The sequence below is a fragment of the Phenylobacterium sp. genome (genome assembly GCF_030645195.1).
Taxonomy (GTDB): Bacteria; Pseudomonadota; Alphaproteobacteria; order Caulobacterales; family Caulobacteraceae; genus Phenylobacterium.
This window is the reverse complement of sequence record NZ_JAUSLW010000070.1, coordinates 1-55,196: the sequence shown is the minus strand read 5'-3', so window position 1 is coordinate 55,196 and position 55,196 is coordinate 1. Positions and strand designations below refer to the sequence as shown.

The 55,196-nt window shown below is 68.8% G+C and carries 52 protein-coding genes, 1 tRNA gene and 1 pseudogene (1 of these 54 running past the window's edge); 30 read left to right on the top strand and 24 right to left on the bottom strand.

All coding sequences use genetic code 11. The annotated features are described in order from the left end of the window. On the bottom strand, window positions 1–1,391 hold the 5' portion of the coding sequence (locus tag Q7T09_RS06495; protein ID WP_304698612.1) for a bifunctional aminoglycoside phosphotransferase/ATP-binding protein. It extends 103 nt beyond the left edge of the window; only the first 1,391 of its 1,494 coding nucleotides appear in the window; its start codon is at window positions 1,389–1,391; its stop codon lies off the left edge, out of view. After that, a complete protein-coding gene (pdxH, locus tag Q7T09_RS06490; RefSeq protein WP_304698610.1) occupies window positions 1,388–2,053 on the bottom strand; it encodes a pyridoxamine 5'-phosphate oxidase in 666 nt (221 codons plus the stop codon). The genes Q7T09_RS06495 and pdxH overlap by 4 nt, the downstream gene beginning before the upstream one ends. A 104-nt stretch (window positions 2,054–2,157) precedes the next feature. Here pdxH and Q7T09_RS06485 point away from each other — a divergent pair, with 104 nt between their 5' ends. The 4 genes from Q7T09_RS06485 (at window position 2,158) to Q7T09_RS06470 (ending at window position 4,996) form a co-directional block, all read left to right on the top strand. Further along, entirely contained in the window at window positions 2,158–2,844 is a 687-nt protein-coding gene (locus Q7T09_RS06485) for a J domain-containing protein (RefSeq protein ID WP_304698608.1), read from the top strand. A gap of 33 nt (window positions 2,845–2,877) precedes the next feature. Then, window positions 2,878–3,999, top strand: coding sequence for a chorismate synthase (gene aroC / locus Q7T09_RS06480; RefSeq protein WP_304698606.1), 1,122 nt, complete (start codon window positions 2,878–2,880; stop codon window positions 3,997–3,999). A 185-nt stretch (window positions 4,000–4,184) separates the two neighbouring features. Then, entirely contained in the window at window positions 4,185–4,706 is a 522-nt protein-coding gene (locus Q7T09_RS06475; protein ID WP_304698604.1) for a response regulator, read from the top strand. 71 nt (window positions 4,707–4,777) lie between these two features. Next, window positions 4,778–4,996 carry a hypothetical protein gene (locus tag Q7T09_RS06470; RefSeq protein WP_304698603.1) on the top strand — a complete coding sequence of 73 codons (219 nt, stop codon included), beginning with the start codon at window positions 4,778–4,780 and terminating at the stop codon, window positions 4,994–4,996. Here the strand turns inward: Q7T09_RS06470 and Q7T09_RS06465 are convergent. Genes Q7T09_RS06465 through queC form a run of 3 tightly spaced genes read right to left on the bottom strand, consistent with a single transcriptional unit; the run spans window position 4,993 to window position 6,751 of the window. Continuing rightward, window positions 4,993–5,364, bottom strand: coding sequence for a 6-carboxytetrahydropterin synthase (locus Q7T09_RS06465; protein ID WP_304698601.1), 372 nt, complete (start codon window positions 5,362–5,364; stop codon window positions 4,993–4,995). The two genes, Q7T09_RS06470 and Q7T09_RS06465, sit on opposite strands and share 4 nt — an antisense overlap. A gap of 35 nt (window positions 5,365–5,399) precedes the next feature. Further along, a complete protein-coding gene (gene queE, locus Q7T09_RS06460) occupies window positions 5,400–6,032 on the bottom strand; it encodes a 7-carboxy-7-deazaguanine synthase (protein WP_304698598.1) in 633 nt (210 codons plus the stop codon). Then, window positions 6,029–6,751: a 7-cyano-7-deazaguanine synthase QueC gene (gene queC / locus Q7T09_RS06455; RefSeq protein WP_304698595.1), complete on the bottom strand. Its 723-nt coding sequence runs from the start codon at window positions 6,749–6,751 to the stop codon at window positions 6,029–6,031. Before queC ends, queE begins: the two co-directional genes overlap by 4 nt. Window positions 6,752–7,131: 380 nt before the next feature. On the opposite strand from queC, the gene Q7T09_RS06450 reads away from it, so the two are divergent. From Q7T09_RS06450 to Q7T09_RS06440, 3 genes are all read left to right on the top strand, one after another. Then, on the top strand, window positions 7,132–9,957 hold the full coding sequence (locus Q7T09_RS06450; protein ID WP_304698593.1) for a TonB-dependent receptor: 2,826 nt from the start codon (window positions 7,132–7,134) through the stop codon (window positions 9,955–9,957). Between the two features lie 402 nt (window positions 9,958–10,359). Then, the gene (locus Q7T09_RS06445) at window positions 10,360–12,855 is read left to right on the top strand and encodes a TonB-dependent receptor (protein ID WP_304698591.1); all 2,496 of its coding nucleotides are present in this window, start codon (window positions 10,360–10,362) and stop codon (window positions 12,853–12,855) included. 312 nt (window positions 12,856–13,167) lie between these two features. Beyond that, window positions 13,168–14,283 carry a response regulator gene (locus Q7T09_RS06440; RefSeq protein WP_304698589.1) on the top strand — a complete coding sequence of 372 codons (1,116 nt, stop codon included), beginning with the start codon at window positions 13,168–13,170 and terminating at the stop codon, window positions 14,281–14,283. A 180-nt stretch (window positions 14,284–14,463) separates the two neighbouring features. On the opposite strand, the gene Q7T09_RS06435 is transcribed toward Q7T09_RS06440, so the two are convergent. Genes Q7T09_RS06435 through Q7T09_RS06425 form a run of 3 tightly spaced genes read right to left on the bottom strand, consistent with a single transcriptional unit; the run spans window position 14,464 to window position 16,636 of the window. After that, window positions 14,464–15,582, bottom strand: a complete 1,119-nt coding sequence (locus Q7T09_RS06435; protein ID WP_304698587.1) for an HlyD family secretion protein — start codon at window positions 15,580–15,582, stop codon at window positions 14,464–14,466. Beyond that, the gene (locus tag Q7T09_RS06430; RefSeq protein ID WP_304698585.1) at window positions 15,579–16,031 is read right to left on the bottom strand and encodes a PaaI family thioesterase; all 453 of its coding nucleotides are present in this window, start codon (window positions 16,029–16,031) and stop codon (window positions 15,579–15,581) included. Before Q7T09_RS06430 ends, Q7T09_RS06435 begins: the two co-directional genes overlap by 4 nt. Next, complete coding sequence (locus tag Q7T09_RS06425) at window positions 16,028–16,636, bottom strand: TetR/AcrR family transcriptional regulator (protein ID WP_304698582.1); 609 nt, start codon at window positions 16,634–16,636, stop codon at window positions 16,028–16,030. The genes Q7T09_RS06430 and Q7T09_RS06425 overlap by 4 nt, the downstream gene beginning before the upstream one ends. Before the next feature lie 64 nt (window positions 16,637–16,700). Between Q7T09_RS06425 and Q7T09_RS06420 the strand changes: the two genes are divergently transcribed. From Q7T09_RS06420 to Q7T09_RS06405, 4 genes are all read left to right on the top strand, one after another. Next, complete coding sequence (locus Q7T09_RS06420) at window positions 16,701–18,269, top strand: DHA2 family efflux MFS transporter permease subunit (protein ID WP_304698580.1); 1,569 nt, start codon at window positions 16,701–16,703, stop codon at window positions 18,267–18,269. A gap of 51 nt (window positions 18,270–18,320) precedes the next feature. Then, window positions 18,321–18,944 (top strand): class I SAM-dependent methyltransferase, encoded by a 624-nt coding sequence (locus tag Q7T09_RS06415; protein ID WP_304698578.1) that lies wholly within the window; start codon window positions 18,321–18,323, stop codon window positions 18,942–18,944. 155 nt (window positions 18,945–19,099) lie between these two features. Further along, the gene (locus Q7T09_RS06410; RefSeq protein WP_304698576.1) at window positions 19,100–20,692 is read left to right on the top strand and encodes a matrixin family metalloprotease; all 1,593 of its coding nucleotides are present in this window, start codon (window positions 19,100–19,102) and stop codon (window positions 20,690–20,692) included. Then, the gene (locus Q7T09_RS06405; protein ID WP_304698575.1) at window positions 20,692–21,204 is read left to right on the top strand and encodes a GNAT family N-acetyltransferase; all 513 of its coding nucleotides are present in this window, start codon (window positions 20,692–20,694) and stop codon (window positions 21,202–21,204) included. Before Q7T09_RS06410 ends, Q7T09_RS06405 begins: the two co-directional genes overlap by 1 nt. Here Q7T09_RS06405 and Q7T09_RS06400 read toward each other — a convergent pair. The 3 genes from Q7T09_RS06400 to Q7T09_RS06390 all read right to left on the bottom strand — a co-directional run bounded on the left by Q7T09_RS06400 (window position 21,171) and on the right by Q7T09_RS06390 (window position 22,404). Next, window positions 21,171–21,671: a hypothetical protein gene (locus Q7T09_RS06400; RefSeq protein ID WP_304698572.1), complete on the bottom strand. Its 501-nt coding sequence runs from the start codon at window positions 21,669–21,671 to the stop codon at window positions 21,171–21,173. The genes Q7T09_RS06405 and Q7T09_RS06400 overlap by 34 nt on opposite strands. 82 nt (window positions 21,672–21,753) lie before the next feature. Next, window positions 21,754–22,197: a hypothetical protein gene (locus Q7T09_RS06395; RefSeq protein ID WP_304698570.1), complete on the bottom strand. Its 444-nt coding sequence runs from the start codon at window positions 22,195–22,197 to the stop codon at window positions 21,754–21,756. Between the two features lie 130 nt (window positions 22,198–22,327). After that, window positions 22,328–22,404: transfer RNA gene (locus tag Q7T09_RS06390), tRNA-Met, on the bottom strand. A gap of 96 nt (window positions 22,405–22,500) precedes the next feature. On the opposite strand from Q7T09_RS06390, the gene Q7T09_RS06385 reads away from it, so the two are divergent. From Q7T09_RS06385 to Q7T09_RS06375, 3 genes are read left to right on the top strand one after another with little or no spacing between them, the layout of a single operon-like run. Continuing rightward, window positions 22,501–23,529 (top strand): glycosyltransferase, encoded by a 1,029-nt coding sequence (locus tag Q7T09_RS06385; RefSeq protein WP_304698568.1) that lies wholly within the window; start codon window positions 22,501–22,503, stop codon window positions 23,527–23,529. Beyond that, window positions 23,529–25,217: an asparagine synthase (glutamine-hydrolyzing) gene (asnB, locus tag Q7T09_RS06380; protein ID WP_304698566.1), complete on the top strand. Its 1,689-nt coding sequence runs from the start codon at window positions 23,529–23,531 to the stop codon at window positions 25,215–25,217. Before Q7T09_RS06385 ends, asnB begins: the two co-directional genes overlap by 1 nt. 23 nt (window positions 25,218–25,240) lie before the next feature. Continuing rightward, on the top strand, window positions 25,241–26,464 hold the full coding sequence (locus Q7T09_RS06375) for a PQQ-dependent sugar dehydrogenase (protein ID WP_304698564.1): 1,224 nt from the start codon (window positions 25,241–25,243) through the stop codon (window positions 26,462–26,464). Window positions 26,465–26,577: 113 nt separating this feature from the next. Here Q7T09_RS06375 and Q7T09_RS06370 read toward each other — a convergent pair whose 3' ends face one another. Both Q7T09_RS06370 and Q7T09_RS06365 read right to left on the bottom strand, forming a co-directional pair. Further along, window positions 26,578–27,582 carry an LLM class flavin-dependent oxidoreductase gene (locus Q7T09_RS06370; RefSeq protein ID WP_304698562.1) on the bottom strand — a complete coding sequence of 335 codons (1,005 nt, stop codon included), beginning with the start codon at window positions 27,580–27,582 and terminating at the stop codon, window positions 26,578–26,580. A 31-nt stretch (window positions 27,583–27,613) separates the two neighbouring features. Further along, window positions 27,614–28,726 (bottom strand): NAD(P)/FAD-dependent oxidoreductase, encoded by a 1,113-nt coding sequence (locus Q7T09_RS06365; RefSeq protein WP_304698561.1) that lies wholly within the window; start codon window positions 28,724–28,726, stop codon window positions 27,614–27,616. Between the two features lie 131 nt (window positions 28,727–28,857). On the opposite strand from Q7T09_RS06365, the gene Q7T09_RS06360 reads away from it, so the two are divergent. Continuing rightward, the gene (locus Q7T09_RS06360; RefSeq protein ID WP_304698560.1) at window positions 28,858–30,129 is read left to right on the top strand and encodes a tetratricopeptide repeat protein; all 1,272 of its coding nucleotides are present in this window, start codon (window positions 28,858–28,860) and stop codon (window positions 30,127–30,129) included. A 72-nt stretch (window positions 30,130–30,201) separates the two neighbouring features. Here Q7T09_RS06360 and Q7T09_RS06355 read toward each other — a convergent pair whose 3' ends face one another. Next, complete coding sequence (locus tag Q7T09_RS06355; RefSeq protein WP_304698559.1) at window positions 30,202–30,819, bottom strand: hypothetical protein; 618 nt, start codon at window positions 30,817–30,819, stop codon at window positions 30,202–30,204. 75 nt (window positions 30,820–30,894) lie between these two features. After that, window positions 30,895–34,305, bottom strand: coding sequence for an indolepyruvate ferredoxin oxidoreductase family protein (locus Q7T09_RS06350; RefSeq protein ID WP_304698558.1), 3,411 nt, complete (start codon window positions 34,303–34,305; stop codon window positions 30,895–30,897). 141 nt (window positions 34,306–34,446) lie between these two features. Here Q7T09_RS06350 and Q7T09_RS06345 point away from each other — a divergent pair, with 141 nt between their 5' ends. Beyond that, window positions 34,447–34,944, top strand: coding sequence for an Lrp/AsnC family transcriptional regulator (locus Q7T09_RS06345; RefSeq protein ID WP_304698557.1), 498 nt, complete (start codon window positions 34,447–34,449; stop codon window positions 34,942–34,944). A 10-nt stretch (window positions 34,945–34,954) separates the two neighbouring features. Beyond that, window positions 34,955–35,845: a pirin family protein gene (locus Q7T09_RS06340; protein WP_304698556.1), complete on the top strand. Its 891-nt coding sequence runs from the start codon at window positions 34,955–34,957 to the stop codon at window positions 35,843–35,845. Window positions 35,846–35,874: 29 nt separating this feature from the next. Here the strand turns inward: Q7T09_RS06340 and Q7T09_RS06335 are convergent. The 3 genes and pseudogenes from Q7T09_RS06335 to uvrC form a co-directional block, all read right to left on the bottom strand. Beyond that, a pseudogene (locus Q7T09_RS06335) lies at window positions 35,875–35,958 on the bottom strand (hypothetical protein); the annotation flags it as partial. Window positions 35,959–35,974: 16 nt separating this feature from the next. After that, entirely contained in the window at window positions 35,975–36,592 is a 618-nt protein-coding gene (pgsA, locus tag Q7T09_RS06330) for a CDP-diacylglycerol--glycerol-3-phosphate 3-phosphatidyltransferase (RefSeq protein ID WP_304698618.1), read from the bottom strand. 35 nt (window positions 36,593–36,627) lie between these two features. Then, entirely contained in the window at window positions 36,628–38,496 is a 1,869-nt protein-coding gene (gene uvrC / locus Q7T09_RS06325) for an excinuclease ABC subunit UvrC (RefSeq protein ID WP_304698555.1), read from the bottom strand. Between the two features lie 113 nt (window positions 38,497–38,609). Between uvrC and Q7T09_RS06320 the strand changes: the two genes are divergently transcribed. Next, entirely contained in the window at window positions 38,610–40,106 is a 1,497-nt protein-coding gene (locus Q7T09_RS06320) for a PAS domain-containing protein (protein WP_304698553.1), read from the top strand. Here Q7T09_RS06320 and Q7T09_RS06315 read toward each other — a convergent pair. Beyond that, window positions 40,103–40,975, bottom strand: coding sequence for an NAD(P)-dependent oxidoreductase (locus tag Q7T09_RS06315; protein ID WP_304698551.1), 873 nt, complete (start codon window positions 40,973–40,975; stop codon window positions 40,103–40,105). The two genes, Q7T09_RS06320 and Q7T09_RS06315, sit on opposite strands and share 4 nt — an antisense overlap. A 226-nt stretch (window positions 40,976–41,201) precedes the next feature. Next, complete coding sequence (locus tag Q7T09_RS06310; protein ID WP_304698550.1) at window positions 41,202–42,992, bottom strand: long-chain-acyl-CoA synthetase; 1,791 nt, start codon at window positions 42,990–42,992, stop codon at window positions 41,202–41,204. Window positions 42,993–43,147: 155 nt separating this feature from the next. Between Q7T09_RS06310 and Q7T09_RS06305 the strand changes: the two genes are divergently transcribed. The 8 genes from Q7T09_RS06305 (at window position 43,148) to Q7T09_RS06270 (ending at window position 50,171) form a co-directional block, all read left to right on the top strand. After that, entirely contained in the window at window positions 43,148–43,879 is a 732-nt protein-coding gene (locus Q7T09_RS06305) for an HAD family hydrolase (protein ID WP_304698548.1), read from the top strand. Between the two features lie 243 nt (window positions 43,880–44,122). Further along, window positions 44,123–44,758, top strand: coding sequence for a hypothetical protein (locus Q7T09_RS06300; protein WP_304698546.1), 636 nt, complete (start codon window positions 44,123–44,125; stop codon window positions 44,756–44,758). A gap of 110 nt (window positions 44,759–44,868) precedes the next feature. After that, entirely contained in the window at window positions 44,869–45,036 is a 168-nt protein-coding gene (locus Q7T09_RS06295; protein ID WP_304698544.1) for a hypothetical protein, read from the top strand. Window positions 45,037–45,181: 145 nt separating this feature from the next. Then, window positions 45,182–45,397: a hypothetical protein gene (locus Q7T09_RS06290; protein ID WP_304698542.1), complete on the top strand. Its 216-nt coding sequence runs from the start codon at window positions 45,182–45,184 to the stop codon at window positions 45,395–45,397. Between the two features lie 95 nt (window positions 45,398–45,492). Continuing rightward, a complete protein-coding gene (locus Q7T09_RS06285; protein WP_304698540.1) occupies window positions 45,493–47,319 on the top strand; it encodes a DUF885 family protein in 1,827 nt (608 codons plus the stop codon). Window positions 47,320–47,395: 76 nt separating this feature from the next. Further along, window positions 47,396–47,653 carry a type II toxin-antitoxin system Phd/YefM family antitoxin gene (locus Q7T09_RS06280; protein WP_304698539.1) on the top strand — a complete coding sequence of 86 codons (258 nt, stop codon included), beginning with the start codon at window positions 47,396–47,398 and terminating at the stop codon, window positions 47,651–47,653. Between the two features lie 151 nt (window positions 47,654–47,804). Beyond that, on the top strand, window positions 47,805–49,481 hold the full coding sequence (locus Q7T09_RS06275) for a patatin-like phospholipase family protein (protein ID WP_304698538.1): 1,677 nt from the start codon (window positions 47,805–47,807) through the stop codon (window positions 49,479–49,481). A gap of 123 nt (window positions 49,482–49,604) precedes the next feature. Beyond that, on the top strand, window positions 49,605–50,171 hold the full coding sequence (locus Q7T09_RS06270) for a hypothetical protein (RefSeq protein ID WP_304698536.1): 567 nt from the start codon (window positions 49,605–49,607) through the stop codon (window positions 50,169–50,171). On the opposite strand, the gene Q7T09_RS06265 is transcribed toward Q7T09_RS06270, so the two are convergent. Beyond that, on the bottom strand, window positions 50,140–50,775 hold the full coding sequence (locus tag Q7T09_RS06265) for a class I SAM-dependent methyltransferase (protein ID WP_304698534.1): 636 nt from the start codon (window positions 50,773–50,775) through the stop codon (window positions 50,140–50,142). The two genes, Q7T09_RS06270 and Q7T09_RS06265, sit on opposite strands and share 32 nt — an antisense overlap. Before the next feature lie 41 nt (window positions 50,776–50,816). After that, complete coding sequence (locus Q7T09_RS06260) at window positions 50,817–51,335, bottom strand: phosphoglycerate mutase family protein (RefSeq protein WP_304698532.1); 519 nt, start codon at window positions 51,333–51,335, stop codon at window positions 50,817–50,819. A 101-nt stretch (window positions 51,336–51,436) separates the two neighbouring features. On the opposite strand from Q7T09_RS06260, the gene coaD reads away from it, so the two are divergent. Next, a complete protein-coding gene (coaD, locus tag Q7T09_RS06255) occupies window positions 51,437–51,979 on the top strand; it encodes a pantetheine-phosphate adenylyltransferase (protein WP_304698531.1) in 543 nt (180 codons plus the stop codon). A gap of 11 nt (window positions 51,980–51,990) precedes the next feature. Then, window positions 51,991–52,485 (top strand): HtaA domain-containing protein, encoded by a 495-nt coding sequence (locus Q7T09_RS06250; RefSeq protein WP_304698529.1) that lies wholly within the window; start codon window positions 51,991–51,993, stop codon window positions 52,483–52,485. 126 nt (window positions 52,486–52,611) lie between these two features. Here Q7T09_RS06250 and Q7T09_RS06245 read toward each other — a convergent pair whose 3' ends face one another. After that, window positions 52,612–52,878 carry a type II toxin-antitoxin system HicB family antitoxin gene (locus Q7T09_RS06245; RefSeq protein WP_304698528.1) on the bottom strand — a complete coding sequence of 89 codons (267 nt, stop codon included), beginning with the start codon at window positions 52,876–52,878 and terminating at the stop codon, window positions 52,612–52,614. 194 nt (window positions 52,879–53,072) lie between these two features. Here Q7T09_RS06245 and Q7T09_RS06240 point away from each other — a divergent pair, with 194 nt between their 5' ends. Both Q7T09_RS06240 and Q7T09_RS06235 read left to right on the top strand, forming a co-directional pair. Continuing rightward, window positions 53,073–53,885, top strand: a complete 813-nt coding sequence (locus Q7T09_RS06240; protein ID WP_304698526.1) for a hypothetical protein — start codon at window positions 53,073–53,075, stop codon at window positions 53,883–53,885. A 54-nt stretch (window positions 53,886–53,939) separates the two neighbouring features. After that, the gene (locus Q7T09_RS06235) at window positions 53,940–54,383 is read left to right on the top strand and encodes a hypothetical protein (protein WP_304698524.1); all 444 of its coding nucleotides are present in this window, start codon (window positions 53,940–53,942) and stop codon (window positions 54,381–54,383) included. 408 nt (window positions 54,384–54,791) lie between these two features. Here Q7T09_RS06235 and Q7T09_RS06230 read toward each other — a convergent pair. After that, the coding region (locus Q7T09_RS06230; RefSeq protein WP_304698522.1) for a peroxidase family protein at window positions 54,792–55,196 on the bottom strand (405 nt) is incomplete at its 5' end.

Below are 55,196 nucleotides of genomic sequence, written 5' to 3'. Positions count from 1 at the left end.
TGCATCGTCAGGGTGGCGAGGGTGGCGTCCGAGGCGTCGCCGGTGCGGCCCTGGATGCGTCCGGCCAGGATCTCCGGGGCGGCCTCCAGCCAGACCCCGTGGAAGGGGACGCCGGCCCGCGCCGCCAGGGTCTCGACCCGGACCCGCAGGTTGGGCTGGATGAAGGTGGCGTCCAGCACCACGGCCCGGCCGGCGGCCAGCAGATCGGCGGCGTCGGCGAACAGGGTGTCGTAGACCTGGTCGTAATAGGCCTGGGAATAGACCTCGCTGGAGAGCGCCTGGTCATGGGCGGCGCCCAGCAGCCGCTTGCGCACCTCATCGGTGCGCAGGACCACCGCGCCCGGCGAGGCGCCGAGGCCCGGCGCGATCAGCCGGGCGAAGGTGGACTTGCCGGTCCCCGACAGGCCACCCACCGCCGCCAGACTGGGGGCCACGGGGGTCAGGTGGGCGACAGCGGCGTCGAGATAGGCCTGTGCGCCTGCGTCATCGCCGCTGTTGGCGCAGACATGGGCCCGGACCGCGGCGCGGACCGACAGCATCAGCGGCAGGGCGGTCAGGCCCTGGCGCAGCTCGCGCCCCCAGACCCGGGCGGCCTCGTCCAGATAGGCCGACAGGACGCGGACCGCGGCGTCGGAGCGCCGGCGAAACTGCAGGTCCATCAGCAGGAAGGCCAGGTCGTACTGGACGTCGATCTCCGAGAGCACGTCGTTGAACTCAATGCAGTCGAAGAGGATCGGCCGGCCGTTCTCCAGCAGGATGTTCCCCAGGTGCAGGTCGCCGTGGCAGTGGCGGCCGAAGCCGGCGGCGCGGCGAGCGTCCAGCAGGGGCTCGCGACGGAAATATTCGGCGTCGGTGGCCGCGACCAGGTGCTCGACCCGTTCGGCGCCCAGGCGAGGCGCCAGGCCCCGCAGCAGGTGGGCGTTGGAATCGATGGTGTATTTCAGCGCCGCCCCGCCGCCCCCCTTGGGCCGGACCGGGGCCGCGGCGTGGAAGCCGGCCACGGTGCGGCCGAGCGCGTCGGCCAGGGAACCGTCGACGGCCCAGGGCTGGGCGGCCAGCACCGCATGCTCGTCGAAGCGGCGCATCTCCAGGGCGAACTCGACGGTCTCGCCGGGGCCGTCCAGCTCCAGCCCGCCGTCGCCCGCGCGGCTGACCCGTCGGACGGCGCGGTAGATGTCCGACGCCGCGGCGCGGTTGAAGCTGAGCTCCCGCTCCAGGGCCCAGTGGCGCAGGTCCAGGGTGGAGTAGTCGAGATAGCCCAGATCGACGTGGCGCTTGACCTTGAAGGCCTGGTCGCCGGCCAGATAGACCCGGGCGCAGGCGGTCTCGATGGCGCGCTCCGAGCGGCCCTCGAACCAGGCCGCCACCTCGGCTTCGTGGCCGTCGGTCAAGGATAGAGCCGTTTCGTGGTCCAGCCGGAGCCCTCGCGCTGGAAGACCAGGCGCTCGTGCAGGCGGAACGGGCGGTCGCGCCAGAACTCGATGACGTGGGGGGTGATGCGGAAGCCGCGCCAGTGCGGCGGGCGCGGCACCTTGGAGATGCCGAACTTCAGGCCGAACTCGGCGATGCGCTTCTCCAGGGCCAGGCGGTCGGGCAGGGCCTGGGACTGGTGGGAGGCCCACCCGCCGATCTGGGCGGGCCGGGCGCGGGTGGCCCAGTAGGCGTCGGCCTCGGCGTCGGTGACGTGGGAGACGGGTCCGCGGACCCGGACCTGGCGGCGCAGGGACTTCCAGTGGAACAACAGGGCGGCCTGGGGATTGGCCGCCAGCTCGCGGCCCTTGGCGCTGGTCTCGTTGGAATAGAAGACGAAGCCGCGCTCGTCGGCCTCCTTCAGCAGCACCATGCGCACGTCGGGCAGGCCGTCGGCGTCGGCGGTGGCCAGCGCCATGGCGTTGGCGTCGTTCAGCTCCTTGTCCAGGGCCTCGACCAGCCAGGCGTTGAACAGGGCCAGGGGGTCCTCCTCCGTCAACAGCGGCAGGGGGTGCGCCTCCGTGACGCTGCGGACGTAGTCGTCCTCGCTCGGCGAGGCGGGGATGGCGGGCTTGTCGGTCATGGTCGGCATATAGCGCAGGCAGGACCCAGCGTCAGGGGCTTAACCCCGCATTGACCGCGTCTTCACTAAGACTGCGCGGGATGGTCGGGGCGAACACAACCACGATGAGCGTGAAGCGGGCGCGCGAGGTGCTGGGGGCGGGCCTGCTCGCCGGCCCCGCCGAACTGCGCCGCGCCTTCCGCGAGGCCGCCAAGCGCGCGCATCCCGATCGAAAGGGGGGTGACGCCGAACGCTTCCGCGAGGTGGTGGAGGCCTATCGCATCCTGCAGATCGCGCCCGCGCCGCGCGACCGGGTCAGCCAGCCGCCGGCGACGGTGACCCGTCCGGTCGCCGCCTCCCCCACCCTGTCGGTCCCGCCCCTGGTGGCCATGACCGGCGGCAAGGTGGAGCACCGCCTGCCCGACGGTCGCCGGGTGAAGATCGACCTGCCCCCCGGTCTGCGGGCCGGCGACACCGTCCGCGCCGGCGACGCCGAGCTGGAGGTGGCCATCCGCGGCGACGGCGAGATGCTGGTGCGCGGCGACGACCTCTGGATCACGGTGAAGATCGAGCCGCGCCTGCTGGCCGAGGGCGGCCGCATCGGGGTCGACACCCCGCTGGGACGCCGGGTGGTCTGGATCACCAGGAAGGCCTGCGAGCGTGGCCTGATCCGCCTGGTGGGCCAGGGCCTGCCGGCCCGCGCCCGCCACCGCCAGGGCCACCTGTTCCTGCGCCTGGCCGCCGACAGCGCCAGCGGGGATTCCGCGGCCAGGGCCCAGCTCCGCCGGTTCGCCGCGGCCTGGGCGGCCTAGCCTAACCGGCCGTCGGCGTTTAGAAGCGCCGCCATGTCGCACAACACCTTCGGCCACCTGTTCCGTGTCACCACCTGGGGCGAAAGCCATGGGCCGGCGCTGGGCTGCGTCGTCGACGGCTGCCCGCCCAACATCAAGCTCACCGCCGAGGAGATCCAGGTCTGGCTGGACAAGCGCCGGCCAGGGCAGGGCAAGTTCGTCACCCAGCGCCAGGAGCCGGACGCGGTGAAGATCCTGTCCGGGGTCTTCCAGGACGACCACACCGACGGCCAGGTCACCACCGGCACGCCGATCTCGATGATCATCGAGAATGTCGACCAGCGCAGCCGCGACTATTCCGAGATCGCCCAGGCCTTCCGCCCCGGCCACGCCGACTACGCCTATTTCGCCAAGTACGGGGTGCGCGACTATCGCGGCGGCGGCCGGGCCTCGGCCCGCGAGACCGCCGCCCGGGTCGCCGCCGGCGCCGTGGCGCGCAAGATCCTGCAGGGCGTCACCATCCGCGGCGCGGTGGTGCAGATCGGGCCGCACGCCATCGACCGCGCGCGGTTCGACTGGGACCAGACCACCGAGAATCCCTTCTGGTGCCCGGACACGCAGATGGTGAGCGTCTGGGAAGAACACCTGGAGCAGGTCCGCAAGGCCGGCTCGTCCACCGGCGCCATCGTCGAGGTGGAGGCTGTGGGCGTGCCCGCCGGCTGGGGCGCGCCGATCTACGGCAAACTCGACGCCGAATTGGCCGGGGCGCTCATGTCCATCAACGCCGCCAAGGGCGTGGAGATCGGCGCGGGCTTCGCGTCTGCCGCCTTCTCCGGCGAGGAGAACGCCGACGAGATGCGGATGGGCAATGCGGGCCCGATGTTCCTCTCCAACAGCGCCGGCGGCATTCTCGGCGGCATCTCCACCGGCCAGTCGGTGGTGGCGCGCGTGGCCTTCAAGCCCACCTCCTCCATCCTCTCCCTGCGGCGGTCGATCAACGAGGCCGGCGAGGAGATCGACCTGCGCACAAAGGGCCGCCACGACCCCTGCGTGGGCCTGCGCGCCGTGCCGGTGGTGGAGGCCATGACCGCCTGTGTCCTGGCCGACGCCTTCCTGCGGCACCGGGCTCAAACGGGTGGTGAAGCTTACTTGCCCGGCAGGGTTGCGAAGGACTGAGCGCCGGGTCACGGCGACGCGGCGCGTTACATTCGCCCCTGCGGGATCGAATTGATCGAACAACATTATTTCGCGTTGACCGAACTTGTTACGCCCCGGTATTGAGCGCCTCCTACGCTTCCGGCCGTGCGATTCCGACGACCGTCGTGGCGTCCATTTTCTAGGTTAGATTGCAGCAGCGCCCCGTGCGGCTTGACCTTCTCAAGATCCTGCTCGTCGACGACAACCCCCACATCCGGGTGCTGTTGTCGGAGATCCTGCGCGCGGTGGGCGTGAACAACATCTACGAGGCCAGCGACGGCGCCGAGGCCCTGCAGCGCATGCGGGCCCACTCGATCGACATCGTCATGACCGACCTGGCCATGGAGCCCCTCGACGGCATCGACTTCGTGCGGCTGCTGCGCAATTCGGCCGACAGCCCCAACCAGATGGCGCCGGTGATCATGATCACCGGTCACTCCACCCTGCGGCGGATCCACGAGGCCCGCGACGCCGGGGTCAACGAGTTCTTGGCCAAGCCCCTGACCGCGCGCGGCGTGCTGGATCGGCTGCAGAAGATCATCGACCACCCCCGGCCCTTCGTCCGCACCGACGACTATTTCGGGCCTGAGCGCCGCCGCAAGGTCGACCCCAACTATGACGGCCCCCGCCGCCGCGCCGCCGACCGCGCCGCCGCGGGCCCGGTCCCGCGCTCTCCGAAGCGCTGAGGCGCCGCAGCCCCGCCACCTTTTGGTATGGTTTGGCGGTTAACCGTACGGGACCACCCGGGGACCCCAGCATGAAACTCGCCCGCACCGCCGCCACCGGCGCCCTGTTCCTGGCCCTCGGCCTCTCCCAATCCGGCTGCATCGCCATGGCCGCCGGCGCCGTGGTGGGCACCGCGGTGGGCGTCACCGCCAGCGCCGTCGGCATGACGGCCAAGGGCGCGGGCATGGTGGTGGGCGCGGTCATCCCCGGCGACGGCAAGGCCGACGAAGAAAACAAGCGTCGGCGCTAAAGCGCCAGGGCGCAGCTCTCGTTGATGGTGGGGCGCGAGACCACGATCCGGCACAGGCCGGGGAACGGGGCCTTCAGGCGCTCGGCGAAATAGAGGCAGAGATGCTCCAGGGTCGGGCGCTCCAGGCCGGGCTTCTCGTTCAGCAGGCCGTGGTCCAGCTCGGCGGCCACCCCGCGCAGGGCCGCGTCCAGGTCGGCCAGGTCGGCGACCCAGCCCACCGGCTCCTGGGGCGCGCCGCGGACGGTGGCCTCCACCTTGAACGAGTGGCCGTGCAGCCGCGAATAGGGCCGGTGCTCGGGCCCGTCCTCGAAGTAGTGCGCCGCGTCGAAGGTCGCGGACTTGGTGATCTCGAAAATCGGGGCGTTCATCAGCTGTCTTTGGCGTCGCCAAGCGCGGGTGCGGCTTAGGGAATGCCGAGATATTTGTGGGTTTGGACGCTTAAACGCCACTGGGGGTGGGCGAGGCAATAGGCGATCGCCGCCTGGGTGTTGGCCAGCCGGTCGGGGCCGTCCATCGGCTGGAGCAGAAGCCGCTCGAAGTCCCACCCCTCGAAGGCGGCCGGATCGACCTCCGGTTGGGGGAAGACCAGCTTCAGTTCCTGGCCGGAGCGCTGGACCACCGGGGCGTCGGCCTTGGGGCTGACGCAGATCCAGTCGATCCCGGCGGGCGCCGCCAGCGTGCCGTTGGTCTCCAGGGCGATGGTGAAACCCCGGGCGTGCAGGGCCGCGATCAGGGCCGGGTCCAGTTGCAGCAGCGGCTCGCCGCCGGTGCAGACCACCAGGCGGTTGTCGGGACCGCCCCGCCACTGGGCCGCCACCGCATCGGCCAGGGCGTCGGCGGTGGCGAAGCGTCCGCCGCCGGGACCGTCCATGCCCACGAAGTCGGTGTCGCAGAAGGTGCAGACCGCGCCGGCGCGATCCTCCTCGCGGCCCGACCAGAGATTGCAGCCCGCGAACCGGCAGAACACCGCCGGGCGGCCGGCCTGGCCCCCCTCCCCCTGCAGGGTCAGGAAGATCTCCTTGACCGCATAGCTCACAGGGCGAGCTCCGGGCGGGCGGCGGCCACCCATTCGCGCCAGCCCCTGATGCGCAGATCGCAGGCCGGGCAGTCGCCGCAGCCGTGGCCCCAGGGGTGCAGGTCGCCGCGCTCGCCGCGGTAGCAGGTGTGGCTGTCGGCGACGATCAGCTCCACCAGCGCCTCGCCGCCGAGGGTCTTGGAGAGCGCCCAGGTCTGCGCCTTGGTCAGCTTCATCAGCGGGGTCTCGATGACGAAGTCCTGGGCCATGCCCATGTTCAGCGCGGTCTGCAGGGCGTCGAGGGTGTCGCGCCGGCAGTCGGGATAGCCGGAGAAGTCGGTCTCGCACATGCCCCCCACCAGGAAGCGGGCGCCGCGGCGGTCGGCGAGCGCCGCGGCATAGGTGAGGAACACCAGGTTGCGGCCGGGGACGAAGGTGTTGGGCAGGCCCTTCTCGGTGATCTCGAAGGCCCGCTCGGTGGTCATGGCGGTCTCGCCCACCGCCCCGAAGCCAGTCAGGTCCATGACGTGGTCCTCGCCCAGCTTGCCGGCCCACTGGGGGAAACGCTCGGCGATGGCGGCCCGAACCACCTGGCGCTGGGCCATCTCCACGGCGTGGCGCTGACCGTAGTCGAAGCCCACGGTCTCCACATGGTCATGGCGCTCCAAGGCCCAGGCCAGGCAGACGCTGGAGTCCTGGCCGCCGGAGAACAGCACGATGGCGCGCGATGCTTGGCTCATGGCCCCCATATGCGGCAGCCGAGGCCAAATCGGAAGGCTCGCGCGGCGCCGCGTCACGCCGCCGCGCGGCGAAGCGACAACAGGGGTGATGCACATTCGCCGATGAGGCGACCGCTAGATCGCCTGTCCCTTGCGCGCTCAGGTTTTGTTGCCCCTAGGGAAGCACGAAAGAACCTTGGTATTTGCGCCACATGACGTCGAAAAGATGCTGAGTGAACGCCGTTCACCTATCGGCGTCCGTTGACAGACTCTAGCTCGCGGCGTGACCGTAACGATTGCTGGGGCAGCCGCCGCGTGTTCCCGGCCGAAAATATTGCGCGGCGAATGCTGACAGACCGGACCGGCGTAGAAAGTCCGGCTGTCTTGGGAGGAAACGTAGAATGTCCAAAACTCTGCACCTGCGGAGCCTGCTGGTCGTTGGCGCGAGCGCCGCGGCCCTGACCGCGATGAGCTCGCCCGCCTTCGCCCAAGGCGCTAACGTCATCGAGGAGCTCGTCGTCACCGCTCAGCGGCGCGAAGAGTCCCTCCAGGACGTTCCCGTCGCCGTCTCGGCCTTCTCCGAAGACAGCCTCCGCGTCCAACGCATCGACGGCGGGCAGAACCTGCTCCAGGCCATTCCGAACGTGAACTTCTCGCGTTCCAACTTCGGGGGCTACAACCTCTCCATCCGCGGCATCGGCACCAAGGTCGTCGGCAGCGGCGAGGCCGGGGTCAGCTTCCACCAGAACAACACCCCGCAGAGCGCCAACCACCTGGCCGACGCCGAGTTCTACGACGTGGAACGCGTCGAAGTGCTGCGCGGCCCGCAGGGCACCCTGTACGGCCGCAACGCCACCGGCGGCGTGGTCAACGTGATCACCGTCAAGCCGGCCGTCGGCGACGAGCACATGAGCGGCTGGCTGAGCGCCGAGTACGGCAACTACAAGACCACCCGCCTCAAGGGCGCGGTCAACGTTCCGCTGAACGACTACATGGCCATGCGCTGGGCCGCCTCCTACGTGAAGCGTGACGGCTACGGCGACAACACCTACACCCACAACGACATCGACGACCGCGACCTGTCGTCGTCGCGCCTGCAGTTCCGCATCAAGCCGAACGACGTCCTGGACGTGAACGTCCTGTGGGAGCACTTCAACGAGAAGGACTCCCGCTCGCGGATCGGCAAGCAGCTCTGCATCCCCGATCCCGGCCCGGCCACCATCGGCGGCGTCGCCACCGGAGCCAACCGCAACTTCTTCAGCCAGGGCTGCCTGCCCGGCTCGCGCTACCAGAACGCCGCCTACGGCGCGGTCAACTCCGTCGCCACCCTCGGCGGCCTGCTGGCCCAACTGGGCGGCCTGTCCAACGGTGACCTGAACGCCGGCAAGATCCAGGACCACAACCTGCTCAACATCGAGTCGGTCACCGACCCGATCTACCAGGCGCAGCAGGACTTCTTCCAGATCGACGCCTCCGTCGCCCTCACCGACAGCCTGACCTTGGCCTCGCTGACCGGCGTGAATTACAACGAGGGCTATTCCTACCAGGACTACAACCGCGTCGTCGGCACGGGCACCTTCTCCCCCGTCGGCTTCATGGCCTTCGTCGCGCCTGGCGGCTTCGTGACCGACCCGCAGGTCGGCCGCGACAACAAGCTGCGCGCCTTCGACCTGGGCCGCACCGACAGCAAGGAATTCAGCCAGGAACTGCGGCTGTTCTCCAACTCGGAAGGCCCGCTGAACTTCAGCGTCGGCGCGCTCTACACCAAGGGCCAGTCGGTCACCGACTACTACGTCTTCGCCAACTCGCTGACCGCCTTCGCGCAGCTCAGCGACCTCGGCGGCATCCCCAACACCTATCCCTACTACGTCGACCCGAACTTCCCGCCGTCGGATAACGAGGGCCGCAACTACTACGACTCCCGCGGCCACGGCACGACCACCTCCAAGGCGGTGTTCGGCGAAGTCTACTGGAGCCTCAGCGACACCCTGAAGCTGACCGCCGGCCTGCGCTACACCGACGACCACAAGGTGCTCGACTCCACGCCGATCACCCTGCTGGCCGGTCCGACCAAGACCGCCCCGCCGCCCGGCTCGGGCGTGATCGCCAACCCGAACTTCACCGGCGGCCGCGGCGCGGCTCCCTCCGTACGGGTCGACTATCAGAACGCCGCCACCACCGGCCGCCTGAACCTGCAATGGACGCCGGAGCTCAGCTTCACCGAGGCGTCGACCTTCTACGCCACCTATGCGCGCGGCTATAAGGCGGGTGGTTTCAACACCCCGTGCGACGCCACCACCCCGGGCTGCTCGGCGACGACCAGTTCGTTCGCGCCGGAACAACTCGACGCCTTCGAACTCGGCACCAAGAACAGCCTGCTTGGCGGCAGCCTGATCCTCAATGCCACGGCGTTCTACTACAACTACAAGGGCTATCAGATCTCCAAGATCGTGAATAAGTCCTCGCAGAACGAGAACGTCGACGCCAAGATCAAGGGCGTCGAGATCGAAAGCATCTGGGAACCGATCCGCAACCTGCGCTTCAACCTGCAGTACGGCTGGCTGGACACCGAGATCCAGAACGGTGCCTCGATCGACACCATGAACCGCACCCAGGGCAATCCGAACCTGGTGGTGGTGAAGGCCACCGACGGCTCCAACTGCGTCGCCACCACCTCCGGCGTCGCGACCCTGCTGACCATCGCGCCGTCCGCGGTCCTGGGCATCTGCTCGGGCCTGCCCGCGGCCCTGGCCGGCGCCATCGGGATCTACAACTACCCCGCGGGCGTCGCGACGGCTCCGGCCTTCGTCAACAACGCCCCGGCGGTCAACACCGTGGCCAATATCGGCCAGGGCATTCCGGTCGCCCTGACCGGCAAGGAGCTGCCGAACTCGCCGAAGTGGACCCTCGGTTTCGGGGCCCAGTACAAGTGGATGTTCGACAACTGGGATCTGACCGCCCGCGCTGACTACTATCGTCAGGCCGACAGCTACGCGCGGATCTTCAACTCCACGACCGACGCGCTGGAAGGCTATCAGAACGTCAACGCCACCGTGACGCTGAGCAACTCCGACTGGGGTCTCGACGTCCAACTCTACGGCAAGAACCTGACCGACGAGCAGCCGATCACCGACCTCTACCTGACCGACGACTCCTCGGGCCTGTTCACCAACACCTTCACCCTCGAGCCGCGCCAATACGGCGTGACCGTGACCAAGAAGTTCTAGTCTCCCCCAACCGGGAGCGCCTTTTGGGGCGGCGGGGAAACCCGCCGCCCCTTTTTCTTGCCCGACGCCAAAATCCCCTGAACCTGGACGCTGGCGTCAATTCGTTGATGCGGTATGTCCCACCGCTCGGACCCACCGGACGAACGGCCAAGCTTTCCCTGGGATTAACAAGCCGGCCAAAGAACGTGGGTCAGTTTTGTACCGCCGGTTTGAAACTGCGGTACTTCGGCCACAACCGCGCGAAAGCGTGACCGATTTCAGCCCACTTGTCGGCCTTCACATTGACGACGCCCGGCGCGCGACAGAGGTAGCGCGCTTCCAGGGGCCTCCCCGCGCCTGGTTTTCATCAGATTCGTGCATGCAGGCGGAAGAGGACGCAGGTCCCGCCGCCTTGGAGGATACATGTCGTCAATCAACCGTACGCGCCTGCGCACCGCACTGGCTGTCGGGGTCTCGACCCTGACCCTGGCGGCGATCGCGGCTCCGGCCTTCGCCCAGGACACCAACGACTTCACCATCGAAGAGCTGGTGGTCACCGCCGAAAAGCGTGAACAGGCCCTGCAGGACGTGCCCGTCGCCGTCTCGGCCTTCACCTCCGCCCAGCGCGACGTCGTGGGCATGAACAACATCCAGGACTTCGTGAACTTCACGCCGGGGATGAACTATTCCGGCACCGACCGGGTGTCGCTGCGCGGCGCCGGCCGCAACACCTTCTATGTCGGCAATGACCCGGGCGTGGCCGCCTACACCGATGGCTTCTATTCCGCCTCGTCGTCGGAACTGTTCAAGTCGCCGCTGTTCGTCGAACGCACCGAGATCCTGCGCGGTCCCCAGGGCACCCTCTATGGCCGCAACGCCATGGGCGGCGCCATCAACACCATCTCCAAGCGTCCCGCCGACACCTTCAGCGGCGAAGTCCGCCTGATGGTCGGCAACTACGAGCACACCAAGATCGAGGGCGTGGTCTCGATCCCCGTGGCCGAGAACCTGCGCTTCAAGATCGGCGGCAGCAACGACCTCCAGCGCGAGGGCTTCATCAAGAACATCGGCGGCGCCAATGACGGCGGCGCGATCAAGCGCACCTATTTCGAGTTCCAGGCCGAAGCCGAGCTGGGCGACAACACCAAGGCCTGGCTGCGCTATTCCCGCACCGGCTGGGACGACACCACCGGCGTCGGCGACCGTCTCGCCAACCTGGTGACCCCCTACGACACCACCCGCGTGTTCCAGCCGATCGGCGGCCTGATGCCGAACCCGGCCTATGGCTACGGTGTGGCCAATCCGGGCGTTGCCGATCCCTACACCCAGAACACCAACCGCGACGGCTACGGCCACCTGCGCGGCAACCACGTTCTGACCGCCCAAGTCACCTATGACCTGGGATGGGCTGATCTGAAGTACATCGGCGGCTTCCAGCAGTATAACTACCAGACCGGTGGCGACTACGACAACACCAGCCGCACCGCGGCCATCGCCATCCCCGGCATGGCGGTCCCCTACTACCCGGACCAGACCACCGACTTCAACGAGCACAAGCGCTACTTCTCCAACGAGCTGAACCTCACCTCCAACAGCGACGGCCCGCTCTCCTGGATCCTCGGCCTTTACCAGTACCACGAGGAATACAAGCAGCGGATCCAGCTGGGCGCCCCGCAGCAGTCGCAGCTCGCCACCCCGCTGACCTTGCTTGGCACGCTGGCCGCGCCGAACCCGCTGCGCAACTTCGCCGACCAGAACGCCAGCCTGGAATCCAAGGCCTGGGCCGTGTTCGGTCAGTCGACCTACAAGTTCAGCGACTCCTGGGCCCTCACCGGCGGCCTGCGTTACACCGTCGACGACAAGGACGGCTTCGAGACCCAGCGCCTGATCATCCAGTCGCCCTCGATCGCCTCCGGCGCCGCGGCCTTCGACGTCTCCAGCGACATGGATCCGGCCACCCCGGGCGTGCAGAACTTCCGCAGCATGTCCGACAGCTGGAGCGCCGTCACCGGCACCCTGAACCTGGACTGGACCCCCGACACCGACACCCTGGCCTACGCCAAGTACAGCCGCGGCTATAAGTCGGGCGGCTTCCTGCTGGGCACGCTCGCCCCGCAGCCCAAGGCCGACCAGGAAAGCGTCGACGCCTACGAGATCGGCCTGAAGAAGACCTTCAATGGTCGCTTCATCCTGAACTCCTCGGTCTTCTACAACGATTTCAAGGACCTGCAGCTCAACCTGTCGCAGCTCAACGCGACCGGCACGGCGGCGGCCTCGAACTTCGTCAATGTCGACGCCAAGGCCTGGGGCGTGGAACTGGAAGCCCAATGGCGTCCGACCGAAGCCCTGCAGATGATGGCCTCCTACGGCTATCTGAACACCGAGATCACCCGCGGTTGCTGCTTCTATGACCCCGCGGACCCCTCGGCCCTGCTCGCCAGCGCCCAACCCAAAGGCGGCAGCGCCACCACCAACGGCGTGTTGCTGGTCTTCCAGGATCTGAAGGGTTCGCAGCTCTTCCAGTCGCCGGAGAACAAGTTCGCGTTCAACGCCAACTACACCTTCGACTTCGCGCCGGGCTCGCTGATCCTGTCGGGCACCTACACCTGGACGGACTCGACGATCTACCAGCCCTTCAAGGACCCGGCCTTCGAGGTTCCGGCCTACGGCACCGCCGACCTGCGGGCCCTGTGGAAGGACGCCGATGACAAGTACACGCTCATCGCCTCGGTGAAGAACGTGACCGACGAAGAGGGCTTCACCTCGACGGGCTCCACCAACCCCACGGCGATCTTCGGAAGCCCGAACCCGGGCCTGGTGGTGGGCGGCACGCCCTATCTGCGCCAGACGGGAACCGCCATCACGCGGGGCCTGATCGCGCCGCGGACCTACAGCCTGGAATTGCAATACCGGTTCTAGAGCATTTTCCGATAAGTGTGAAACGGTTATCGGATCGAAAAATGCTCTAACCTTTTGAATTAGAGCCCTTTTTATCCGATCTGATTGAAGCAATCAGATCGGAAAGGGCTCTAGAGCGAGGCGGTCCGCCCCCTGGGCGGGCCACTTTCCCAAGGCTACGCAAGGGGCGGCGGAGCAATCCGCCGCCCTTTTTCGTCGGCGGCGCCAGGAAATCCGGCCGCGGTTCGAACGCACAACCCCAGTTTGGGAATTTAACGTCTCCGCAAGCGCTTAGGCGCATTCTGAGCATAAGTTCCCCGGCGCCGGCGATAAATGTCCCTTCCTGATTTCTTCTTCGAACGGGTCACCAGCGAAATCCATCAGCAGATGGAGGGCGTGCTGGCCCTTGCCGAGCGCCTGGCGCGCCAGCCCCTGAGCGCCGACGCCCAGACCTGCGTGGCCGGTGTGGCGGAGGCCGCGGCCTGCGTGCGCCAGATCCTGGCCTCCAGCGCCGACCTCAAGGACGCCGCCACCAGCGGCATGGCCTTCGAGCCCGCGCCCAAACGCCTGCGCGACCTGGCCGACGAGATCGAGGCCCGCTGGGGCCAGAAGGCCGCCAAGTCCGGCGTCACCCTGCTGGTCTCCTATGACGGGGCGCCGGAGATGACGGCGCTGATCGACTCGACCCGGGTCATGCAGGCCTTCGACGGGTTCATCGCCCAGGCCCTGGCCGGTGTCCGCCACGGCGCGGTGGAGGCGACTTTACGCGCCCACGCGGCCGGCGACATGCTGCGCCTGGAGGGTCGCGTGCGCGGCGGCGGCGAGCGCAGCATGGGCGACAAGCCCTTGGATATTCAGGAGATCGAGGCCCTGTTCGGCCTGGAGACCGCACTCTCCGTCGAACTCGGCCGCCAGATCGTCAAGGCGGTCGGCGGCGAGATCCGCACCGAGGCCAACGCCGGCGCCGGCGAGACCCTGGTCTTCGAATTCACCGCCCCCCACGCCGTGGAGGCCAGTGACGAGCCCCTGGCCGACGAGAGCGGGGGCCACCGCGCCGCCCACATCCTGGTGGTGGACGACAACGCCACCAACCGCATGGTCGCCGAGACCCTGTGCGAGATGTTCGACTGCACCTCCGAATCGGCCGTCGACGGCGTGGAGGCCCTGGAGGCCGCCCGCACCGGCCGCTTCGACCTGATCCTGATGGACATCAAGATGCCCCGGATGGACGGGGTGACCGCCACCCACGCCATCCGCGCCCTGAAGGGCGCCGCGGGCAAGGTGCCGATCATCGCCCTCACCGCCAACGCGGACCCCGAGGACGCCGCGGGCTACCTCGCGGCCGGCATGAACGGCGTGGTGGAAAAGCCCATGAAGCCCGAGAACCTGCTCCGCGCCCTGCAGGAAAACCTCGGCGGCGGCAGCGACGAAGAGTCGGTCGCGGCGTAAGGGCGCTCACCGAGCTTCGGTGGCTCTCACCCTCTCCGCTCGTCCCGGCGAAGGCCGGGATCCAGGTGAAACCCACTCCGACCCGGTGAAAACCGAGGTGCGTCGGAGCAAGTCTTCCTACCTCTGCGGATGAATCTGGGTCCCGGCCTTCGCCGGGATGAGCGGTTGGGGGACCTCCCCCTACTCCTTCAACCGCACCGTGACCTTGGCCGAGAGACCGGGACGCAGGCGGCTGACCTCCGGCTGGCCGGGGTCGAGCTTCAGGCGCACCGGCACCCGCTGCACGATCTTGGTGAAGTTGCCCGAGCCGGGTTCGAAGGGCAGCAAAGCAAACTCCGACCCCGATCCCGGCGCGAAGCTGTCCACATGGGCCCTGAACTTCACCCCGGGCAGGGCGTCGACGCGGATGGTCGCCGCCTGGCCGCGCAGCATGCGCTCGACCTGGGTCTCCTTGAAGTTGGCGGTGACGTAGAGGGTGTCCATCGGCACCAGGGTCAGCAGGCGCGTGCCCGGCGCCACATAGTCCCCGGGATTGGCCTGGCGATCACCGACGGTCCCGGCGATGGGCGCGCGGATCACCGCGTGGTCGGCGTCCTGCTGGGCGAGACTGAGGGCCGCCAGCGCCTTGGCGTGGGCGGCGCGGGCGGAGTCGAGGGCCGCCAGGGCCTCGCCGCGCCGGCTGCCGGTGACGGCGGCCTGGTTGCGGCTGACGGCGTAGGCGGCGCGGCTCTGCTCGGCCACGGCGCTGGCGCTGACCGCCTCGGCGCGGATCCGCTCGGCGTCGCGGCGAGCCACAGTGCCGCTGCCCACCAGGGATTCGTAGCGTTTCCAGTCGGCCTGGGCGCGGGCCGATTGGGCGTCGGCGGCGCGGATCCCGGTCTGGGCCTCATGCACAGTGGAGGCGGCCAGGGCCTCCTCGGCCGCCAGCCGCGACAGGGCCCCCTCGGCGGCGGCCACCGAGGCGGCGGTCATGGCCACCTCGCCCCGGGCGGCGGCCAGGCGGGCGGCGTATTCCTCGGGGTCCAGCACGATCAGGGGCTGGCCGGCCGTCACCGCCTGGTTGTCGGCCACCAGCACCTGGGCGATCAGGCCCTTCACCCGCGGCGCCACCACGGTGCGGTCGCTCTTGAGATAGGCGTTCTCGGTGGTGACCGTGGCCTTGGGCGCCCGCAGCCAGGTCACCCCGCCGGCCGCCAGGACCACGGCCAGGGCGAGCACGATCAGGGCCCGGGTCGGCGGCTTCCTGCGGACCTTCAGGGGCACGACCTTAGGCCCCTCCTCATAGGTCGCCGCGCTCATCGGTCGAACACCAGGAGCGTGCTGGTGGCCGTGGCGTAGAGGCGGCCGTTCAGGTCGGTCAGCCGGCCCTCGGCGAAGGCGGCGCGGCGGCCGATGGAGATGACCTTGCCCTCGGCGCGGACCGGACCAGTGTGTTGGGTCATGGCCCGGTGATAGCCGACCTTCAGCTCCAGGGTGGTGTAGCCCTGGCCCGGCTTCAGCTTGGAATGGACCGCGCAGCCGACGCAGCTGTCCAGCAGGGTGGCGGCGAACCCGCCGTGCACCGTGCCGATGGGGTTGTAGACCCCGGCGTGCGGCGTGGCGCCGAACACCACCCGGCCGTCGTCGATCTCCACGTGATCGAAGCCCATGGTGTGGCCCATGCCCGCCGGCGGGACCGTGGGATCGAAGAAGATCGCGCGCAGTTGCTCGAGGCCGCTCAAGGCCGCGAAGTCGATGACGTCACTCACGGATGTTCGCCTTGTTCCGGGGAGGAAGGGGCAAGGCCCATGCGGGCCTTGATGCGGGTGCGGCTTTCGGCCAGCAGCCGATCGGAAAGCTCGGGATCGGAGACCGCGCGTGAGAGGGCCACGGCCCCGGCCATCTCGGCCAGCAGGGAGCCCGCCAGGCCCAGGCGCTCCTCGCCGCCCTTCAGACGCGTGGCGATGATCTCGATGAGACCGTGGACCCCGGTGTCGAAGGCCTCGCGGGCGGGCGCTCCCTGGCGCGGGATATCCGACGACAGCAGGGCGATGGGACACCCGCGCTCGGGATGGTCGCGGTGGTCGGCCGAGACATAGAAGTCCACGAGGCCCGCCAGCAGGACCTCGGGATCTTCATGCCGCGCCAGCCTCGACAGACGCCAGCGGCTCTGGGCGAAGGCCGCCTCCACCGCAGCGCCCACCAGGGCGTCCTTGGACTTGAAGTGGGCGTAGAAGCCGCCGTGGGTGAGGCCCACCTCCCCCATGATCTCGGCGACGCTGACCCGGTCGGGGCCCAGCCGGCGCATCGCGCTCGCCGCGGCCTTCACCACCCGCCGCCGGGTTTCGGCCTTGTGATCTTCGCCATAGCGCATTGCGCGTCTCCGATTTATATGATGACCATAATATAATGGTGCGCGGGTCCGCAAGAGCAATGGCATGAGCGATCAAACCGCGGTGGGACGCCTCTCCGAACGGCGCAAGCTGCTGATCTTCGGGGTCATGGCGTTCGGCCAGTTCATGGCCCTGCTGGACATCCAGATCGTCGCCGGCTCGCTCGGCTCCATCCAGGCGGGGCTCTCGGCCGGGCCCGACGAGATCGCCTGGGTGCAGACGGCCTATCTGATGGCCGAGATCGTCATGATCCCGCTGGCGGCCTTCCTCTCTCAGGCCATCTCCACCCGCTGGCTGTTCACCGCCTCGGCGGCGCTGTTCACCCTGTCGAGCCTGATGTGCGGCCTGGCCTGGGACATCGATTCCATGATCGTCTTCCGGGCCATCCAGGGCTTCACCGGCGGGGCCATGGTGCCCACGGTGTTCGCCACCGGCTTTGCGATGTTCGACGGTCCCAAGCGGGCGATGATCCCGGCCATCCTGGGCATGGTCTCGACGCTCGCCCCCACCCTGGGCCCCAGCGTCGGGGGCTGGGTCACCAACGTGGCCGACTGGCGGATGCTGTTCTTCATGAACGTCATCCCGGGCCTGGCCATCACCCTGATCCTGCCGGTCCTGGGCAAGGTGGACGAGGCTGACCCGGCCATGCTGCGCAGGATCGACTGGCTGCACGTGGGGTCCCTGGCTGTGTTCCTGGGGGGCCTGCAATACGTGCTGGAGGAGGGGCCGCGCCACGAATGGTTCACCGATCCCGGCGTGGCCTCGGCGGCCTGGATCTGCCTGGTGGGCGCCGCGGTCTTCTTCGAGCGCACCTTCTTCTCCACCATGCCGGTCCTGAAGCTGACCCCCTTCAAGCGGCCGACCTTCGCCATGGCCTGCGTGCTGAACCTGGTGATCGGTTTCGGGCTCTATTCGGCCACCTACCTGACCCCGGTCTTCCTGGGGCGGGTGCGGGATTTCAGCAGCCTGCAGATCGGGGTGACGGTCTTCGTCTCCGGCCTGACCATGGCCATCGCCGCCCCCATCGCCGCCCGCCTCTCCACCCGGGTGGACGGGCGCTATGTGATCGGGGTGGGGTTCGGCTTCTTCGCGCTCGGCCTGTGGATGTTCTCCAACATCACCGCCGACTGGGGCTTCGCCGAGCTGCTGGTTCCCCAGGCCGTACGCGGTTTCGCGGTCCTGCTCTGCATCGTGCCGGCCGTCGGCATGGCCCTGAACGGGGTGGCGCCGGCCGAGCTGCGCTACGCGTCTGGCCTGTTCAACCTGATGCGAAACCTGGGCGGGGCCATCGGCATCGCCGTGGTCAACACCTGGGTCGTCGACTTCGGCCGCGTGCATGCCCTGCGCCTGGGGGAGGCGATGTCGGTCCATCCCGAGCAGGCCGGCGGAGTGGTGGCGGGGCTGACCGCCTACGCCTCGCGCTTCACCCCGGACGCCGCCCTGGCGCTCGGCCAGGCCCAAAGCCAGCTGGCCCGCATCGTCGGGCGCCAGGCCGCGACTCTCGCCTTCGCCGACACCTTCCGGCTGATGGCCTGGCTCTTCATCCTGGCCCTGGTGATCGTGCCCTTCTGCAAGCCCGCCCCCACCGACGCCGTCCCGCCGAACGAGCACTAGCTCATGATCCCGGCATGGAGGATGCTGCCCCCAAATAGGGGGCGAGACGCCATGACATCCTTCTACGACCGCAAGATCCTGCCGCGCCTGCTGACCTGCGCCTGCACCTCGCCGCCGATGATGAAGCAGAGGGCCAAGATCGTGCCCTTGGCCAGCGGCAAGGTGCTGGAGCTGGGGATCGGCATGGGCTTGAATCTGGCCTTCTACGATCCCGCCAAGGTCAGCGCCGTGGTCGGCGTCGACCCCTCCCCGGAGCTGCGGGCCTTGGCCCAGGCCGCGCCGCGTCCCGAGGGGCTGAAGGTGGAGGTGGACAAGGGGACCGCCGAGGCCCTGCCCTTCGAGTCCGGCAGTTTCGACACCGTGGTCTGCACCTTCACCCTCTGCTCGGTGCACAATCCGGCTGCGGCCCTGGCCGAGGCCCGCCGGGTGCTCAAGCCCGGCGGCCGCTTCCTGTTCTGCGAGCACGGCCTGGCCCCCGACGCCGACGTCGCCAAGTGGCAGAGGTTCTGGGACCCGCTCTGGAGCCGCATGGCCGGGGGCTGCCACCTGACCCGCCCCGTCGCCAGCGCCATCGCCGCGGCGGGCCTGAAGCTGCAGGGGGTCGAGACCATGTACGTCCCCGGAACCCCCCGCATCGCCGGCTGGAACGAGTGGGGGACGGCGGTCGCCGCCTGAGGGTGTTTGGGCTTGCGCCCGGCCCAGGAGGTCGCGCTGTAGCCTGTTTAAGTTTAGCGCGTGACGGGCGCCTGAAGCGGTAGCCACTTCAGGCTGTCACGCGCTAGGGTGGAGCGGTTGCGGCGCGCGGGGGCGTCCTGAGTTGGGGGACTAGGATGGCGGCGCCGAGCATCGCGGAGATCGTCTCCGTCCTCCTCTATGATGAGGGCAACGCCTGGATCGGCAGCCAGGTCACCTTCAGCTTCCCCCGCGCCGGCAGCCAGTGGCCCGGCTACGCCGTCGATGACGAACAGGCCAACGCCGACTACGCCGCCCCGACCGACGCCCAGGACGCGCGGTTCCGCGCCGCCCTCGACGCCTGGGACAAGACCATCTCCATCAACCTGGTGGAGACCGACGACCTGACGGCCCCGGGCCAGATCCGCATCGCCTTCACCGATGTCAACGACTTCACCGACAGCGAGAACACCGACGCCTACGCCTACCGTCCGCCCGCGCCGGGTTATCTGCCGTCGGCCTGGTCAGGCGATGTCTGGCTGGACGAGAGCCTGCAGACCAACACCTTCGCCTCCGGCTCCCTGGGCTATGAGATGGTCCTGCACGAACTGGGGCACGCGCTCGGCCTGCAGCACCCCTTCGGCCCGGGCGCGGTCCTGCCCTCCGGGTACGACAACATCCGCTACACGGTGATGTCCTACGACCTCTACCAGGACGCCTACCATGTGACGGTAGAGCCGGTGGACGGGGTCAATCGGCTGGTGGGCCGGGCGGTGGGCCCCTCCACCCCCATGGTCTTCGACATCGCCGCCCTGCAGGCCAGGTACGGCGCCGATCCGACGACCGCGGCCGGGAACACCACCTACACCTGGTCCCAGGCCACGCCCTTCATGCAGGCGATCTACGACGCCGGCGGGACCGACACCTTCGACCTGTCGAGCCATACGCGGTCCTCGATCGTCGACCTGACGCCGGGGGCCTATTCCTCCATCGCCTACTATTCGGCCCAGGCCCAGGCCAACTACTGGAACAGCCTCTATCCCAACGCCGGGACCGCCATCACCGACTTCATCATCGATCCGGAGACCTACACCTGGTCCAACAACCTGGGCATCGCCTACGGGACGGTGATCGAGAACGTGCTCGGCGGCTCGGCCACGGACACCATCCTGGGCAATGACGCGGGCAACTATCTGAACGGCGGCGGCGGGAATGATTTCCTGCGCGGCTTCCTCGGGGATGACAGCATCGTCGGCGGGAGCGGCTTCGACGACACCCATGGCAACCAGGGCGCCGACACGGTGCGTGGCGGCGACGGCCCCGACTGGGTGGTGGGCGGCCAGGGCAATGACATGCTGTTCGGCGACGCCGATGGCGACGTGGTCTACGGCAATCTGGGCGCCGACACCCAGGACGGTGGCGACGGCGTCGACTGGGTGCGCGGCGGCCAGGGTGACGACAGCCTGTCGGGCGGGGCCGGCGACGACTGGATGTCCGGCGACCTGGGCGATGACACCCTCAGCGGCGGGGCCGGCGCCGACATCTTCCACACCTGGGGCGCGGCGGGGATCGACCGGATCACCGACTTCAGCCGCGCAGAGGGCGACCGGGTCCAGCTCGACCCCGGAACCGCCGCCACCGCCAGCCAGGTCGGCGCCGACGTGGTGATCGACATGACGGGCGGCGCCCGGATGATCCTGGTGGGGGTCAATATCGCCAGCCTCGGCGGCGACTGGATCTTCGGGGGCTGATGAGCGTCTTCGAGACCCCGCGCCTGATCCTGCGGCCCCGCGGGCCCGAACACCTGGAGGCCTGCCTGGCCATCAACGCCGACCCAGAGGTGATGCGCTATCTGGGGCCGGTCTGGCCGCCGGCGCGGTTGCGGGTCCACCTGACCAAGCAGCTTTCCACCGACTGGGGCGCGGGCCTGGGCTACTGGGCGATCTTCCGCAAGACCGCGCCGGAGGAGATGCTGGGCTGGGTACTACTAACCCCGCTGGAGGGGACCGACGTGGTCCAGATCGGCTACCGGCTGAAGCGCTCGGCCTGGGGCGACGGGATCGCCACCGAGGCGGCCCAACGTCTCGTGACCCATGGCCTGGAGACCCTCGGCCTGGCCCGCCTCGCCGCCTGGGTCCATCCGCGGAACGCTGGGTCGAAGGGCGTGCTCACCAAGCTCGGCTTCGTTCCCGACGGCCAGTACGAGGACAACGGCCAGATCCAGGACCTCTACCGGCTGACGCCCGCCGCCCGGCAGCCCTGAGCAAAGGCGTTCAGCATCGCCGCGGGCGGCGCGTCATAGGGCCCGAATCGCGTGGCCCCATAGGAACCCTGGATCACCCGAGCGGTCTGCAGGACGATCAGCAGGTCCTGGGTGATGGGGCCCGTGGCCTCCAGACCCTCGGGCGCGGTGAGGGACTCCGGCGTCACCGCGAGCGCGAAGGGTTCGCCGTCGAAGCCCACCGACAGCCGGTCCTCGCTGCCGATCGGGATGATCTTCTCCACCGCCACCCGAAACTCGGCGGGATCGCGGGCGCAGCTCAGCCGGATCGGCGGAGTCTGGAGGCTGGGCGTCTCTGGCGCATAGGCCAGAGCCGTCCCCGCCCCGGTGACGATGGTCGACCAGTGCGACGGCGGGGCGGGCGGCGGCTGCGGGCCGGAGGCGGGGGCGCGGCCACAGGCGGCCAGGGCCAGCAAGGTCAGGACGGAAAGCGAGGCTCGGAAACGCATGGCGCCACTCCTAGCACAGCCGCGCCGCGCGGCGACGGCCTGCACGCCCGACGGGATCGCACTCAGCCCAGCCGCCTGCGGCTCAGGCGTCCTTGAGCCGCCACCACTGGTTCTTGCCGCCATTCCAGGGGAAGGACAGGATCGTGCGGCCGTCCTCCATGACCCCGTGGTCGATATCGATCACCTGCTTCTTGTTGTAATTGTTGATCGCCACCCAGGGCGCGGGGTCCAGCCCGTCCATCTTGCACTGGAACAGCAACAGGTCGCGGGCGTCGCCGCGCTTCTGGGTCAGGGCCAGTTGCAGGTGCCAATGGGCCAGATACAACCCGCTGGCCTCGTGGCGGAAGTAGTAGGCGCCATCGTCGTGCGCATCCTCCATCACGAAGACCGTTCCGGCGCTGTGGTTCTTGGCCCGCAGCACCGGCCGCTGGTCGAGGCGGACGGTATAGTCGGTGGCGCCCACCACCATTTCCGTCGGCTGGCCCGAGGTCTCGTAGGCCACGATGTGCACGCGTCTATCGGTCATGTCGCTCTCCCGCCGCTGTCGCGAGTCTCGGTTGAGATCACAGCGCTATGCGAAACCTGCCACAGGCCCGCCGCTAAACCCAGGATTTGATGTTGGGGAGTCGCTACTTTGGCGACGCGATCTCCGCGGGTGGTAGCTGGAGGCGGGCTCGAACCGCCGACCTGTGGGTTATGAATCCACCGCTCTAACCAACTGAGCTACCCAGCCATGAGCCACCCGCGGAGGCGCGGGTTATAGGGTGGGATGTTCGTCGCTTCAAGCGGCTTGGGTGCGGCGCAAAGCCCGGCTAGAGTTGCGGCTCATATGAGCGTGCTCCACCTCCTTGGAACGGCCGGCGAAGGCGGCGCGGAGACGTACTTCGTCGACCTGGTCTCAGGCTTGGCGCGGGCCGGCGTCGCCCAGGCCGCCGCCATCCGTCCCAACGCCAACCGCCAGGCCCGTCTGGCCGCCGCCGGCGTCCCCGTCGAGACCTTCCGATTCGGCGGCCCCGTCGATCTGCTGACCAAGCCCAAGGTCGCCGGCTTCGCGCGGCAGCAGGACGTCAAGCTCGCCCTGGCCTGGATGAACCGCGCCGCGCGCCACACGCCCAAGGGTCCCTGGGCGCGGATCGGCCGGCTCGGCGGCTACTACAATCTCAAATATTATCGCGGCTTCGACGAGCTGGTGGCCAATACCGAGGACATCGCCGAGTGGATCGTCAGCCAGGGCTGGCCGGCGGGCAGGGTGCGCTGCATCCCCAACTTCGCCGCCGTCCCCGCCGAGGCGCCCGCCGCCGACCGCGCCAGCCTGGGTACGCCGACCAACGCGCCCCTGCTGCTCTCCATGGGCCGGCTGCACGAGGCCAAGGCCCACGACGTCACCCTCCAGGCCCTGACCCAGATTCCCGACGCCTTTCTGTGGATCGCGGGCGTGGGGCCGCAGGAGGCCAGACTGAAGGCCATGGCCGCGGCGCTGGGCGTCGCCGACCGGGTGCGGTTCCTGGGCTGGCGCACCGACGCCTCGGCCCTCTATCGCGCGGCCGATGTCTGCGTCTTCCCCTCCCGCTACGAGCCCCTGGGCAATGTGGTGATCCAGGCCTGGGCCCACGGCCTGCCGGTGGTGGCCGCCGCCAGCCAAGGCCCCGCCGCCCTGATCGCCGACGGGCAGGACGGCCTGCTGGTCCCGGTGGACGAGGCGCAGGCCCTGGCCGCCGCCATCGCCCGCCTGCTGGCCGACCCCATGCTGCGCATCCGCCTGGTGCAGAACGGGTCGGATCGGGTGGAGGCGGAGTTCTCCGAGGCCGCCGTGGTGGCCCAGTGGCGGTCGCTGTTCTCCGACTACGGAGCCGCCTGATGTGCGGCATCGCCGGGGTGCTGCACGGGACGGCCTCCGCGCGCCCGATGATCGAGACCCTGACCCATCGCGGCCCCAACGGGGTGCGCACCGAGCAGGTGCGCGGCGGCTCTGTGGCCCACGCCCGTCTGTCGATCATCGACCTGGAGGGCGGCTGGCAGCCCCTGCACGCGGCGGGAAACACCGTCATCGGCAATGGCGAGATCTACAACTATCTCGAGCTCACCGCCGAGTTCGGCCTGGAGGGCCAGCTCGCCACCGGGTCGGACTTCGAGCCCCTGCTGCACCTCTACGCCCGCGAGGGGGCCGCCGCCTTCCAGCGCCTGCGGGGCATGTACGCCTTCTGCCTGATCGGCGCCGACGGCCGCACCTGGCTGGTGCGCGACCCCTTCGGCATCAAGCCCCTCTATGTGCTGGAGCAGGACGGCGCGGCCTATTTCGCCTCCGAGCCCCGCGCCTTCGCCAGCTTGCTGGACGCCGACCTCTCGGAGGACCGGGCACACGAGCTGCTGGCCTTCAACTACACGCTTGGCGGCGAGACCATCTTCAAGGGCCTCAAGCGCCTGGCCCCCGGCGAGATCGTCGAGGTGATCGACGGGAAATTGCAGGCGCCCACGCGGCGGCCCTTCCTCTCCGCCCCGCCCGCCCGCGCCGTAGCCGATGAGGCGGCGCTGATCGACCAGCTCGACGCCGTGCTGGAGGACAGCGTCAGGGTCCACCAGCGCTCGGACGTGCCCTACGGCCTGTTCCTCTCCGGCGGCATCGACTCCGCGGCCATCGCTGCGCTGATGTCGCGGCTGAACGCCCGGCCGGTCACCGCCTTCACCTGCGGCTTCGATGCGCCGGGCGCGAAGGACGAGCGGGCCCAGGCCGAGCGGGTGGCCAGGGCGCTGAACCTGGACTGGCGCGAGACCCGCTTCGACGAGGCCGACTTCTGGCGGATCTTGCCGCAGGTCGCCTGGGCCCTGGACGACCCCACCGCCGACTACGCGACCCTGCCCACCTACAAGCTGGCGGAGGCCGCCAAGGGGACGCTCACCGTGGTGCTCACCGGCGAGGGGGGCGACGAGCTGTTCGGCGGCTATGGCCGCTATCGCAAGGCCCTGCGCCCCGCCTGGCTGGGCGGCCGCCTGGCCGAGCCCCGCCCCGACGACGCCCAGGCCCTGGCGCGCTGGCGTGTCCAGGCCAAGCCGCCCGCCGGCCTCACCCGGCTGCAACAGGCGCAATGGGCCGACATCGCCACCTGGCTGCCCAATGACCTGCTGCTGAAGCTGGACCGCTGCCTGATGGCCCACGGCCTGGAGGGGCGCACGCCGTTCCTGGACCCGAAGGTGGCCGACTTCGCCTTCCCCCTGCCCGACCGGTTCAAGGTGCGCGGGCGCTACGGCAAGTGGTTGGTGCGCAAGTGGCTGGAGCGGGTCTGTCCCGCCGCCGATCCCTGGGCCCGCAAGCAGGGCTTCACCGTCCCCGTGGACGCCTGGATCGCGCCCCGCGCCACCGACCTGGGCGAACGGATCGGCAAGATCGAGGCGGTGCGCCGGGTGCGCACCCCCGAGGCCGTGCGCGCCGCCTTCCAGGGGGGCGGCGCCGAGCGCTGGCCCCTGCTGTTCTTCGCCGTCTGGTCGCTGATCCACCTGGAGGGCGCGGCGCCGGACGAGGCCCTGGCCCAGGTGGTCGGTGCGATTTGATTATTGATTTCAAGGAGATTTCCATGCGTCGCCTGTTGCTGCTCACCACCGCCGCGATCCTCGTCTCGGCCTGCGGCCCCACCCAGGCCGCCCCCGGCGCGCCCGTGGAGACCCGCGCCCCCAACGGGGTCGGCCAGACCCCGGCCTTCCCCGGCCAGACGCGCGCGCCCGAGATGAAGGTCGGCGTCGAGTACGAGGTGAAGACGGTGGCCGAGGGCCTGGCCAATCCCTGGGCCATCGCCTTCCTGCCCGACGGCAGGATGCTGGTGACCGAACGCCCTGGCCGCCTGCGGATCGTCGGCGCCGACGGCAAGCTCAGCGAACCCGTCACCGGCCTGCCCGCCGTCTACGCCAAGGGCCAGGGCGGGCTGCTCGGCCTGGCGATCGATCCGGCCTTCGCCAAGAGCGGCCTGATCTACTGGAGCTACGCCGAGAACCCCGAGGGCAAGTTCACCAACACCGCCGTGGCCCGCGGCAAGCTGGTGATCGGCGCGGATGGGACGGGCGCCATCGAAAACGCCCAGGTGATCTTCCACCAGGCGCCGTCGCTGGAATCCACCCTGCACTATGGCGGCCGGCTGGTCTTCGCCCCCGACGGCAAGCTGTTCGTCACGCTCGGCGAACGCTCCATCCTGCCCGGCCGCATGCAGGCCCAGCGCCTCGACGGCCTGCTGGGCAAGATCGTGCGGCTCAATCCGGACGGCTCGATCCCCGCAGACAATCCCTTCGTGAAGACGCCCGGCGCCAGGCCGGAAATCTGGTCCCTCGGTCATCGCAACCTCCAGGGCGCGGCGCTCAACCCCGCCACCGGCAAGCTCTGGACCGTCGAGCACGGCGCCCGCGGCGGCGACGAGCTGAACATCCCCGCCGCCGGCAAGGACTATGGCTGGCCCACCATCACCTACGGCATCGAGTACCAGGGCGGCCCCATCGGCGCCGGCCTCACCGCCAAGCCCGGCATGGAGCAGCCGGTCTACTACTGGGACCCGGTCATCGCCCCCTCGGGCCTGGCCTTCTACACCGCCGGCCTGTTCCCCAAGTGGAAGGGCAGCCTGTTCATCGGCGGCCTGGGCGGCAAGTCGGTCACCCGCCTCACCCTGGACGGCGACAAGGTGGTGGGCGAGGAGCGCATCGCCACCGAACTCAACGAGCGCATCCGCGACGTGGTGGTGGGCCCCGACGGCGCCCTCTACCTGGCCACCGACAACGCCGAGGGGCGGATCTTGAAGCTCGTGCCGAAGGGGTAACTCAACACCCGCGTCATCCCGGCCGCAGCGAAGCGAAGAGCCGGGACCCAGGGGCCGCGATCAATCCCCCTGGGTCCCGGGTCTCCCTGCGGTCGCCCGGGATGACGGTGGGATTAGGCCGCCACCCTCCCCAGATCATCCCGCGCCTCCGCGGCGATCTGGAACGACCGGCGCCGCGCCGCGTGGTCGAAGATCTGCGAGGTGACCATCAGCTCGTCGGCGCCGGTGCGGCCCACGAACTCCGCCAGGCCCATCCGCACGGTGTCCGGCGAGCCGATGATGGCCTGGGACAGGGCCGAGGCCAGGCCCGCCTGGGCCATGGGATCGAGCCGCTCGCCATAGCCCTCCACCGGCGGCGGCAGGGGTCCGGGCTGGCCGGTGCGCAGGTTGACGAAGGCCTGCTGCAGGGAGGTGAACAGGAACCTGGCCTCCTCGTCGGTGGGGGCGGCCACGATGTTCAGCCCCAGCATCACATAGGGCGTGTCGCCATAGGCCGAGGGCTGGAACTGGGCGCGGTAGAGGCCGATGGCCTGCATCATCTGGGCCGGGGCGAAGTGGCTGGCGAAGGCGAAGGGCAGACCGAGCGCCGCGGCCAGCTGGGCGCCGAACAGGCTCGACCCCAGGATCCAGACCGGCACCCGGGTCCCCTCGCCGGGCACGGCGCGGACCGCCTGGTTCGGCTGGGCCGGCTCGAAATAGTGCAGCAGCTCAAGCACGTCCTGCGGGAACTGGTCGACATCGCCGCTGAGGGTGCGGCGCAGGGCGCGCGCGGTGAGCTGGTCGGTCCCCGGCGCGCGGCCGACGCCCAGGTCGATGCGCCCCGGATGCAGGGCTGCCAGGGTCCCGAACTGCTCGGCGATCACCAGGGGCGCGTGGTTGGGCAGCATGACGCCGCCGGCCCCGACCCGGATGGTCCGGGTTCCGGCCGCCACGTGGGCGATCACCACCGAGGTCGCCGCGCTGGCCACCCCGCGCATGTTGTGGTGCTCGGCCAGCCAGTAGCGGTTGTAGCCCAGCGCCTCGGCGTGCTGGGCGAGATCGAGCGTGTTGCGCAGGGACTGGCCGGCGTCGCCGCCCTGCAGGATCGGCGAAAGGTCGAGGACGGAAAGCGGGGTCATGGGGCCCATATGGGAAGCCGCGCCGCCAGAGTTAGAGGCCCAGGCGCGACACCACCTCTTCGCCGATGGCCAGCGAACTCGTCAGCCCCGGGCTCTCGATGCCGAACAGGGTGACCAGGTCCGCCATGCCGTGCGCATCGGGCCCGTCGATGCGGAAGTCCGGCTGCGGTTCGCCGGGGCCATGCAGCTTGGGACGGATGCCGGCATAGTCGGGGGCGAGCGCCCCGTCCGGCAGGCCCGGCCAGAACTTGCGGATATAGGCGTAGAACTCCCCGGCCCGGGCCGGATCGACGCTGTAGTCCAGGGCCTCGACGAACTGCAGGTCGGGGCCGAACACCGCCTGGCCGCCGAGGTCGCGGCGATAGTGGGTGCCCAGCGCCCCGGGGATCGGCGGCGGATAGATCAGCCGCGCGAAGGGCGCCTTGCCGGTCAGCCGGAAATAGACCCCCTTGCCATAGTGGCCCTCAGGGATGGTCGCCTTCGGGAAGCCCTCGATCTGCGCCGCCACCGCCTGGGCCGACAGGCCCGGCGCGGTCACCAGCAGGCGGCAGGTCAGGGTCGTGGGCTCGGCCCCGCCGGCGCGGACCGACCAGCCGCCGCCCGCCAGCGGGCTCGCGCCCTCGAAGGGGGTGGAGGTCACCACCGCCCCGCCGGCCGCCTCGATCTCGCCTTCCAGGGCCAGCATGTAGCCGTGGCTGTCGAACACCCCGCTCTGGGGGGAGACCAGGGCCGCCTCGCACTTCAGCTCGGGCTCCAGGGCGTGGACCTGCGCCTTCGACAGGTGGGCCATGCCCTCCACGTCGTTGGCGCGGGCCTGCTCCAGGATGGCGTCCAGCCGCCCGACCTCGTCCGGCGTGGTGGCCACCACCAGCTTGCCGCAGCGGTCATAGGCGACCTTGTGGCTGTCGCAGAAGGCGTAGAGGGCCCGCCGGCCCTGGACGCAGAGCCGGGCCTTCAGCGACCCGCTGGCATAGTAGAGCCCGCCGTGGATCACCTCGGAATTGCGCGCCGAGACCCCCTCGCCGATGATCGGCCCGGCCTCCAGCACCGCCACCGTCAGTCCGCGCTTGGATAGCCCATATCCGCAGGCCAGGCCCACGGCGCCCGCGCCCACCACCACCGCGTCGAAATCGAAATCCGCCATGGTTTTGTGGGTAGCCGATGCGGCCAGCGAGGCCAACCGGCCAGGTCCCTCATATGATCATTCACCGGCAAGGCGTCCCTTGCGCGCGGCGGCGGCCCGACCCAAGCTGGCGGCCTGCCCCAGAGGACCCGATGCCCGAAACCGACGCCGCCGGCCTGCCCCTCACCGGCGCCAGCCCTCGCGCGGCCGCCGACTATCGCCAGGCGGTCAGCCTCTATCACAGCCTGCACGGCGCGCCCCTGCCGCTCCTGGAAGCCGCCATCGCCGACAGCCCGGCCTTCGTCATGGCCCATGTGCTGAAGGCCGACATGCTGCTGGTGGGGACCTCGCCGGAGGTCACGGCCATGGGCCTCGCCGCCGTGGACGCCGCCCGCGACCTGCCCGCCACCGACCGCGAGACGGGCCACGCCGCCGCCGCCGCCCACATGGCCGCCGGCCGGTTCGCCGCCGCCGGCCGTGTGCTGGAGGACGTCTCCATCGCCCACCCCCGCGACGGGGTGGCCCTGCAGGCCGGCCAGCTGATGGACTTCCTGCTGGGCGACAGCCGCATGCTGCGCGACCGCATCGCCCGCGCCCTGCCCGCCTGGTCGCCGCAAACGCCCGACTATCACGCGGTGCTGGGCATGCACGCCTTCGGCCTGGAGGAGACCGGCCACTACGCCCGCGCCGAGGCCGCCGGCCGCGAGGCTGTCGCCCTGGAGCCCCGCAACGCCTGGGCCCAGCACGCCGTCGCCCATGTGCTGGAGATGCAGGACCGCCGCGCCGACGGCGTCGCCTGGATGCGCAAGGAAAACGCCGCCTGGCAGCGCGACAGCCTGTTCGGCGTCCACAACTGGTGGCACCTGGCGCTCTTCCACCTGGGCCTGGGCGAGACCGACGAGGTGCTGGCCCTCTATGACGGCCCGATCGCCGGGGACGGGTCGGACATGGCCTTCGACCTGCTGGACGCCGCGGCCCTGCTCTGGCGGCTGAAGCTGGAGGGCGCGGCGACGGAGGATCGGTTCTCCAAGCTGGCCGACGCCTATGAGCGCAAGGCTGGCTACGGCCTCTCAGCCTTCGACGACGCCCACGCCATGATGGCCTTCGTCGGCGCCGGCCGCGAGGCCGCGGCCCGCGACCTGCTGGCGGCGCTCGAAGCCGCCGCCTCAGGTGAAGGCGACAACGCCATGATGTCGGCCGATGTCGGCTTGCCGGTGGCGCGCGCGCTACTGGCCTTCGAGCAGGGCCGTGCCGGCGAGGCCTGCGACCTGCTGCGCGCCGTCCGCAGCCGCGCCCACCGCTTCGGCGGCAGCCACGCCCAACGCGACGTCATCGACCTGACCTTGATCGCCGCGGCGCAGGCGGCGGGGGAGAGCAGTTTGGAACGGGCGCTGGTGGCGGAGCGGGCGGCGATGCGGGGGTAATCCCAACCGATCGCCTCTGACGCACCTCATCCCCGGGCTTGTCCCGCGTTCGGTTGCACTACTCACGGGGAATCAAGAACGTTTGAAACCCCCAACCCAATCTTTGTGAGCAATACTCGCCCACTCGACCGGAAGCGGCTGCTCAAACGTCGACGGACCGTCTCTCAGCCCGGCAATCCAGGCAATGTGGTTATCCAACGCAACCAGATCGTCTGAAGCATGCTCAAGATTCGTTATAAATGCCTCGACTTCTTCAACGCTCTCATACTGTCGCTCGCTCCAAAGCTGCAGCTCTCGTTGCCTTGACTGCGGCCGTCGCACTTGAGCTCCAAGCTTCACGCGACTGATCACATCGCCAAATTCCCAGTGATCGTGCATCCAGCGATTCCTCTCCGGACGAAGCGTATTGTCCACGTAATCGAGGAGCTTCGCCGTCCGTTCATAGAATTGCGGGGACCGCGTTTCATCCACGTGATGGGCCAATGCCTTTACCGTGGCGATCTTCGCCCGCTCGTCCATGTTGGAAAGAGCAGTGTTCATAATATCCCACGGTCGAGGAGGCGCTTCGTCCGGATTTTCGAACGCAGGATTCAGGGCTGCAGCTATATGCAGCGACAGGTCATGAATTATGCCGTTGATGTACGCCCAATGCAGCGCGAGTGAACCGATCGCGTTGACGACACGCGTCATCCTGGATTGCTCTGGCATGATCGCTAAGGTCTACCAGCCAAGCTCGACTGACAAGTAATAGGGCTGCGTTCTAGGTTACCCCCACTGCCCCCATAGCGCCGCCTCCTGCGCCTTGGCCTTGGTCACCGAGGCGTCCTTGATGTGGCCGTAGCCGCGGATCTGCTGCGGGACCCCGGCGATCTGGACGGCCAGCGGCATCCTCTCGGCGCTGACGCCCGCCAGGATCTTGTCGAGCCCCGCCTCGTACTGCGCGATCAGCCGGCGTTCCATCTTCCGCTCCTCGCTGTGGCCGAACAGGTCGAGCGCCGTGCCGCGCAGGCCCTTGAGCCGGGCCAGGACGGGGAAGCCGTAATCCAGCATCCAGCCGCCGAAGGCGATCTTCTTCGGCCGGCCCTCGGAGTCCTTCGGCGCGATGATCGGCGGGGCGAGCCACACCTTAGCCTTGCCGCCCTTGAAGGTCGCGGCCTTCTCGGCCTCGAATCGGCCGTCGGAATAGAGCCGGGCCACCTCGTACTCATCCTTGTAGGCCATCAGCTTGTAGAGGTTCACCGCCACCGCGCGGGTCAGGACCTCCGAGCCGAGGATGGCCTCGGCCTTGGCCACCTGGTCCACGCGGTCGAGATAGCGCTTCGCATAGACGGCGTTCTGGTAGGCGGTCAGCTCCCGCCCGCGATGGGCGATCAGCTCCGGCAGAGGCATGGTCTCCGGCGTGGGGACATCGGCCTCGGCCTTGCCCCGCTGGCTCGGATCGTGGGCCACCCGGCGGCCTAGTTCGAAGGCCTGCAGGTTGGCGTCGGCCTGGACGCCGTTCAGCCGAATGGCGCGATAGACCGCCCGGCTGGAGATCGGGATCAACCCCTTCTGCCAGGCGAAGCCCACCATGATCATGTTGGCGTAGATGGCGTCGCCGAAGTGGGTTTCCGCCAGGTGGTGGGCCGGGCACTCGTCATAGGACTGGGTCGCAGCCGCGATCCGGCGGGCCATGCTGCCGGCGTCGAAGCGCACGTCGCGGTCGGTGACGAAGTCGGCGGTGGGCGCGAAGTCCTCGTTGCCGCAGGCCACGGTGCGGTCCTTGGCGTAGAGCGAGAGCGCGTCCGGCCCCGCCGCCGAGAGGATGTCGCAGGCGATCAGCACGTGGGCCGAGGCCGCCGGCACGCGGCCCCCCACGACAGTGTCTTCCAGCTCGCCGATGCGGACGTGGGAGAACACCGCCCCGCCCTTCTGGGCCAGGCCGGTCATGTCCACCACCGAGGCGGCGCGGCCGTCGACATGGGCGGCCATGGCCAGGATCGAGGCCACGGTGGTGACGCCCGTCCCGCCGATGCCGGTGAAGACGATGTTCTTCACCCCCTCCAGCGGCGCGAAGGTCGGCAGGGGCGTGGACTCCGCGGTGAGCGCCGGCAGGGCCTTGGCCTGGGCGTTCTCGCCGCCTTCGATGGTGACGAAGGACGGGCAGAAGCCGCCGAGGCAGGAATAGTCGGTGTTGCAGCTGGACTGGTTGATCTTCCGCTTGCGGCCGAACTCGGTGTTCAGCGGCTCGACCGAGACGCAGTTGGAGACCTTGGAACAGTCGCCGCAGCCCTCGCAGACCAGGGGATTGATGAACACCCGCTTGGTGGCGGTCTCCATGGCCCCGCGCTTGCGGCGGCGGCGCTTCTCGGTGGCGCAGACCTGGTCATAGAGCAGGACCGTGGTGCCCGGGGTCTCCCGCAGCATCCGCTGCACGGCCATCAGCTCCGAGCGCGGCTTGACCTCCACCCCCGGCGCCAGGTCGGTGACCTGCGCGTAGCGGTGGACATCGTCGGCCACGATCACCGTCTTGGAGACGCCCTCCGAGGCCAGCTGCCGGGTGATCTGGGCCGGGGTGAAGCCGCTCTCGGCCTGTTGCCCGCCGGTCATGGCCACGGCGTCGTTGAACAGCAGCTTGTAGGTGATGTGGGACTCAGCGGCGATCGAGGCGCGGATGGCGAGCGAACCGGAGTGGTTGTAGGTCCCGTCCCCCAGGTTGGCGAAGACGTGGCTCTCGGTGGTGAAGGGCGCGGCCCCGACCCAGGTCAGGCCCTCCCCGCCCATGTGGCTGTTCAGGTCGGTCTGGGGATCGGAGAAGCTGGCCATGTAGTGGCAGCCGATGCCGGCCAGGGCGCGGCTGCCCTCCGGCAGTCGGGTCGAGGTGTTGTGGGGGCAGCCCGAGCAGAAGAACGGTTTGCGCTGCTGTTCGGCGGCCAGGGTGACGGCGGCCATGGAGGCGGCCGAGACGCGGGCGAGATAGTCGTTCACCCGGTCCATGTGCGGCCCCGGCGGCAGGCGGTCGGCGATGGCCAGCGCCACCTCGGCCACCGACAGCGAGCCGAGCTCCGACAGTAGGGGATGGCCCCCCTCGTCGGTCTTGCCGATGATCTTCGGCCGGGCGTGGGCGGGCAGGTCGTAGAGGGCGGCGCGGGCCTGGACCTCGATCAGCGGGCGCTTGTGCTCGATGACCATCAGGGTCTCGAGGCCGGCGGCGAAGGCCTTCAGCCCCAGCGGTTCCAGCGGCCAGGGCATGCCGACCTTGTAGATGGAGACCCCCAGGGCCGCGGCCTCCTCCAGGCTGATGCGCATGGCCGCGAAGGCCTCGATGACGTCCTTGTAGGCCTGGCCCGAACAGACGATGCCCAGGCGCGGCCGGGCCGCCGGCAGCACCACGCGGTCGATGCGGTTGGCGCGGGCGAAGGCGAGCGCGGCGGGGAGCTTCTGGGTACGGAGCCGGCGCTCCTTGTCCAGGGGCTGGTCCTTCAGCCGGATGCCGAGGCCCCCGGCAGGCAGGTTGAAGTTGGCGGGCAGGACGAATTTGTGGCGGGCCAGGTCGACGTCGATGGTGACGCCGCTATCCATGGTGTCGGCGAGCGCGATCAAGCCCACCCACAGGCCGGAATAGCGCGACATCGCGTAGCCCAGCAGGCCGTAGTCCAGCACCTCCTGCACGTCGGCCGGCGACAGCACCGGCATCTCGAAGTCCTGGAAGGCGAACTCCGACTGCGACGGCAGGGTCGAGGACTTGCAGGTGTGGTCGTCCCCGGCCACGGCCAGGACCCCGCCCCTGGGGAAGGTCCCGGCGAAATTGGCGTGTTTGAAGGCGTCGCCGGTGCGGTCGACGCCCGGCGCCTTGCCGTACCACATGCCATAAACCCCATCGAACTTCGCGCCGGGGAACAGGTTGGCCTGCTGGCTGCCCCAGACCGCGGTGGCCGCCAGGTCCTCATTGAGGCCTTCCTTGAAGACCACCTCGCAGGCTTCCAGGTGTTTCCTGGCCCGCGTCGCCTGCTGGTCGAGGCCGCCCAGGGGCGAGCCGCGATACCCCGACAGGAAGCCCGCCGTGTTGAGGCCCGCCGCCTGGTCCAGGCGGCGTTGATCCATCAGGACTCGCAACAAGGCCTGCACGCCGGTGATGAAGACCCGGCCTTGGCTGAGCAGAAATTTGTCGTCGAGCGTCACATCCTGGTGCCGCATCGCAATTTCTTTCCTTTTGGGTTCCCTAACGAGGTTAGAAGATCATATAAGTGCGCCGCAATTGCTTGCTAAAGGCGTGCCCCTCGCAAGCGGTTCCGGGGCACGAATGAGGCCCATAAGCGCCAAGTGTGGGAGGAAAACTTGTCCGAGGCCCTCGACGCCGTCGATGCTAAGATTCTGGATCTCATCCAGCACGACGCCGGATTATCCGTCGCCGAGATCGCCGAGCGGGTCGGATTGTCCTCCAGCCCCTGCTGGCGCCGCATCAAGCGCCTGGAAGATTCGGGCATCATCCAGCGCCGGGTGACCATCCTGGACCGCGAGCTGCTGGGTCTGGGCTTCGAGGTCTACTGCACCGTCAAGCTCAGCCTGCCCACCAAGGACAACCTCAACGACTTCGAACAGGCCATAATCAAGCTGGCCGAGGTGGTGCAGTGCGCCACCGTCACCGGCTCGGCCGACTACGAGTTGCGGATCGTGACCCGGGACATGCACGCCTTCGACGACTTCCTGCGTGACAAGATCCTGTCCCTGGGCCTGGTGTCCAACATCGAGAGCCGGATCGTCATCCGCTCGGTGAAGAACACCACCGCCGCGCCGCTCGGCCTCGTCAGCCCCTATGTGAGCGCCCACAGCTAAGAGTTTTCCCGTGATCGATCTGGTCATCGAACAACGCCGCAAGGACCTGGGCGGGTTCGAGGTGGGCCGCGTCCTGCCCTTCCACTCGCACCGGATGGTCGGGCCCTTCATGTTCTTCGACCACATGGGCCCGGCCGAGTTCGCGGCCGGCTTCTCCCGCGATGTCGACGTCCGCCCCCACCCCCACATCGGCCTCTCGACGGTGAGCTACCTGTTCGAGGGCGAGATGACCCACCGGGACTCCGTGGGCGCGGTCCAGGCCGTGAAGCCCGGCGAGGTCAACTGGATGACCGCCGGCCGCGGCGTCACCCACTCCGAACGCTTCGAGACCCTGCGCGCCCACGGCGGCCGCCTGCACGGCATCCAGACCTGGGTCGCCCTGCCCGACGGCCAGGAGGAGATCGATCCAGCCTTCTATCACCACGAGGCCGCCGACCTGCCGACCTATGAGGCAAACGGCATGTGGGCCCGGCTGATCGTCGGCAAGGCCTTCGGCGCGGAGGCCAAGGTCAAGACCCATTCGCCGATGTTCTATGTCCACTGGGCCCTGGCCGCCGGCGCCAAGGCGCAGCTGCCGGCCGAGTATCCCGAGCGGGCCGCCTATGTGGCGCAGGGCTCCGTCGAGGCGGAGGGCCAGGCCTTCACCGAGGGCCAGATGATCGTCTTTAAGCCCGGCGAGCCCGTGCTGTTCACCGCCGTGACGCCCGCCATCGTCATGCTGCTGGGGGGCGAGCCCGTGGGGCCGCGCTTCATCGAGTGGAACTTCGTCTCCTCGTCGAAAGAGCGCATCGAACAGGCCAAGGCCGACTGGCGCGCCGGCCGCATGAAGCTGCCCGACGCCGACGACCAGGAGTTCATCCCCCTGCCCGAGCCAAGCCCGCCGGCCAACCCGATGTCCTGAACAACCGTCATCCCGGCCAAGGCCCGCTTGCGGGCCGCAGAGCCGGGACCCAGGGGGAACCGCAGTGCGCCTGCCCCTGGGTCCCGGCTCTCCACTTCGCTGCGGCCGGGATGACGGGGATAGGTTGGGTTACCCCAGCGCCTTGCGCGTCTGGTTCCAGTACTGCCAGCCGGTGATCAGGGTCACGCCAGCCGCGACCCACAGGGTTGTATGGGCGAACAGCGTCACCGGTTCACGGATGGCCGGGTCGGCCGGGAGCTGGAAGGCGCCCCAGGAGGCCACCAGCAGCTCCGCGCCCAGGGCTACCAGCTGGAGCGTGGTCTTCCACTTGGCCAGCAGCGTCACCGGCAGCTTGATCCCCTTGCCGGCGCCCACCTCGCGCAGGGCGCTGACCGTGAATTCGCGGAACAGGATCAAGCCCACCGGCAGCACCACCGCCGGCTGCGGCCCCAGCGCCATCAGGCCCAGGATCGCGCCGGCCACCAGCACCTTGTCGCCGATGGGGTCGAGGATCGCGCCCCAGACCGTCACGGCGTCCAGCTTGCGGGCCAGCCAGCCGTCGAAATAGTCGGTGACCGCAGCGATCACGAAGGCCCAGAAGGCGAAGCGCTGCAGGGCGAACTGCATGTCCGGCGTCAGGCGCGCGCTGACATAGGGCACGCCCCCCGCAGCCGCGGCCAGGGCCACGAACATCAGCACGGTGAGGACCAGGCGGCCGGCGGAGAGGATATTGGGCAGGGACTTCATCATGGCAGTCTAACGCTCCAGCCCAGCTTCCGTCGCTAGCTCTTGCGGAAGAAGTCGAAGATCCGCTGGGCGAGCGGCTCGCTGACCCCCTCCACCTTCATGATGTCCTCCACCGAGGCTCTGGAGACCCCGCGGGCCGAGCCGAAGGCGTGCAGCAGGGCCCGCTTGCGCCCCGGGCCCACCCCCTCGATCTCGTCGAGGGGGTTCTTCTTCATGTCGATGGAGCGCTTGATGCGGTGGGTGCCGATGGCGAAGCGGTGGGCCTCGTCCCGCAGCCGCTGCAGGTAATAGAGAACCGGCGACTTGGGCTCGAGCATGAACTGCGGCTTGCCAGCGACATGGAACCGCTCCAGCCCGGCGTCGCGGTCGGGGCCCTTGGCGACCCCCACCACCGGGATGTCGTCGACGCCCAGGTCGGCCATCACCTCCATCACCGCCGAGATCTGGCCCGCGCCGCCGTCGATCAGCACCAGGTCGGGACGGGGACTGGAGGCCTCGCCGCTCTCCTCCTCCTTGACCATGCGGCCGAAGCGCCGGCGCAGCACCTCCTTCATCATCCCGAAGTCGTCGCCGGGGGTCAGCTCGGTCCCCTTGATATTGAACTTGCGATACTGGGTCTTCTGGAAGCCGTCGGGCCCGGCCACGATCATGCCGCCGACGGCGTTGGTCCCCATGATGTGGCTGTTGTCATAGACCTCGATCCGCTCGGGCGGCGCCTCCAGGCCGAAGGCCTCGGCCACCCCGGCCAGCAGCTTCCCCTGGGCCGAGCTCTCGCTCATCTTGCGCCCAAGGGCCTCGCGGGCGTTGGTCAGGGCGTGGTCCACCAGCCCCTTCTTCTCGCCCTTCTGCGGCCGGCTGATCTCCACCTTGCGCCCGGCCTTCAGCGCGAAGGCCTCGCTGAGCAGCGCGCGCTCGGTGGGCTCCACATTGGTCAGGATCAGCCGCGGGATCGGCTTGTCGTCATAGAACTGGCCCAGGAAGGCGCTCATGATGTCGACGTCCTCGTCGGACTTGTCGACGCGGGGGAAATAGGCCCGGTTGCCCCAGTTCTGGCCGGCCCGGAAGAAGAACACCTGGACGCAGGCCTGACCGCCCTCGGCGAACAAGGCAAAGACGTCGGCCTCCTCCAGGGTCTCGGGATTGATCTGCTGCTCCTGGGCGACAGAGGCCAGCGCCCGGATGCGGTCGCGCAGGCGCGCGGCCCGCTCGAACTCCATCTCGTCGGAGGCCGCCTGCATCTCGGCCGACATCTTGCCGATCACCGCCCGGCTCTTGCCGCGCAGGAAGTCCTCGGCCTGCTCCACCAGGGCCGCGTAGTCCTCCAGGCTCACCAGCCCCGTGCAGGGCGCGGCGCAGCGCTTGATCTGGTGCAGCATGCAGGGCCGGGTGCGGCTCTCATAGACGCTGTCGGAGCACGACCGCAGCAGGAAGGCCTTCTGCAGGGTGTTCAGCGTGCGGTTCACCGCCCAGGCGCTGGCGAAGGGTCCGAAATAGTCGCCCTTGATGGTGTGGGCGCCGCGATGCTTGCGCAGCTGGGCGGCCGGGTGCTCGCGCCGGATGACGATCTCGGGGAAGCTCTTGTCGTCCCGAAGCAGCACGTTGAAGCGCGGCTTCAGCTGCTTGATCAGGTTGATTTCGAGGAACAGGGCGTCGGTCTCGGTGCGGACCGTGACGAACTCCATGGACCGGGTCAGGTCCACCATCAGGGCGATGCGCTGGGTGTGGAAGCGCCCCTGGGCGTACTGCAGCACCCGCTTCTTCAGGGAGCGCGCCTTGCCCACATAGAGGACCTCGCCGTCCTCCCCCATCATGCGATAGACCCCCGGCGCGTCCGGCAGGCGTCTCACCTCGTCCTTGATCAGGGCCGCGCCCTTCAGGGGCGCCAGGGTCACGTCCGTGGGCATGGGGCAGATATAGGCGAGTCCGCCGCGATGCGCAGCGGCGGCGCGACCTTTCGTCAGGCTTCGGTTTTCCGCCCGGTGCGCCTATGTACCAGGTTCGCTAAGAGTGACCTCGCTTGAGCGCCCCCGCGGGCTTCAAGGCTATGCGGGACGACGTGTTGCAGCAGATCGACTTCCAGGCCCTCTTCGACGTCCTGCCCAGCCCCTACATGGTGCTGGACCGGGCGCTGCGGTACGTCGCCGCCAACCAGGCCTATGTCCAGGTGGTCGGCCGGACCCGCGAGGAGCTGCTGGGCCGGGACATCTTCGAACTGTTCCCCGATCCCGGCGAGAGCGGCCGCCTGCTGCGGGCCTCCTTCCAGCGCGTCATCGAGACCCGCCACCCCGACAGCATGGCGCTGATCTCCTACGCCATCGAGCGGCCGGCCAGCCGCGGCGGCGGGATGGAGATGCGCTACTGGTCGGCGGTCCACACCCCCCTGCTGGGCGACGACGGCGAGGTGGCCTTCATCGTTCAGAACACCGTCGACGTCACCGAACTCCAGGCCCTGAAGGATACGGCCCAAGGTCCCGGCGCCCTGGCCCCCGGGCCCGGCGAGACCAGCCTGCTCCAACGGGTGCAGGAGGTGCAGGAAGCCAACCTCTCCCTGTTGCAAGAGACCGGCGAGCTGCGCGACATTTTCCGCCAGGCGCCCGGTTTCATGGCCGTGCTCACCGGGCGCGACCTCACCTTCACCCTCGCCAACGACGCCTATAACCAGCTCATCGGCCATCGCCCGATCATCGGTCGGCCCGTGGCCGTGGCCCTGCCCGAGGTGCGCGGCCAGGGCTTCATCAAGCTGCTCGAAGGGGTGATGGCCAGCCGCGAACCCTTCATCGGCCGGTCGATCAGCGTCCTCCTCCAGCGCGCGCCCGAGGGCCCGCCCGAGGAACGCTTCGTCGACTTCATCTACCAGCCGATCCTCGGCGCCGACGGGCAGGCGGCCGGGGTGTTCGTGGAGGGCAGCGACGTCACCGACCGGGTGCGCGCCGAGGAGCAGCAGAAGCTGCTGCTGGACGAGCTGAACCACCGGGTGAAGAACACCCTGGCCACCGTCCAGTCCATCGCCGCCCAGACCCTGCGCACCAGCCCGGACCCCCAGGCCTTCAAGGAGGCCTTCGAGTCCCGCCTGATGGCGCTCTCCTCCACCCACGACCTGCTCACCGCCTCCAGCTGGCGCGGCGCCGACCTGCGCGACATCCTGGGCGCCGAGTTCCGGCCCCATGGCGTCGAGCGCTACAAGCTGGAGGGTCCCGACCTCGGCCTCTCGCCGTCCCAGGCCCTGGCCCTGGGGCTCTTGTTCCACGAACTGGCCACCAACGCCGCCAAGTACGGCGCGCTCTCCAGTCCCGAGGGGTGCGTGAAGGTGACCTGGACGGTGGCCGACGATCGCCTGGTGATCGCCTGGACCGAGGAGAAGGGCCCCAAGGTCACAGCCCCCACCCACAAGGGCTTCGGCTCACGCCTGATCGAGCGCAGCCTCAAGGGCGAACTCGGCGGCGAGGCGACGCTCGACTACCGCGAGGACGGCCTCCACTGCCAGGTCATCCTGCCGCTCCAGACAGCAGGTTAGGCCCGACGCGGCTGGGTCTTCGCGCCCGGCGTCTGGCCGATATAGTCGATCAGGGCGCGGCTCGGCGCCCAGCCCAGCAGGCGGGTCTTGCTGGTGTCGATGTCGGCGCTCATCCGGTTGCCGGCCACTTCGGGGCCCATGACGATCTCGCCGCCGAACATCTCGGCCACCTCCAGGATGGAATAGGCGCGGTTGTCCCCCAGGCCGAAGTCGTCGCCCTCGCCGTGCTCCCCCACCAGGAGCAGGCCTTCGACGATGTCGTCGATATGGGTGAAGTTGCGCTTCTGGGTGCCCGGCGCATTGACCCGCAGGGGCTCGCCGGCCAGCCGCCGCTGGCGGAAGATCTCGATCAGGGTGCCATAGGCCCCGGCCCGCTCGCCCGGCCCATAGACATTGTAGAAGTAGGTGATGGCGTAGTTCAGGCCGTACCAGTCGCCATAGTTGCGCACGAGCTCGGTGTTGGTGGCCTTGGTCCAGGCATAGGGGCTCTGGTCGCGCCCCAGCCCGCCGTCCCCGAACTTGGTGGAGGAGCCGGCGTAGAGCAGCTTGCAGCCCTTCTCCCGGCAGAATTCCAGCACCCCGAAGGTGCCGACCTTGTTCAGGTCCCACACCACCTCGGGTTCCTTCAGGCTCTTCTCCACCCGGGAATATTCCCCCAGGTGGAAGACCAGGTCCGGAGTCTCCGGAACCAGGGCCGCCACATCCCGGGTGTGGCCCTCGCGATAGTCGACGCCGTCGACATGGGCCTCCGTGGTCCCGGCGAAATAGTTGTCCAGCGAGATCACCCTGTGGCCCTCGGCCACCAGGCGAGCGCACAGCGACGAACCGATGAACCCGGCGCCGCCGGTGACGAGGATGAGCTTGGCCATGGGAGGAGAATGGTCCGGGAGGGTTTAAAGGCGTCTTAGCCGGAAAGAATTGGCTGACGCTCTTAGATGCTCCCCTCCTGGGGGAGCTGGCGCGAAGCGCCTGAGGGGGACCTTGACTCTTGTTTGAGGGCGGAAGACGTCGACGACGTCGATCCCCCTCCGGCACGGACCTGCGGTCCGCGCCACCTCCCCCACATCGGCGCGACGCGCCTGGGGGAGGATCTTGTCAAAGCTTCACTCCGCCGGCCTCCAGCTTGGCGAAACCGGCCTTGGTGAGCTTCACATAGCCCTTGGCGCCGTCCTTGTAGAACATCGGCCCCTTCACCTTGCCGGGGTCGAAGCCCTCGGCCACCAGGTCCACCTTGCGGTGCTTGAAGGTGCCGGTGACCTCGATGGCCGGCAGCAGGCGGACGAAGATGGGCTGGGCATAGGGCGGCAGGTCGCGGGCCACCTGCTCGCCGAAGGCCTTGATGTCGAAGCCGCCCTCCACCACCAGTCCGGCCATGCCCGCGCGGCCGTCGGCGCCGGGGACCTCCACACCGTAGACATTGGCCTCGGTGACGCCGGGAATGGCCTCCAGCCGCTCGGCCACCTCGCCGGTGGAGACGTTCTCGCCCTTCCAGCGGAAGGTGTCGCCGATCCGGTCGACGAAATAGAAGTAGCCGTCGGCGTCGATCTTCATCAGGTCGCCGGTGCGGAACCAGGCGTCCCCCTTCTCGAAGACGTCGCGCAGGATCTTCTTGTCCGAGGCGGCCTTGTCGACATAGCCGGTATATTCGCTGCGGGCGTCGCCGGCGTTGATCTTGCCGATGCACTCCCCCACCTGGCCCGGGCCGCACTCGATGCAGAAGCCGTCGGTCCCGCGGATCGGCGCCTCGGCCTCCACATCGTACTGCACCAGGCGGATGTTGAACTTGTTGCGCAACCACTTGGGCGCGCGGCCGATGGCGCCGGTGCGGCCATCGAAGTTGAACATCGACACATTGCCCTCGGTGGAGCCGTAGAACTCCAGGATCTCCGGGATGCGGAAGCGGGCCTTCATCTCGGCCCAGACGTCGGGGCGCAGGCCGTTGCCGAAGGCCAGCCGCAGCCTGTGGCGGGTCTCGTCCTCGCCGGGGGGCTGGTTCACCAGGTAGCGGCACAGCTCGCCGATATAGACGAACAAGGTGGCTTCCTCGCTCGCGACATCGGACCAGAAGTGGGTGGCGGAGAACTTCTTCTTCAGCACCACCGACCCGCCGTTCAGCAGGGCCGCGCCCAGGCCGCAGAGCCCGCCGGTGGAGTGGTAGAGCGGCAGGGGATTATAGACCCGGTCCTTCTCCGTGGCGCCGGTCGCCCCGGCGAAGCCGCGCATGAACAGCTGGGCCCGCACATGGGTGATCCGGGCGGCCTTGGGCAGGCCGGTGGTGCCGGAGGTGTAGATCAGCAGCGCGGTGTCGTGCGCCGTCATGCCATCGCGCACCATTCGGTCCGGCGGCAGGGAGCTGCAGCTCTTCAGGGCCTGGGAGAGGTCGCGCTGGTCGCCCACCGCGTGGCCCAGCACCCACTGCTGCATGGGCCGCTCCAGCAGGCCGCGGGCCTGTTCGAAGGTGGGCGAGGTCTCGCCGTCGACGATGGCGTGGCCGGCGCCGGAGATGTTCAGGCAGTGGGCGAGCGCCAGGCCCGAGAGCTGGTTGTTGATCAGGGCGGTGACCACCCCCACCTTGGTCAGGCCATACCAGATGGGGAAGTATTCCAGTCGGTTGGGCATGAACAGCGCCACGGTCTGGCCGCGCCGCAGGTTGTTGGTCTTGGCCCAGTGGGCGTAGCGGTTGGCGATGGCGTCCATCTCGCCATAGGTCAGGGTCTTGCCCTCGAAGGTCAGGGCGCGCCGGTCGCGCCACTGGTCGACGGCGGCCTGCAGATCGTCGCAGATCAGGTTGGGGGAGGTGGGCGCAATGGTCTTCACCCGCTTCAGGGTGCGGTTGAGCCCGCGTACGAACCGCCACTCACGTTCGAGCCGGGCCCGAAAACTCATGCACACCCCTCCGACGTCCAGATCACCTTGGCGGGGCCGCGCGCGCCGGGTCAAGCGGGGCCTTGGAGACCTGACGTCACACCCGCGTCAGGCGAACCCGACCGTGGCGCAAAGGACTCAGTCCAACGACCCGACTCACGGGTTAGTCTGGTTCCATGACACCCCTGCCCCGCGCCATCCTGTTCGACCTGGACGACACCCTCATCTCCCTGGGCCGCCGCCCCCAGCTGCTCGCCGAAGTGGCCGAAGAGTTCGCCCCCCATCTCACGCCCCCCGGCCCGGTCCGGGTCGCGGAGGCGTTGGAGAACGCCTTCCGTGTTTTCTGGTCGGACCCCGAGCGCCACAGGATCGGGCGCATGGACCTGACCGCGGCGCGACTCGGCATTGTCACCGAGGTCTTGGCCGACCTCCGGCGCGAGGCGCCCGGCCTCACCCCGGAGGCCGCTCGGGCGTTCGCCGCGCGCTTCGACGCCTATCGTGAGGAACAGATCCGCTTCTTCCCCGGCGCCCTGGAGGCCATCGACGAGCTGAAACGCCGCGGCGTGAAGCTGGCCCTGGTGACCAACGGCGCGGCCGCCGTCCAGCGCCAGAAGATCGAGCGCTTCGATCTGGCCCACCGCTTCGACCACATCCAGATCGAGGGTGAGGCCGGCTTCGGAAAGCCCGAAGAGATGGCCTATCTCCACGCCATGACCGCCCTCGGAGTCACCGCGGCGGAGACCTGGATGGTGGGCGACAATCTTGAATGGGAGGTGGCCGCCCCCCAGCGCCTGGGCATCTACGCCATCTGGCACGACCACCTGGGGGAAGGGCTGCCCGAGGACAGCCCCATCGTCCCCGACCGCATCGTGCGCTCCATCGCCGAACTGACCGCCGATTTAAGCTGAGCCGTCGATTAAGGCGAGATTGCGGTGCGAATTTGAGAGAATTCGGCATGATGATGGACGGATCTTGTCCAACAATTTCGGAAAACTGAAGTTATCGAAGAAAATTTGAATCGCCGCAAACCGGTATTCCACGGGCGGTAACGGCGATTCGGGGCCCCACAGGTCGGGATCGGCTCCTGAAATCACGGAACGTGTGAGCAGCCGCTTCGTTAATCTCCAGAACAACACTGGAAGGTCTGAAACATGACTGTCGAATATAGCCCCTTCACCAAGCCCACCTTCACCGCCGCCGACTTCGCGCGCCACGAGCCGGCCCGCGCCGGCGACACGCCGATGTTCGCCGAAACCCCCATCTATGCCCGCCCCAAGAGCCGCAAGGCCAAGGGCGGCATCCACCCCGCGGCCCTGATCGCCGTGCCCACGGTGGCCCTCGCCCTCGGCGCCGCCGTCATGATGATGGGCGCGCCCCGCGACGAGACGCCGCCCCCGAGCGCCGCGGTCGCCGTGGCCCCGGCTCCGATGCCGGCTCCGGCCCAGACTGCGGCCCTTGAGGCCCCGCCCGCCATGGCCCCCGAGGCCCCCGCCCCGGTTCGGGTCGAGACGCCCAGGACCACGGCTCGCGTCGCCGCTGCACCCACCCGCGTGGCCCGCGCCCGCCCCGCCGCGGCGCCCAGCGCCGAGGCCGCGGGTCAGGACGCCAGCGCCACGCTTCCGTCGGCCCCGATGACCTATTCGGGCTCGGACCAGACCTCGGCCTCGGCCCCGACCGCCATCGTGGTCCCGCCGGTGATGACGGCCCCCGCGCCGGTCAACCCGGCTCCGGCGGAAGCCACCCCGGACTCGGCCCAGCCCGAGGCGGCCACCGTTCCGACCCCGTAAGGGTCTCCGGGGCTGGGCCCTCCCCTCTCACCAGTCCCGACAAACTGGGCGGCGCCTGCGGGCGCCGCCCTTTTTCGTGGGCCGGAACCTTCCCGCACGGTGGAGGTTAAATGCCCATGTCCATCCTGATCGTCATCCTCGTCGTCGTGGTCCTCCTGGCCCTGGCCCTGTTCGCCGTCCAGAAGATGCCCATCCCCTCGCCCCTCAACTGGATCATCCAGGTGGTGCTGATCGTCATCGCCATCGCGGTGATCGGCCAGCGCGCCGGCCTGTTCTAGAGCGTGACAGCCTGAAGTGGACTCCGGTTCAGGCGCCCGTCACGCTCCAAGCGTCAGCCGCGCGATTGATCCGGGGCAGGCCGCCCGCTAGGCTCGGAGCGCGCCGGCCCGTCGGCGCGCTTTCCAGTCAGTGAACGGTTTCCCGATGGACGATCTCACGAGCGGCCAGGTCGAGACCCTGCGTGATCTGGCCCGCAAGAAGACCGGCGAGGCTGTGGGCTTCGTCAACATCGCCGACGCCCGCGCCCTGACCGAGCTGGGCCTGGCCCACCGCAGCCAGGAGGGTTGGGACATCACGCCCGAGGGGACCGCCCTGCTGGCCCGCGACGCCCCGCCTCCGGCCAACGTCGACCCGGGCTGAACTCGACGGTTGGACACGCGAAAGCTGTCCGAAATTTCACTTTCGGTCCCTCCCCCGGCGCCTATGGTCACGGCTAAAGTGACCTTGGGGGCCTCATGTTACGCACCGCCTTTTCCGTCCTCGCCCTGACCGCGGCCCTGGCCGCCGCGCCCGCCTACGCCCAGGCGCCCGCCGCCGCGCCCGCCGCCGTGGCGCCGGGCGTCTCGGAGGACGCCCGCCTGGCGGCCTTCTTCCAGGAGGCCTTCCTGGAGAGCGCCCGCCTTAGCCCCGAGACCCTCACCCAGCTGGGCATGAAGGAGCGCTACGGCGAGCTCGGCGACTACACCAAGGCCGGCCAGGACAAGGCCCTGGCCGTGGCCCAGGCCCAGCTCGCCCGCATGACGCGGACCTTCGACCGCGCCCGGCTCAGCCCGGCCTCCCAGCTCTCCTATGACCTCTTCGCCAAGTCCGTCGCCACCCAGGCCACCCTGACCAAGTGGTACTGGCAGGCCTATGCGGTCTCCTCCACCGGCGGCGCCCTGGACGGCCTGCCGGTGATGCTGATCAACAACCACCGGGTCGACACCGTCGCGGACGCAGAGGCCTATGTCGCCCGCCTGCGCGCGGTGGAGCGGGTGGCCGGCGAGGTCTCCGCCGACCTCGGCGAGCGCACCGCCAAGGGCTACCTGCCGCCGGCCTTCGTGTTCGGCCGCGTCATCCCCGACGCCCAGAACCAGATCAAGGGCGCCCCCTTCGACACCGGCCCCGACCACGCCATCTGGGCCGACTTCAAGACCAAGGTCGCCGCGCTGAAGACCGACGAGGCCGTCAAGGCCAAGCTGCTGGCCGACGGCGAGGCGGCGCTGAAGGGCGAGTGGCGGCGCGGCTACGACCGCTACCTGGCCGCGCTCGCGGCCATGTCGGCCAAGGCGACCAGCGTCGACGGCGTCTGGGCCCTGCCCCAGGGCGACGCCTACTACGCCGACATGGTGGCCTTCTTCACCACCACCACCCTCACCCCCGACCAGATCCACCAGACGGGCCTGTCGGAGGTCGCCCGCATCCGCGGGGAGATGGAGGTCATCAAGACCAAGGTCGGGTTCAAGGGCTCGCTGGCCGAGTTCTTCGCCTATGTGAAGTCCGACCCCAAGTTCCACTACCCCAACACCGCGGCCGGCAAGCAGCAGTACCTGGCCGACGCCAAGGCCCTCATCGCCAATTACATGGCCGTGGCGCCCCGGCAGTTCTCCCACCTGCCCAAGCAGGCCCTGGAGGTCCGCGCCGTCGAGCCGTTCCGCGAGAAGACCGCCTCGGTGGCCTTCTACAATCCGGGAACCCCCGACGGCTCGCGGTCGGGCATCTTCTACGTCAACCTGTCGGACATGACCCAGGTGCTGAAGCCCCAGATCGAGGCCATCGCCTATCACGAGGGCGCGCCGGGCCACCACTTCCAGATCGCCCGCTCCATGGAACAGGCCGAGCTGCCGATGTTCCGCCGCTTCGCCTACCAGGGCGCCTATATCGAGGGCTGGGGCCTCTATGCCGAGAAGCTCGGCAAGGAGGCCGGCTTCTACCAGGACCCCTATAACGACTTCGGCCGCCTCTCCCTGGAGCTGTGGCGCGCCGCCCGCCTGGTGGTGGACACCGGCATCCACGCCAAGCATTGGAGCCGCGACCAGACCATCGCCTACATGCGCGACAACACCCTCAACTCCGAGCGCGACATCGCCTCGGAGGTCGACCGCTACTTCACCAATCCCGGCCAGGCCACCAGCTACAAGACCGGCCAGCTGAAGATCTCGCAGCTACGCGCCAAGGCCGAGGCGGCGCTCGGCCCGAAGTTCGACCTCAGGGACTACCACGAGGTGGTGCTGTCCAACGGCGCCCTGCCCCTGGACGTCCTGGAGGCCCAGGTCGACGCCTATGTCGCGCGGAGGAAGTAGGCCCGGACACGCCTGGATGCGGCCCCTCAACGGGTCTAACCTTACGAACCATGACTTGGTCCGATAGGGGGAAGCTATGCGTGTGTCCTTGACCGACGCCAAGGGTCAGCTCACCGACCCTGTGCGCCGGGCGGAGTCCGGCGAGGAGGTGATCCTCACCCGGCACGGGCTGCCGGCGGCTCGCCTCATCCCGATCAAGGCGGCGCCGGACCGCAAGGCGCGCCGGAGCAACCTGGAGGCCGCCCATCGCTCGGGCGTCGACAAAGCCGGCAAGGAGACGGACGCCGCGCGCAGTCAGGACTTCCTCTATGGCGACGACGGCCTGCCCGGGTGATCGCCATCGATAGGGCCGCCCTCAGGGCCGGCGGGCGTGATCAGGCAGGGCCTGTAAACCCGGACGCCTCGAACAGCCGCCATAGCTTCACCGTACCTTTGATGGGATGATCGGGCCGCCCGCGTCTCAGCCGTATGGATGTTCCCGGCCCATGCCGACCCAAGCCCTCGACAACGCCTTCGCCGCGGAAGGCTCACCCCTGCTGTTGCCGGGCGGGGCGCTGCTGGCGGACGCCGGCGAGGCGGTCGCGGCGCTCTACCGGCTCACCGCCGGACGCCTGGCCGAGGTGGAGCCCACGGTCGAGGGCGGCGGGCGCCTGCTGACGGTGCATCGGCCCGGCGCCCTGATCGGCGGGGCCCAGCTTCTGGGGGATGGCCTGCACCACACCACCATCACCGCCCTGCGGGATTCCGAGCTCCAGGCGATCCCAGCCGCCCGCGCCGCGGTCCTGCTGGGCGAGCGGCCCGCCCTGCTGGCCGAGGTGGCCCGGGCCGCCCTGGCGCGCCTGCGGACCGCCCCCTCCCCCCAGCAGCGCAGGAGTTCGATCCTGGGCTTCGTGGCCATCGCCGACAGCGTCGCCCTGCGCGATCTGGTCGAACGCCTGGCCATCGCCATGCGCGCCCTGGGCGCCGAGGTCGCGGTCCTGGGCGCCGAGGCCGACGACAGCTCGCCGGCCTATCTCCACGCCCTGGAGGTGGAGCACGACTTCGTCCTGATGGCCGCCGAGCGCAAGGACGTCGATTTCGCCACCTATAGCGGCCGCCAGATCGACCGGCTGATCCTGGTGGCGGACGCCGAAACGCCCCTGCCCGAGGGGCCCATCGGCTTCGCCACCGCGGCGATCCGCAACCAGCGCCTGCTGGACGTCATCCGGGTTCACCCGGCCGACAGCGGGCGGCCCCAAGGGTCCGACCCCTGGCTGGACGCCGTCCCGGCCTCGCGGCTGTTCCAGATCCGGCAGGGCGACGGGCCTGACCTGGCCCGCCTGGCCCGCATCTATACCGGCAATTCCGTGGGCCTTGCGCTCTCCGGAGGCGGCGCCCGGGCCTACGCCCATATCGGCGTCGCCCGCGCCCTGGCCGAGCTGGGGATCCCCATCGACTTCGTCGCCGGCACCTCCATGGGGGCGGTGATCGCCGCGGGCCTGGCCATGGGCTGGGAGGGCCCGGAGATGGACCGCCGCATCCACGCGGCCTTCGTGGACTCCAGCCCGCTGTCGGACATCGCCTTCCCCATCCTGGCCATGACGCGGGGCCGCATGGTGGACCACCGCCTGGAGACCCACTTCGGCGACGTCCAGATCAGCGACCTGTGGCGGCCCTTCACCTGCGTCTCCACCGACCTCACCGTGGGCGGCATGCGCGTCCACCGCCGCGGCTCCCTGCGCCGGGCCCTGCGCGCCTCGCTGTCCCTGCCGGGCGTCCTGCCGCCGGTGGTGGAGGACGGCCACGTGCTGGTGGACGGGTCCCTGGTGCGCAACCTGCCGGTGGACCTGGTCCGCGAGCAGCATGACGGGGTGACCATCGGGGTCGACGTCTCCAGCGCCGACGGCCTGCAGCCCGACGACCTGCTGCTCAAACCCTCGGGCTGGCGCTGGCTCGCCTCCGGCGCCTGGCTGCGGGGCCCGCCCATCGTCTCGGTGCTGATCCGCTCGGCCACCATGCCCAGCGTCACCGCCACGGCCCTGGTCCGCGACGACGTGGTGAAGATCACCCCGCGGGTCTCGGGCGTCGGTCTGCAGGACTGGAAGGCCTATGAGATGGCCGCCGACGCCGGCTACCGCGCCGCCATGGCCCTGGCCGACCAGCTGTCGGGGCTGCGACGCTGAGCCTTCGGCCACCCCCGGGTCGCCCTTCCGGGACCCGGGTCGGACGGTCCAGCCCGCCTTCGGGCGTTGGACATAGGCCCCGGGCGGCGGCTACACCTCGCGACGTGCTTGGAAAGGGCCCCGATGAGATCGCTCCTGTTGTTCGTCGCGGGGATCTGCCTGGCCGCCGCGCCCGGCGCGGCCCTGGCCCAGGCGCCGGCCGACGCCTTCTTCGAGGGCCTGACCCGTCTCTGCGGCCAGACCTTTTCGGGCCAGGTCGTGACGGGCGACGAGGCCGATGCGGCGTTCCGCAAGGCGGAGCTGGTGATGACTGTGACCGGCTGCACGGACCGTGAGGTCCGCATCCCCTTCCGGGTCGGCGAGGACCGCTCGCGCACCTGGGTCGTCACCCGCCTGCCCGACGGCCGCCTGCGCCTGAAGCACGATCACCGCCACCCCGACGGGATCGAGGACGAGCTGTCGCAGTATGGCGGCGAGACCCGGGACCGCGGCGCCGCCGACCTCCAGCGGTTCCCGGCCGACGCCTATTCCATCGCGCTATTCACCCGCACGGGCCGGTCGGTCTCCAACACCAATGTCTGGTCCCTGGGTTTGACGCCGGAGGTCCTCACCTACGAGCTGGCCCGCCCGGGCCGCCTGTTCCGCGTGGCCTTCGATCTCACCAGGCCGGCCCAGGCGCCCGTCCCATGACCACCGTCAGGGGATCGCTGGCGTGGCCGTCCATCAGCCGATGGACCTCGATCCCGACGAAACCCGCCCCCTCCAGATAGAGTTCGATCAGCCGGGCATGCCCCTCCGGGCCCACCCCGCGCCAGATGGCCACGGCCTTGGTGGGAAAGCAGCGGTTGGAATAGCTCACCACCAGCGGCGCGGCCGGCCGCAGGACACGGGCGACCTCGCTCAGCACCGCCAGGGGCTGCTGCAGATACTGGACGCCGACGCAGATCATGGCCGCGTCGAGGCTGGCCTCGGCCAGGTCCAGGCGCGGCGCGCGGTTCAGGTCCTGCAGAAACCACCGCGACAGCCGTGGATTGGCCGCCAACTCCTGCGCGTTCATCCCGTGGCCGATCACCTCGCCATAGGTCACCTCCGGGGGCAGGTGACTCACCCAGCTGCTCATCAGGTCCAGCAGCGCCCCGCCCGCCGGCAGCGCCCGCCGGTAGAAGCCGGTCAGGGCCGCGATGGCGGCCTCGTCGATATGGGTCTTCAGCCGGGCCTGGGCGTAGAAGTCCGCGTCGTCCCCGTCGTCCTCCCGAGCGAAGGCGTTGGGCGGCAGTTGGGGAAACGGGCTCATGGGACGAGCATAGAGCGTGACAGCCTGACGTGGGTACCGGTTCAGCAGCTCTGCGTCGGGGCGCCGTAGCGGCTATGGACGGCCCTGGCGGCGGGCCCGTCGAGCTGGAGCACCGTCAGCCTGTCGTAATCGCAGTCGGTGAGCGGCGCGGGCGCCGGGTCGCCCAGGGCGCGGGCGATCTGCGCCACCGTGTTGCTGTGGCCGACGATGAGCACGGTGGCGCCGGCCGGCGCCTGCCGCGCCCGGGCCGCCACCCGCTGGACGTGGGCCACGTCGCCGCCGTCGAAGCCGATGGCGACGACAGGGACCCCCGCCGCCTCGGCGGTCGGCCGCGCCGTCTGGACGGTGCGCTTGAGCGGGGTCGCCAGCACCAGGCTCACCCTCGCCCCGGCCAGCGCCTGGGCGAGCGCCTGCGCCCGGGCCTGCCCCGCCGCGGAGAGATCGGAGTCGCCGGTGGCGACGGCCTTCTCCCCGTGGCGGACCAGAACCACCGTCTGGGCCTGGGCCGGAAAAGCGATGAGCGCGGCCGCCAGGGCCGCTGCGATGAGGCGATGAATCATGGGCTGACCTTACCGTGAACGCCGCGGGCGCGCCCAGACTTGCGCATTGCGCCCGCATCGCGGAACTCTCCCCGCCTCAGGCAAGGGTTCGAGGTCCTCACATGCGTAAGTCCGGCGCCACCAAGGCGCTCTATGCGGGGTCCTTCGATCCCGTGACCCGCGGGCACCTGGACATCATCGGCAAGGCCCTGATGACCTTCGACGCCGTCCACGTCGCCATCGGCGCCAACGTCAAGAAGGTGCGCACCTTCGGGATCGAGGAGAGCCAGCGGCTGATCATCGACTCCATCACCGAGCTGTGGCCCCAGGCCGCCACCGGAACCGAAAACCTGTTCGGCGGCGCCCTGGATGTCAGCGAATATACCGACCGCAGCCTGATCGGCTACGCCCACCAGATCGGGGCGACCCACATCGTGCGCGGCCTGCGCGAGGCCAGCGACTTCAACGACGAGTTCAACCTGCACGGGGTCGCCGGGCGGATCGACCCGAAGGTCCTGATGGTCCACTTCATCTGCGAGTCCCAGTTCCTGCACGTCTCGTCCAGCACGGCCAAGGAACTGGACTCGGTCGGCGAGAGCATCGGCTGGCTGGTCATGCCCTGCGTCGAGGCCGCCTTCGCCGCGCGCCGCGAATTGTTGGGTTGAGGAGCATGGCCATGCGCACCGTGACGGCCCTGACCTGGGGCGTGAAACAGAGCTTCCGCGCCTATGTCGAGGGCGCGGGCGGAACCATCGAGGCCGGTGCCGGCGCCGCGCGCACCGACGACGGCGGCTTCACTTTCGCCGCCGCCCCCGACAGCGGCCTGACCCTGGACGCGGGCGGCCAGCTGACCGGACGCGGCGTCTTCCTGGGCGAGGTCCAGTTCACCGCCCACGGCGGCATGCTCAAGGTCTCCCTGGTCGACCCCATCCTGGAGATCGGCGAGGCCGGCGCGATCCTCACCCTCGCCGACCACCCCACCCGCACCTGGCGCCTGGAGGCCGCCCGCCTCGACCTCACCGCCATCACCCCCGACCCCTCCGGCGGCCTCATCCTCCCGGCGGCCCTGATGATGTTCGGCAGCCAATGGCTCGGCGACCACTACCCGGCCGGCGCGGCGCTCGATCCGGTGCGGCTGACGGTGGGGGGCAGCGATCCAGATCCGGGATAGAGGCAGCAAACCCTCACCGTCATCCCGGGCGATCCGCAGGGGAGACCCGGGACCCAGGGGCCGCGGTCTCGCGTTCCGCGGCCTCCCGCAGCCGCTCCTCCGTCCACTTGGTCAGGCTCTTGCCGCTCAGCTGCGCCGCGAGAGCGGCCTGGGCGTGAACGGCCGGATCGCCATGATCTGCCCCGAATAGGGCTTCTCCGGCGTCTTGCCGGTCTTCCCGCAGGTCTCGATATAGTCGTCCACGGCCTCGTGGAAGGCGACCTTCAGGCCCTCCACATTGTCGGCATGGAAGCCGACGACATCGTTGATCCCCGCCAGCCGGCCGGCGAAGATCTCATCCTCGGCGTCGAACTCCACATGGGCGAAGTGGCCCTTGTAGGCGATGGCGGTCATGGCTTCACTCCTAGCTTGGTCAGGTATTCCCGCGCGTCGCGAACCTGATAGCGCTTGGCCTCCTCTTGAGCGACCTCAAGCCAGAGTAATCTGCACTGCTGGGAGGACGAGCTTGACCGCAAGTTCCATCTGTCGGCACCGTGCGCCGCTTCGCTCTGCTGTTAGCTTGGCGTTGAGGTGGCGCGGGAGAGACGATGAACATCAATATCACCGTCAAGTGCGGGACCTGCGGCGAGCCGACGAACTGCCGGATTGGCCTCTCAGTTAGGTATGAGCGGCCTCTTCGCTTCTGCTGCCACGACTGCGGCTCGCCCATCGATATATTCCTGGCGGACCCAAAGGGCTCGATGCTCGGCCACAAGCTTCCGAAGGTGGATGGCGCGGTCCAAGTGCCTACCGCCGCCGCGCCCTTCGACGCCGAAACGAACTTCGTCGATCTACATCAGGATTTCCCAGTTCATTTCGGAAAATACGTAATGGGGATGACGCCGTTTTTGATGGCATCCCAGCGGATTGGCTTCGAGGCGATGCAACTTCACGGTTCCCGTCTGGCGCAGCTTGACCGAGATCATGATCGGGTCCGTGACTTCAACAACCTCCTTAAACTCTATGCTAAGGAGCGTTTCACGCCGTTCAAGTCCAACATCGGGCGCGTCTTCAAGGTGCCGGTGAAATCCGATCTGCCACAGGACGTGAATGCCGCGCTCTATCTGTTGATCGCGAAGGTAATGCGCCCGTTTGCCTTTCCGGGCCAGAACGAGGACGTTGTTGAGGCTTACAACCAAGTCTTGCTCAGGCTGACAAAAGACAAGGATTCAAAAGAAGAACTTTACGCGTTTGTGCGAAATATTTCGTCGTCTGGCTTTTTAAAGAAAACACAACTAGACTGCCTGGAAATATACCCAAAGATAATTGCCGCCGAAATGCCACTTCGTCCGGCTTTCTTCTTAGATTTCGATAATGAATACGCTGAAGATCCCGTGGCGCTTAGGGTATCTGTTGATTAGTTCGCGACTTACAAAGATTTATATAAAGACATTACAGAGATCATTGCGCGACAGATGATCTTGGTCGCCGGAGTGAACAATCTTCTGAAGCGTGGCGATTTTAACTCGTTTCTTCCTGGAATTGGGAAGACAGCCAAGGGGGATAGGACGCCCAAGTCATTGTCTGAATATGCGGACGTAAATTTCGGCCTTAAGCTCAACTATATCGATGACAGCTGGTTCGAGTTTATGGACGGAGCAGCCGATAATCAACTTCGTAACGCCATCGCGCATTACCGAACAGACTATGACGATGTAACGCAGATGATCACCTATTTCCCGCGCAAAGAGGGAATGGAGGAGAAGAAATCAGAGTCGATCTACTTTATAGAGTTCATGAAAAGAATTCTGGTTGCATATCGTGAAATGCATCGGCTCCATCACCTGATCAAGGCGATGTTCTACGTTAAATTCCTGTGGATTGATCGCGAGGACGAGGCAGCTAAACAAGCTGGGTAAGCGTCGATCGCGAGTTGGAACTCCACTTCCGCCGCATTACGAGCAATCAGGTTCACTGGGGCCATGTCCCGAATGGGTTGAAGACCTTCCCATAAAGCAGAAGGGCCCCGGTTTCCCAGGAGCCCAACGCCGACCGAGAAACCCCAGTCCACTTGAATTCAATATAGGCCATTTTGGCCTAGACCCCAAGTTCTAGCTCGGACCATTCCACCGGCCCAGATCGTGCCGATGGGTCCGCATCGACTGGCCGCCCCTACTCCGCTGCGAGCCCCGCCGCCACCCGCACGCCGTAGTCGGCGTCGGCGGCGGTGAAGTTGGCTGCCATCCGTTGCTGGCTGTCGGGATTGCGGCCCGACAGCGCCGCCCAGTCCGCCCGGAACCTGCCGTGTGGACGCCCTTCCGCCGGGGTCAGGCGAGGTCGAAGCGGTCGAGGTTCATCACCTTGGTCCACGCCGCCACGAAGTCCCGTACGAACGTCTCTTGCGCGTCGTCGCACGCATAGACCTCCGCAAGGGCCCGCAGCTGGGAGTTCGAACCGAAGACGAGGTCGACTCGGGTTCCCGTCCACTTCGGTTCGCCCGTTGCGCGATCGCGTCCCTCGAACACCTCTTCGGCGTCCGAGAGCGCCTTCCAGCTCGTGCCCATGTCCAGCAGGTTCACGAAGAAGTCGTTGGTGAGCGTCCCAGGGCGCCTTGTGAAGACGCCGTGCTGAGACTGTCCGACGTTCGCGTCCAGGACGCGCAGGCCGCCGACGAGCACCGTCATCTCAGGGGCGGTCAGTGTCATGAGCTGCGCGCGATCGAGCAACATCTC

Coding starts and splice junctions, on each gene's coding strand:
- Q7T09_RS06415 (WP_304698578.1), top strand. CDS start 18,321: ATGACATCCTTCTACGACCGCAAGATCCTGCCGCGCCTGCTGACCTGC.
- Q7T09_RS06375 (WP_304698564.1), top strand. CDS start 25,241: ATGCGTCGCCTGTTGCTGCTCACCACCGCCGCGATCCTCGTCTCGGCC.
- pdxH (WP_304698610.1), bottom strand. CDS start 2,053: ATGACCGACAAGCCCGCCATCCCCGCCTCGCCGAGCGAGGACGACTAC.
- asnB (WP_304698566.1), top strand. CDS start 23,529: ATGTGCGGCATCGCCGGGGTGCTGCACGGGACGGCCTCCGCGCGCCCG.
- Q7T09_RS06400 (WP_304698572.1), bottom strand. CDS start 21,671: ATGCGTTTCCGAGCCTCGCTTTCCGTCCTGACCTTGCTGGCCCTGGCC.
- Q7T09_RS06440 (WP_304698589.1), top strand. CDS start 13,168: ATGTCCCTTCCTGATTTCTTCTTCGAACGGGTCACCAGCGAAATCCAT.
- Q7T09_RS06245 (WP_304698528.1), bottom strand. CDS start 52,878: ATGACCGCCATCGCCTACAAGGGCCACTTCGCCCATGTGGAGTTCGAC.
- Q7T09_RS06275 (WP_304698538.1), top strand. CDS start 47,805: ATGCCGACCCAAGCCCTCGACAACGCCTTCGCCGCGGAAGGCTCACCC.
- Q7T09_RS06425 (WP_304698582.1), bottom strand. CDS start 16,636: ATGCGCTATGGCGAAGATCACAAGGCCGAAACCCGGCGGCGGGTGGTG.
- Q7T09_RS06270 (WP_304698536.1), top strand. CDS start 49,605: ATGAGATCGCTCCTGTTGTTCGTCGCGGGGATCTGCCTGGCCGCCGCG.
- Q7T09_RS06250 (WP_304698529.1), top strand. CDS start 51,991: ATGCGCACCGTGACGGCCCTGACCTGGGGCGTGAAACAGAGCTTCCGC.
- Q7T09_RS06465 (WP_304698601.1), bottom strand. CDS start 5,364: ATGAACGCCCCGATTTTCGAGATCACCAAGTCCGCGACCTTCGACGCG.
- Q7T09_RS06435 (WP_304698587.1), bottom strand. CDS start 15,582: ATGAGCGCGGCGACCTATGAGGAGGGGCCTAAGGTCGTGCCCCTGAAG.
- Q7T09_RS06370 (WP_304698562.1), bottom strand. CDS start 27,582: ATGACCCCGCTTTCCGTCCTCGACCTTTCGCCGATCCTGCAGGGCGGC.
- Q7T09_RS06300 (WP_304698546.1), top strand. CDS start 44,123: ATGACTGTCGAATATAGCCCCTTCACCAAGCCCACCTTCACCGCCGCC.
- Q7T09_RS06360 (WP_304698560.1), top strand. CDS start 28,858: ATGCCCGAAACCGACGCCGCCGGCCTGCCCCTCACCGGCGCCAGCCCT.
- Q7T09_RS06260 (WP_304698532.1), bottom strand. CDS start 51,335: ATGATTCATCGCCTCATCGCAGCGGCCCTGGCGGCCGCGCTCATCGCT.
- queC (WP_304698595.1), bottom strand. CDS start 6,751: ATGAGCCAAGCATCGCGCGCCATCGTGCTGTTCTCCGGCGGCCAGGAC.
- Q7T09_RS06445 (WP_304698591.1), top strand. CDS start 10,360: ATGTCGTCAATCAACCGTACGCGCCTGCGCACCGCACTGGCTGTCGGG.
- coaD (WP_304698531.1), top strand. CDS start 51,437: ATGCGTAAGTCCGGCGCCACCAAGGCGCTCTATGCGGGGTCCTTCGAT.
- Q7T09_RS06310 (WP_304698550.1), bottom strand. CDS start 42,992: ATGAGTTTTCGGGCCCGGCTCGAACGTGAGTGGCGGTTCGTACGCGGG.
- Q7T09_RS06235 (WP_304698524.1), top strand. CDS start 53,940: ATGATCTTGGTCGCCGGAGTGAACAATCTTCTGAAGCGTGGCGATTTT.
- Q7T09_RS06285 (WP_304698540.1), top strand. CDS start 45,493: ATGTTACGCACCGCCTTTTCCGTCCTCGCCCTGACCGCGGCCCTGGCC.
- Q7T09_RS06290 (WP_304698542.1), top strand. CDS start 45,182: ATGGACGATCTCACGAGCGGCCAGGTCGAGACCCTGCGTGATCTGGCC.
- Q7T09_RS06265 (WP_304698534.1), bottom strand. CDS start 50,775: ATGAGCCCGTTTCCCCAACTGCCGCCCAACGCCTTCGCTCGGGAGGAC.
- Q7T09_RS06280 (WP_304698539.1), top strand. CDS start 47,396: ATGCGTGTGTCCTTGACCGACGCCAAGGGTCAGCTCACCGACCCTGTG.
- Q7T09_RS06295 (WP_304698544.1), top strand. CDS start 44,869: ATGCCCATGTCCATCCTGATCGTCATCCTCGTCGTCGTGGTCCTCCTG.
- aroC (WP_304698606.1), top strand. CDS start 2,878: ATGTCGCACAACACCTTCGGCCACCTGTTCCGTGTCACCACCTGGGGC.
- Q7T09_RS06470 (WP_304698603.1), top strand. CDS start 4,778: ATGAAACTCGCCCGCACCGCCGCCACCGGCGCCCTGTTCCTGGCCCTC.
- Q7T09_RS06350 (WP_304698558.1), bottom strand. CDS start 34,305: ATGCGGCACCAGGATGTGACGCTCGACGACAAATTTCTGCTCAGCCAA.
- uvrC (WP_304698555.1), bottom strand. CDS start 38,496: ATGCCCACGGACGTGACCCTGGCGCCCCTGAAGGGCGCGGCCCTGATC.
- pgsA (WP_304698618.1), bottom strand. CDS start 36,592: ATGAAGTCCCTGCCCAATATCCTCTCCGCCGGCCGCCTGGTCCTCACC.
- Q7T09_RS06385 (WP_304698568.1), top strand. CDS start 22,501: ATGAGCGTGCTCCACCTCCTTGGAACGGCCGGCGAAGGCGGCGCGGAG.
- Q7T09_RS06355 (WP_304698559.1), bottom strand. CDS start 30,819: ATGACGCGTGTCGTCAACGCGATCGGTTCACTCGCGCTGCATTGGGCG.
- Q7T09_RS06315 (WP_304698551.1), bottom strand. CDS start 40,975: ATGGCCAAGCTCATCCTCGTCACCGGCGGCGCCGGGTTCATCGGTTCG.
- Q7T09_RS06405 (WP_304698575.1), top strand. CDS start 20,692: ATGAGCGTCTTCGAGACCCCGCGCCTGATCCTGCGGCCCCGCGGGCCC.
- Q7T09_RS06395 (WP_304698570.1), bottom strand. CDS start 22,197: ATGACCGATAGACGCGTGCACATCGTGGCCTACGAGACCTCGGGCCAG.
- Q7T09_RS06410 (WP_304698576.1), top strand. CDS start 19,100: ATGGCGGCGCCGAGCATCGCGGAGATCGTCTCCGTCCTCCTCTATGAT.
- Q7T09_RS06420 (WP_304698580.1), top strand. CDS start 16,701: ATGAGCGATCAAACCGCGGTGGGACGCCTCTCCGAACGGCGCAAGCTG.
- Q7T09_RS06240 (WP_304698526.1), top strand. CDS start 53,073: ATGAACATCAATATCACCGTCAAGTGCGGGACCTGCGGCGAGCCGACG.
- Q7T09_RS06365 (WP_304698561.1), bottom strand. CDS start 28,726: ATGGCGGATTTCGATTTCGACGCGGTGGTGGTGGGCGCGGGCGCCGTG.
- Q7T09_RS06485 (WP_304698608.1), top strand. CDS start 2,158: ATGAGCGTGAAGCGGGCGCGCGAGGTGCTGGGGGCGGGCCTGCTCGCC.
- Q7T09_RS06305 (WP_304698548.1), top strand. CDS start 43,148: ATGACACCCCTGCCCCGCGCCATCCTGTTCGACCTGGACGACACCCTC.
- Q7T09_RS06450 (WP_304698593.1), top strand. CDS start 7,132: ATGTCCAAAACTCTGCACCTGCGGAGCCTGCTGGTCGTTGGCGCGAGC.